General features: G+C 31.1%; 59 protein-coding genes, 1 tRNA gene and 1 pseudogene (1 of these 61 only partly in view). 35 read left to right on the top strand and 26 right to left on the bottom strand.

Translation table 11 applies throughout. The annotated features are described in order from the left end of the window. From HXZ74_RS09730 to HXZ74_RS09715, 4 genes are all read right to left on the bottom strand, one after another. Positions 1 to 434, bottom strand: the 5' portion of a protein-coding gene (locus HXZ74_RS09730; RefSeq protein ID WP_038334092.1) for a hypothetical protein. 121 nt of this gene lie to the left of the window's left edge; only the first 434 of its 555 coding nucleotides appear in the window; the start codon lies at positions 432 to 434; its stop codon lies beyond the left edge, outside the window. 156 nt (positions 435 to 590) lie between these two features. Continuing rightward, entirely contained in the window at positions 591 to 2,960 is a 2,370-nt protein-coding gene (locus HXZ74_RS09725; RefSeq protein WP_286475091.1) for an outer membrane beta-barrel family protein, read from the bottom strand. 66 nt (positions 2,961 to 3,026) lie between these two features. Beyond that, complete coding sequence (locus HXZ74_RS09720) at positions 3,027 to 3,866, bottom strand: AraC family transcriptional regulator (RefSeq protein WP_114999340.1); 840 nt, start codon at positions 3,864 to 3,866, stop codon at positions 3,027 to 3,029. A gap of 107 nt (positions 3,867 to 3,973) precedes the next feature. Continuing rightward, positions 3,974 to 5,158 (bottom strand): CynX/NimT family MFS transporter, encoded by a 1,185-nt coding sequence (locus tag HXZ74_RS09715; RefSeq protein ID WP_286475089.1) that lies wholly within the window; start codon positions 5,156 to 5,158, stop codon positions 3,974 to 3,976. Between the two features lie 294 nt (positions 5,159 to 5,452). On the opposite strand from HXZ74_RS09715, the gene HXZ74_RS09710 reads away from it, so the two are divergent. The 5 genes from HXZ74_RS09710 to HXZ74_RS09690 all read left to right on the top strand — a co-directional run bounded on the left by HXZ74_RS09710 (position 5,453) and on the right by HXZ74_RS09690 (position 11,999). Beyond that, complete coding sequence (locus tag HXZ74_RS09710; protein WP_286475088.1) at positions 5,453 to 6,220, top strand: helix-turn-helix domain-containing protein; 768 nt, start codon at positions 5,453 to 5,455, stop codon at positions 6,218 to 6,220. 230 nt (positions 6,221 to 6,450) lie between these two features. Next, entirely contained in the window at positions 6,451 to 8,592 is a 2,142-nt protein-coding gene (locus HXZ74_RS09705) for a TonB-dependent receptor plug domain-containing protein (RefSeq protein ID WP_286475086.1), read from the top strand. A 10-nt stretch (positions 8,593 to 8,602) separates the two neighbouring features. Further along, a complete protein-coding gene (locus tag HXZ74_RS09700) occupies positions 8,603 to 9,997 on the top strand; it encodes an HmuY family protein (RefSeq protein ID WP_280062736.1) in 1,395 nt (464 codons plus the stop codon). 123 nt (positions 9,998 to 10,120) lie between these two features. Next, the gene (locus tag HXZ74_RS09695; RefSeq protein WP_286475083.1) at positions 10,121 to 11,368 is read left to right on the top strand and encodes a T9SS type A sorting domain-containing protein; all 1,248 of its coding nucleotides are present in this window, start codon (positions 10,121 to 10,123) and stop codon (positions 11,366 to 11,368) included. Positions 11,369 to 11,534: 166 nt separating this feature from the next. Continuing rightward, entirely contained in the window at positions 11,535 to 11,999 is a 465-nt protein-coding gene (locus HXZ74_RS09690) for a hypothetical protein (protein WP_038334101.1), read from the top strand. A 117-nt stretch (positions 12,000 to 12,116) separates the two neighbouring features. Here the strand turns inward: HXZ74_RS09690 and HXZ74_RS09685 are convergent, their stop codons facing one another. The 4 genes and pseudogenes from HXZ74_RS09685 to HXZ74_RS09670 form a co-directional block, all read right to left on the bottom strand. Continuing rightward, a complete protein-coding gene (locus HXZ74_RS09685; RefSeq protein ID WP_286475193.1) occupies positions 12,117 to 13,154 on the bottom strand; it encodes a hemin-degrading factor in 1,038 nt (345 codons plus the stop codon). Positions 13,155 to 13,235: 81 nt separating this feature from the next. Continuing rightward, a pseudogene (locus tag HXZ74_RS09680) lies at positions 13,236 to 13,940 on the bottom strand (heme ABC transporter ATP-binding protein); the annotation flags it as partial. Next, positions 13,940 to 14,971 carry a FecCD family ABC transporter permease gene (locus tag HXZ74_RS09675; RefSeq protein ID WP_280062733.1) on the bottom strand — a complete coding sequence of 344 codons (1,032 nt, stop codon included), beginning with the start codon at positions 14,969 to 14,971 and terminating at the stop codon, positions 13,940 to 13,942. The gene HXZ74_RS09675 and the pseudogene HXZ74_RS09680, both read right to left, overlap by 1 nt. A 16-nt stretch (positions 14,972 to 14,987) precedes the next feature. Next, positions 14,988 to 15,857, bottom strand: a complete 870-nt coding sequence (locus HXZ74_RS09670) for a heme/hemin ABC transporter substrate-binding protein (protein WP_280062732.1) — start codon at positions 15,855 to 15,857, stop codon at positions 14,988 to 14,990. Positions 15,858 to 16,086: 229 nt separating this feature from the next. Here HXZ74_RS09670 and HXZ74_RS09665 point away from each other — a divergent pair, with 229 nt between their 5' ends. Beyond that, positions 16,087 to 16,815, top strand: coding sequence for a metallophosphoesterase family protein (locus tag HXZ74_RS09665; RefSeq protein WP_280062730.1), 729 nt, complete (start codon positions 16,087 to 16,089; stop codon positions 16,813 to 16,815). A gap of 229 nt (positions 16,816 to 17,044) precedes the next feature. On the opposite strand, the gene HXZ74_RS09660 is transcribed toward HXZ74_RS09665, so the two are convergent. After that, positions 17,045 to 17,605 (bottom strand): DUF4256 domain-containing protein, encoded by a 561-nt coding sequence (locus tag HXZ74_RS09660; protein WP_280062729.1) that lies wholly within the window; start codon positions 17,603 to 17,605, stop codon positions 17,045 to 17,047. Between the two features lie 228 nt (positions 17,606 to 17,833). Here HXZ74_RS09660 and HXZ74_RS09655 point away from each other — a divergent pair, with 228 nt between their 5' ends. Genes HXZ74_RS09655 through HXZ74_RS09640 form a run of 4 tightly spaced genes read left to right on the top strand, consistent with a single transcriptional unit; the run spans position 17,834 to position 21,968 of the window. Further along, positions 17,834 to 18,406, top strand: a complete 573-nt coding sequence (locus tag HXZ74_RS09655; protein WP_280062728.1) for a helix-turn-helix domain-containing protein — start codon at positions 17,834 to 17,836, stop codon at positions 18,404 to 18,406. 10 nt (positions 18,407 to 18,416) lie between these two features. After that, positions 18,417 to 19,241 (top strand): DUF3347 domain-containing protein, encoded by an 825-nt coding sequence (locus HXZ74_RS09650; RefSeq protein ID WP_280062727.1) that lies wholly within the window; start codon positions 18,417 to 18,419, stop codon positions 19,239 to 19,241. A gap of 21 nt (positions 19,242 to 19,262) precedes the next feature. Continuing rightward, a complete protein-coding gene (locus HXZ74_RS09645) occupies positions 19,263 to 19,691 on the top strand; it encodes a hypothetical protein (protein WP_409558219.1) in 429 nt (142 codons plus the stop codon). A 12-nt stretch (positions 19,692 to 19,703) separates the two neighbouring features. Beyond that, positions 19,704 to 21,968, top strand: a complete 2,265-nt coding sequence (locus tag HXZ74_RS09640) for a multicopper oxidase domain-containing protein (protein ID WP_286475074.1) — start codon at positions 19,704 to 19,706, stop codon at positions 21,966 to 21,968. Positions 21,969 to 22,044: 76 nt separating this feature from the next. On the opposite strand, the gene HXZ74_RS09635 is transcribed toward HXZ74_RS09640, so the two are convergent. The 3 genes from HXZ74_RS09635 to HXZ74_RS09625 are packed head-to-tail and all read right to left on the bottom strand — an operon-like array spanning position 22,045 to position 24,014. After that, a complete protein-coding gene (locus HXZ74_RS09635) occupies positions 22,045 to 22,623 on the bottom strand; it encodes a TlpA family protein disulfide reductase (RefSeq protein ID WP_280035899.1) in 579 nt (192 codons plus the stop codon). Positions 22,624 to 22,625: 2 nt separating this feature from the next. Further along, positions 22,626 to 23,600 carry a TQO small subunit DoxD gene (locus HXZ74_RS09630; protein WP_286475071.1) on the bottom strand — a complete coding sequence of 325 codons (975 nt, stop codon included), beginning with the start codon at positions 23,598 to 23,600 and terminating at the stop codon, positions 22,626 to 22,628. Between the two features lie 51 nt (positions 23,601 to 23,651). Then, positions 23,652 to 24,014 carry a hypothetical protein gene (locus tag HXZ74_RS09625; RefSeq protein WP_038334109.1) on the bottom strand — a complete coding sequence of 121 codons (363 nt, stop codon included), beginning with the start codon at positions 24,012 to 24,014 and terminating at the stop codon, positions 23,652 to 23,654. Positions 24,015 to 24,099: 85 nt separating this feature from the next. Between HXZ74_RS09625 and HXZ74_RS09620 the strand changes: the two genes are divergently transcribed. From HXZ74_RS09620 to HXZ74_RS09610, 3 genes are read left to right on the top strand one after another with little or no spacing between them, the layout of a single operon-like run. Next, a complete protein-coding gene (locus tag HXZ74_RS09620; RefSeq protein ID WP_038334110.1) occupies positions 24,100 to 25,104 on the top strand; it encodes a FecCD family ABC transporter permease in 1,005 nt (334 codons plus the stop codon). Next, positions 25,101 to 26,090, top strand: coding sequence for an ABC transporter ATP-binding protein (locus HXZ74_RS09615; RefSeq protein ID WP_286475069.1), 990 nt, complete (start codon positions 25,101 to 25,103; stop codon positions 26,088 to 26,090). The genes HXZ74_RS09620 and HXZ74_RS09615 overlap by 4 nt, the downstream gene beginning before the upstream one ends. After that, on the top strand, positions 26,059 to 26,748 hold the full coding sequence (locus HXZ74_RS09610; RefSeq protein ID WP_286475067.1) for an SDR family NAD(P)-dependent oxidoreductase: 690 nt from the start codon (positions 26,059 to 26,061) through the stop codon (positions 26,746 to 26,748). Before HXZ74_RS09615 ends, HXZ74_RS09610 begins: the two co-directional genes overlap by 32 nt. Positions 26,749 to 26,810: 62 nt before the next feature. Here HXZ74_RS09610 and HXZ74_RS09605 read toward each other — a convergent pair whose 3' ends face one another. The 5 genes from HXZ74_RS09605 to aroB all read right to left on the bottom strand — a co-directional run bounded on the left by HXZ74_RS09605 (position 26,811) and on the right by aroB (position 30,869). Further along, complete coding sequence (locus HXZ74_RS09605; protein WP_286475065.1) at positions 26,811 to 27,422, bottom strand: hypothetical protein; 612 nt, start codon at positions 27,420 to 27,422, stop codon at positions 26,811 to 26,813. Positions 27,423 to 27,516: 94 nt separating this feature from the next. After that, positions 27,517 to 28,851, bottom strand: a complete 1,335-nt coding sequence (locus HXZ74_RS09600; protein ID WP_286475062.1) for an MATE family efflux transporter — start codon at positions 28,849 to 28,851, stop codon at positions 27,517 to 27,519. 9 nt (positions 28,852 to 28,860) lie between these two features. Beyond that, a complete protein-coding gene (locus HXZ74_RS09595; RefSeq protein WP_286475059.1) occupies positions 28,861 to 29,247 on the bottom strand; it encodes a hypothetical protein in 387 nt (128 codons plus the stop codon). 45 nt (positions 29,248 to 29,292) lie between these two features. Beyond that, a complete protein-coding gene (gene msrB, locus HXZ74_RS09590; protein ID WP_435653708.1) occupies positions 29,293 to 29,829 on the bottom strand; it encodes a peptide-methionine (R)-S-oxide reductase MsrB in 537 nt (178 codons plus the stop codon). Then, positions 29,817 to 30,869 carry a 3-dehydroquinate synthase gene (aroB, locus tag HXZ74_RS09585; RefSeq protein WP_084106957.1) on the bottom strand — a complete coding sequence of 351 codons (1,053 nt, stop codon included), beginning with the start codon at positions 30,867 to 30,869 and terminating at the stop codon, positions 29,817 to 29,819. Before aroB ends, msrB begins: the two co-directional genes overlap by 13 nt. A 161-nt stretch (positions 30,870 to 31,030) precedes the next feature. Here aroB and HXZ74_RS09580 point away from each other — a divergent pair, with 161 nt between their 5' ends. From HXZ74_RS09580 to HXZ74_RS09550, 7 genes are all read left to right on the top strand, one after another. Next, positions 31,031 to 32,185, top strand: a complete 1,155-nt coding sequence (locus HXZ74_RS09580; protein WP_286475056.1) for a GlmU family protein — start codon at positions 31,031 to 31,033, stop codon at positions 32,183 to 32,185. Between the two features lie 129 nt (positions 32,186 to 32,314). Next, complete coding sequence (locus HXZ74_RS09575) at positions 32,315 to 33,352, top strand: PLP-dependent cysteine synthase family protein (RefSeq protein WP_038336998.1); 1,038 nt, start codon at positions 32,315 to 32,317, stop codon at positions 33,350 to 33,352. Between the two features lie 93 nt (positions 33,353 to 33,445). Next, positions 33,446 to 34,705, top strand: a complete 1,260-nt coding sequence (locus tag HXZ74_RS09570) for an aminotransferase class I/II-fold pyridoxal phosphate-dependent enzyme (RefSeq protein WP_286475053.1) — start codon at positions 33,446 to 33,448, stop codon at positions 34,703 to 34,705. A gap of 162 nt (positions 34,706 to 34,867) precedes the next feature. Then, positions 34,868 to 35,938, top strand: a complete 1,071-nt coding sequence (gene serC, locus HXZ74_RS09565; protein WP_286475051.1) for a 3-phosphoserine/phosphohydroxythreonine transaminase — start codon at positions 34,868 to 34,870, stop codon at positions 35,936 to 35,938. 72 nt (positions 35,939 to 36,010) lie between these two features. Further along, a complete protein-coding gene (locus tag HXZ74_RS09560; RefSeq protein WP_180906157.1) occupies positions 36,011 to 36,961 on the top strand; it encodes a D-2-hydroxyacid dehydrogenase in 951 nt (316 codons plus the stop codon). 33 nt (positions 36,962 to 36,994) lie between these two features. After that, a complete protein-coding gene (locus HXZ74_RS09555) occupies positions 36,995 to 38,242 on the top strand; it encodes a DUF1015 domain-containing protein (protein ID WP_280062715.1) in 1,248 nt (415 codons plus the stop codon). A gap of 3 nt (positions 38,243 to 38,245) precedes the next feature. Further along, positions 38,246 to 38,905: a YggS family pyridoxal phosphate-dependent enzyme gene (locus tag HXZ74_RS09550; RefSeq protein WP_114999389.1), complete on the top strand. Its 660-nt coding sequence runs from the start codon at positions 38,246 to 38,248 to the stop codon at positions 38,903 to 38,905. Between the two features lie 86 nt (positions 38,906 to 38,991). On the opposite strand, the gene HXZ74_RS17195 is transcribed toward HXZ74_RS09550, so the two are convergent. From HXZ74_RS17195 to HXZ74_RS09520, 7 genes are all read right to left on the bottom strand, one after another. Then, on the bottom strand, positions 38,992 to 39,093 hold the full coding sequence (locus HXZ74_RS17195; protein ID WP_353619255.1) for a RidA family protein: 102 nt from the start codon (positions 39,091 to 39,093) through the stop codon (positions 38,992 to 38,994). Between the two features lie 270 nt (positions 39,094 to 39,363). After that, positions 39,364 to 41,772 (bottom strand): TonB-dependent receptor domain-containing protein, encoded by a 2,409-nt coding sequence (locus HXZ74_RS09545; protein ID WP_286475049.1) that lies wholly within the window; start codon positions 41,770 to 41,772, stop codon positions 39,364 to 39,366. Positions 41,773 to 41,904: 132 nt separating this feature from the next. Beyond that, positions 41,905 to 42,621: an iron-sulfur cluster repair di-iron protein gene (gene ric, locus HXZ74_RS09540; protein ID WP_038337005.1), complete on the bottom strand. Its 717-nt coding sequence runs from the start codon at positions 42,619 to 42,621 to the stop codon at positions 41,905 to 41,907. A 57-nt stretch (positions 42,622 to 42,678) separates the two neighbouring features. Then, positions 42,679 to 43,455 (bottom strand): class I SAM-dependent methyltransferase, encoded by a 777-nt coding sequence (locus HXZ74_RS09535; protein ID WP_286475046.1) that lies wholly within the window; start codon positions 43,453 to 43,455, stop codon positions 42,679 to 42,681. Between the two features lie 65 nt (positions 43,456 to 43,520). Beyond that, positions 43,521 to 43,961, bottom strand: coding sequence for an RrF2 family transcriptional regulator (locus HXZ74_RS09530; protein ID WP_038337007.1), 441 nt, complete (start codon positions 43,959 to 43,961; stop codon positions 43,521 to 43,523). 73 nt (positions 43,962 to 44,034) lie between these two features. Further along, complete coding sequence (locus HXZ74_RS09525; RefSeq protein WP_038337008.1) at positions 44,035 to 44,487, bottom strand: hemerythrin domain-containing protein; 453 nt, start codon at positions 44,485 to 44,487, stop codon at positions 44,035 to 44,037. Positions 44,488 to 44,625: 138 nt separating this feature from the next. Next, entirely contained in the window at positions 44,626 to 44,841 is a 216-nt protein-coding gene (locus HXZ74_RS09520; RefSeq protein ID WP_260509589.1) for a hypothetical protein, read from the bottom strand. Positions 44,842 to 45,083: 242 nt separating this feature from the next. Here HXZ74_RS09520 and HXZ74_RS09515 point away from each other — a divergent pair, with 242 nt between their 5' ends. The 5 genes from HXZ74_RS09515 (at position 45,084) to HXZ74_RS09495 (ending at position 49,321) form a co-directional block, all read left to right on the top strand. Beyond that, positions 45,084 to 46,124 carry an o-succinylbenzoate synthase gene (locus HXZ74_RS09515; RefSeq protein WP_286475045.1) on the top strand — a complete coding sequence of 347 codons (1,041 nt, stop codon included), beginning with the start codon at positions 45,084 to 45,086 and terminating at the stop codon, positions 46,122 to 46,124. Further along, positions 46,121 to 46,732, top strand: coding sequence for a DUF1684 domain-containing protein (locus HXZ74_RS09510; RefSeq protein ID WP_221855293.1), 612 nt, complete (start codon positions 46,121 to 46,123; stop codon positions 46,730 to 46,732). The genes HXZ74_RS09515 and HXZ74_RS09510 overlap by 4 nt, the downstream gene beginning before the upstream one ends. A 1-nt stretch (position 46,733) precedes the next feature. After that, on the top strand, positions 46,734 to 47,756 hold the full coding sequence (locus HXZ74_RS09505) for an AMP-binding protein (RefSeq protein WP_280051303.1): 1,023 nt from the start codon (positions 46,734 to 46,736) through the stop codon (positions 47,754 to 47,756). Between the two features lie 76 nt (positions 47,757 to 47,832). Further along, positions 47,833 to 48,705, top strand: a complete 873-nt coding sequence (locus HXZ74_RS09500; RefSeq protein ID WP_286475042.1) for a tetratricopeptide repeat protein — start codon at positions 47,833 to 47,835, stop codon at positions 48,703 to 48,705. Between the two features lie 235 nt (positions 48,706 to 48,940). Next, positions 48,941 to 49,321: a hypothetical protein gene (locus tag HXZ74_RS09495; RefSeq protein ID WP_280038239.1), complete on the top strand. Its 381-nt coding sequence runs from the start codon at positions 48,941 to 48,943 to the stop codon at positions 49,319 to 49,321. A 48-nt stretch (positions 49,322 to 49,369) separates the two neighbouring features. Here the strand turns inward: HXZ74_RS09495 and HXZ74_RS09490 are convergent, their stop codons facing one another. Together HXZ74_RS09490 and HXZ74_RS09485 are read right to left on the bottom strand one after the other, a co-directional pair. After that, positions 49,370 to 49,708: a hypothetical protein gene (locus HXZ74_RS09490; protein WP_114999401.1), complete on the bottom strand. Its 339-nt coding sequence runs from the start codon at positions 49,706 to 49,708 to the stop codon at positions 49,370 to 49,372. A 115-nt stretch (positions 49,709 to 49,823) separates the two neighbouring features. Then, positions 49,824 to 50,576, bottom strand: coding sequence for a tetratricopeptide repeat protein (locus HXZ74_RS09485; protein WP_038337013.1), 753 nt, complete (start codon positions 50,574 to 50,576; stop codon positions 49,824 to 49,826). A 78-nt stretch (positions 50,577 to 50,654) separates the two neighbouring features. Between HXZ74_RS09485 and mce the strand changes: the two genes are divergently transcribed. The 10 genes from mce (at position 50,655) to HXZ74_RS09435 (ending at position 56,931) form a co-directional block, all read left to right on the top strand. Further along, positions 50,655 to 51,053, top strand: coding sequence for a methylmalonyl-CoA epimerase (gene mce, locus HXZ74_RS09480; RefSeq protein ID WP_219034454.1), 399 nt, complete (start codon positions 50,655 to 50,657; stop codon positions 51,051 to 51,053). 76 nt (positions 51,054 to 51,129) lie between these two features. Further along, positions 51,130 to 51,203, top strand: a tRNA-Ile gene (locus HXZ74_RS09475). A 170-nt stretch (positions 51,204 to 51,373) separates the two neighbouring features. Continuing rightward, positions 51,374 to 51,748 carry a hypothetical protein gene (locus HXZ74_RS09470; RefSeq protein WP_125350090.1) on the top strand — a complete coding sequence of 125 codons (375 nt, stop codon included), beginning with the start codon at positions 51,374 to 51,376 and terminating at the stop codon, positions 51,746 to 51,748. A 135-nt stretch (positions 51,749 to 51,883) separates the two neighbouring features. Continuing rightward, positions 51,884 to 52,285, top strand: a complete 402-nt coding sequence (locus HXZ74_RS09465; RefSeq protein ID WP_185144183.1) for a metallophosphoesterase family protein — start codon at positions 51,884 to 51,886, stop codon at positions 52,283 to 52,285. Between the two features lie 89 nt (positions 52,286 to 52,374). Continuing rightward, positions 52,375 to 52,641, top strand: coding sequence for a helix-turn-helix transcriptional regulator (locus tag HXZ74_RS09460; protein ID WP_125350089.1), 267 nt, complete (start codon positions 52,375 to 52,377; stop codon positions 52,639 to 52,641). A gap of 2 nt (positions 52,642 to 52,643) precedes the next feature. Next, on the top strand, positions 52,644 to 53,906 hold the full coding sequence (locus HXZ74_RS09455) for a type II toxin-antitoxin system HipA family toxin (RefSeq protein ID WP_125350088.1): 1,263 nt from the start codon (positions 52,644 to 52,646) through the stop codon (positions 53,904 to 53,906). Positions 53,907 to 54,120: 214 nt separating this feature from the next. Next, the gene (locus HXZ74_RS09450; RefSeq protein WP_286475039.1) at positions 54,121 to 54,258 is read left to right on the top strand and encodes a hypothetical protein; all 138 of its coding nucleotides are present in this window, start codon (positions 54,121 to 54,123) and stop codon (positions 54,256 to 54,258) included. A gap of 108 nt (positions 54,259 to 54,366) precedes the next feature. Continuing rightward, positions 54,367 to 54,837 carry a Panacea domain-containing protein gene (locus tag HXZ74_RS09445; RefSeq protein ID WP_286475036.1) on the top strand — a complete coding sequence of 157 codons (471 nt, stop codon included), beginning with the start codon at positions 54,367 to 54,369 and terminating at the stop codon, positions 54,835 to 54,837. Beyond that, a complete protein-coding gene (locus tag HXZ74_RS09440; RefSeq protein ID WP_286475033.1) occupies positions 54,830 to 55,276 on the top strand; it encodes an MAG6450 family protein in 447 nt (148 codons plus the stop codon). The genes HXZ74_RS09445 and HXZ74_RS09440 overlap by 8 nt, the downstream gene beginning before the upstream one ends. 299 nt (positions 55,277 to 55,575) lie before the next feature. Next, on the top strand, positions 55,576 to 56,931 hold the full coding sequence (locus HXZ74_RS09435; RefSeq protein WP_286475031.1) for a hypothetical protein: 1,356 nt from the start codon (positions 55,576 to 55,578) through the stop codon (positions 56,929 to 56,931). Positions 56,932 to 57,354: the final 423 nt, after the last annotated feature.

The following is a 57,354-nucleotide window of genomic DNA, read 5'->3' as shown; positions in this document are numbered from 1 at the left end:
AAGAAATTCATGAAAAATTCTGTTTTGTTCTTCAATATATCTTTTTGTTCTTCAATATTAGATAAAGAAGTGATTTTATCATAATTTATCAAGTCAATTTTGGAAGTTGAAACTGATTTCCAAGCGCTTGTTTTAATTTGAGGAATAAACACGCCTTTACATTTCATTGTGATATCCAAAATGTTAACACTTTTGTTATCAGCATAGTATTCAAGTGAATCGACATAAGAATTTTGCAAAGGAACATTGTATTTTATTTCTTCCGTTGTTTCATTCAATTCACTTTTTATCGTTGAAAAAACTTGATTAATATACACTTGGTCTTTTCTATTTGTGTTCCAATTGTCAATAAACAGTGCAATCAAAATACCTACGGTTACAGGAATAATTTCTTTGATAAATTGAATTGAATAATTTTCTAATGCTTTCTTCATTAAATTTAGTTCTTGTTAATTTGTATTAAAGTGTTAAGTCAAACAAATATCTCATATTCATCGGAATGCACCATAACTATTCTTATATTTTTTGAAAATAGTATCGAAATTTAAACGTTAACAATTAAGTTGATGTTTTTGAGAGTTGAATTAAGTTTAATTTGCTCTATTTTGTTCCTCGAAATTCACTTTTTTGTTGTTTTCTTTCACTTTATTATTTCCAAAATTGTATGTTAAACTAAGTTTGAAACCTCTGTAATCATTGTATTGATTAAATTCTGAACGATAATCGCCGTTATATGAATATCCTTTGTTTTTTATCGTTTTGAATACATCATTTATCACAAAATTGGCTTGTAATTTTTTATCAAAGAAAGATGTTTTTATTCCAGGCGAAAACTCTAATTGATCTTGTAGTTTGATATTGGCATAAGTGAATGGAAGCGTATGCCAGAAATTAAGCATCAAAAACCATGTTTTGTCTTTATTCAATGTGATGGTGTTGTAGAAAGAATACGACATCGAATAAACTTTTAACTTTTCCACTTCAGAAATAGTCGGTTTTGTGGTTGTATAAGATGCATTCGCATTAACTGAAGTTTCCCAAATTTTGAAAAAGGTATTGTAATATCCAATATTGAATCCCGTTCTGTTTTGATCGTAACTATTTTCTACTACATTGCTGTAAATTCCATTCGAAAATCGTGCAATATTAGACAAATTATTTTGGCTGTATTGATTGTAAAGTCCAAAAGTCAATTTTCCTTTGTACGAATAATTTAGTTCGATATTATCATTAAAAGATGGTTGTAATTTAGGATTTCCTGTGAAATACATATACGGATTTGTGTACCAACGAAATGGATTTAAAGATTGAAAATCGGGACGATTTATTCTTTTGGAATAATTGATACTGAACGAATGATTCGTAGTTGGTTTGTAGCTGACATAGGCTGTAGGAAATAATTTTCCATAGTCCTTTTTCAGTTTGCTGTTTTCGTCATTTGGCGTAAAACCTACTAGCGAAGTGTATTCGTATCGTAAACCTGCTTTTGTTGACCATTTTTCGTTGAAATCTTTTTGAAAACTCACATAAGCTGCATAATTATTTTCTTTGTATTGGAAAATATTGCTGTTCGTAGGATTCAAAATAAAATCTACTCCATCAAATTCATAATATCCCACATCCGATTTGTTGTCCAATAATGTATATTTTGCTCCAGTTTCTATGTTCGACCATTTGTAAGGCAAAGTAAAATCAGCTTGCATCGAAAAGATCGAATATTTCATTTTACTATTGTTTTGGATTAAAGTTTCGTTGTTATTCAACTCATTTTGCGTATTAAAATCATTGAATTTTTTTGGTGAATTATTCAGAAAATTTGCCGTGAAATTTAGCTTTTTTCCAATGCTATCTAATTTTATGTCATAATAGGCATTCAAGGTATGTGTTGGTGTTGTCCAATGTTGTTTTTGATTGGTATACAAAGTAGAATCGATAACTGAATGTGTTTGGTATCTGCTGATTCCTTTTGTATTCATATCATAATTCAATTTACTATAACTGTAAATAAATCCTGTATTTTGGTTTTTATTGATTTTGACATCTAAGTTATAATTAACGTTAAAAATCTTCGGATTATCATGTCTTTCTTCGTTTGTATAAATTGCGGTTTCTTTCCCAATCAGGTTTCGACTATTGTGTAATTTATAATTAATATCACCTTGATTTATTTTTAATGAACTACTTATTTTATTCGATTGATAATTAAGCGTTCCGCCTGTTCTGAAACCATTGTATGAATTTCGTTGATATGAAGAATTTACACTCCCGCTCCAGCCAAGATTGGGATTTTTCTTTAAAATAATATTAATAATTCCGCTATTTCCTTGCGCTTCATATTTTGAAGGAGGAGTTGTAATGATTTCGATTTTCGCAATATCGTCGGAGCGCAGCGATTGTAGATAATTCGTAAGTTCGCTTCCTGATAAATTAAGCATTCTATCATTTACCATAACCGAAACATTTCCTTTTCCGACAATCGAAATATTATCATTTAATACATTCACCATTGGTGTGTTTCGTAAAGCGTCCAAAGCAGACATTCCTTGTGAAGCAATAGAATTTTCGATATTGTAAACAAGTCGATCAACTTTCTGTTCAATCAATTTCTTTTTTGCTGTAATCGTTGTGCCTTCTAAAGTTGTTGCATCTTGAATTTTGATAAGCCCTAAGTCTTTATCTTGTTTGATTTCTATTTCTTCCGAATAAAATTCTACGCCAAATTGTTCTATTTTAAGTAAATAATTTCCAGCATCTATTTTCATAGAAAATAATCCCAGATTATCTGTATATGCTTGATTGATAAGTAAACTGTCATTTTCGAAAAGAAGAACATCAGCAAATTCAAGTGCTTTGTCATGTTGATTGATTACTTTTCCTTTTATCGAAAATTGTTGCCCAAAAACTGATGAACAAAAGCTAAAGGCAATCAAATAGCAGCTAATCAAAATAAGATTTTTCATATGATATATTAATTTATAACAAAGAAAAAGTATCGAAGAAAGATAAAATTGTAAAAATCGTGCAGCTTAATGTTGCGCATAAATCCAAGCCAATTGTTCTTGTTGAATGCTTGTTTTATTTCTTAATTGATTGGGCGATTGCCCCGTAATTTCTTTAAAATCGCGGATAAAATGGGATTGATCGGTATAATTATTTTGGTAAGCGATATGCGTAAGTTTTTCTTTTTCGAAATGAAGAATAGACTCTAGCGCTTTTCTAAATCGAACTGTTTTCAAAAAAGATTTAGGACTTTGCCCAATCTGATTCATGAATAAACGATATAAAGTCGATTCGTTCATTGAAAGTTGTTTGGCTAAAGGACCAACTTTTAATTCATCTGTTTGTTGAATGAGATATAAGATTTCTTTGGTTTTAGTAGTTAAATAATCTTGATTTAAGCTTTTCAATAGTATATTTTCGAGCATTAAAATTCTTTTCAAAGAATTCTTTTCCTCAAACAATTGTTCTGTAAAATCTGTTGCAAATTTTGGGAAAATCATTTCGAAAACTTCATCACTTTTAATTAATTCATCGTACGAAATATTTGTAAATAAACGTAACGCAGCTGGATGAAAAATAATACAAACTTCATCTAAAGTAGCATTAATGCTTACATTAAGATTAGATTCGTGAAATCCTGATAAATAACTTTTGTACGTAGCATTTCCTTTTAAGGTAAAAAGATGTTTGCTAGTTTTATTTTGTTCGAGAATGATTTTATTCTGCTTGTAAATGGAAAGACAAAGATTAGTATTAGGAAAGGTTGAATAATCAATCTTTTCATCCTTTTCAGATCTGAAAAGGATGAAATATTGAACAATATTTTTTAATTCAGGATGATGAGGTTGTATAATTATGGTTTTCATAAACTTACATGTAATATAATCAATTTGTGCGATTAACACGTTGATAACGTGTTCTATTCTATAGACGCTTTTGCTTGATGTATGTTACCTGTAAATTCGAATTATTTTTAATCTTCCTCCACAAATTTAGGTTGAGAAGCTTTTATTCCAAAAAATGTTAGGATCATCATGCAGAACATTAAAAAGTATAATGAATAGCTCCAAGTAGAATCGATATCATATAATTTTCCGAAAATAGGAGGTCCAAATGCCGCAATTAAATAACCAACAGATTGTGCCATTCCCGAAATTTTGATTGTTCCAACCATTGTTTTTGTTCTTAATGAGAAGAATAAAATAGAAAGACTAAAGGCAAATCCTCCTGCAATTCCAATTAAAATCGCACTCAAATAACTGAATTTCGCTTTGAAAATTAGCAATGTTATGATTCCAATAAAATATAAAATGGAAGTTATGTAAATCATAATTTTTGGATTTTTCATGCGTGAGGCTAAAACTGGACTTACTAACATGGCGGGTAACATGGCAAGTTGTAAAACCGAAAATACCCAACCTGCATTGTTTTTTGTCATACCAAAATCTATTAGTAATGTAGGTAATAATGCAACCAAACAATAATAAATCAACGATTGTAATCCCATAAAAATACTAATGTTCCATACTTGTTTTGATTTGAAAATATTGAATTTTACATCCTCTGATTGAACAATTTTTTGTTGAGTTGCTGTTTTATTTTTTAAAGAATCAATACAGACAATTATAAGTGCAGCTATAGCCGCTACAATCCAAACTCCAAGAGAACCTTTCCAACCTAAATTTGTCCAATTTCCAATTGCAATACTCAATCCAGAAGCTAAAGCGGCGATTAAACTCATCGAAACCGAAAAAATACCTGTCATAATTCCAATTTTTGTTGGAAACGTATTTTTTATATACGCTGGTGTCAAAACATTTCCAATACAAATTCCCAATCCAATTAATAACGAACCGATATATAACATCGAAATATTGCCGTAAATACGGACGTAAATCCCGATAATTAGAATGATTAAGGAATAAATTAATCCGTGTCGAATGTTAATTTTTGCAGTGGCTTTACTCACTAAAATTGAACAAAATGCAAATACGAAAAGTGGAATAGAAGTCAATAAACTTGCTTGAAAATTATCTATTTTTAAGACAGATTTCATTTCATCTAAAATTGGACTAACAGCTGTAATTGGAGCTCTTAGGTTAGTTGAAACTAAAATGACAACTGCAATTCCAATCCAAATATTTTTATTTTTTTCCATTGACTTGATATTTCTAATTCGGTTACAAAATTAATCATGTCGTTTTTATTAATTTTGCCATATATTATATTTAAAACGACAAATAAAATTAACTTCTTGTACATATTGAATTAAAATTCGTCAGTTCGAGTGATTTTTAGAAATGAAATGAATAAAAATTGTATCGAGAATTAAGATGAATTTTTATCTTCTAAAACTTTATTCTCGATACAAAATTCTTGCAGAATTTCACTCGAACTGACGGTTTTATTGCTATAATTAGCTAAATGTATAAAAGAGAAAATTAATTAATTTATGAAACAAATTATTGGAGAATATTCTGATCATATGAAGACCAATACTTATGTTTGGTACGAGAAGAATCGCAAAAATGCGGATGAGGTTCATTCGCACGATTATTTCCAATTAAATTATGTTGAAGAAGGTTACCAATATTTTCATATCGAACAAAAGATTTATTTAGTCCCTCAAAATCATGTGATTTGGATTCCTGCAAATAAGCTACATCGTACGACTTCCGAGGCGAAAACCGTCAATCCAATGTTGATTTTGTTTAAAGAAGTTTTTAAGGATGATTTTTACAATGATATTCATGTTTTTGTTGCGCCGCCAATTCTAAAGGAAATGATGTTATATGCCTCAAAATGGAACAAATTTTTGGTAGAAGAGAAGGAGCAAAAGATTTTCTTAAATTCAATGTTGTATAGTTTGCCTCATTTTTGTGATGAAAACCATAATCTAGAATTACCAGTTCTTGTTGATACCCGTTTAATTCCGGTGAGTGAGTACATTCATTTTCATTATTCGACAAATTTTAATTTGAATGAATTGGCAGATAAAGCGAATATGTCTGCTCGAAATTTGCAACGAATTTTCAAACAAGAAACAGGAATTACACTTCAGAAATATATGCAACTTGTCCGAATTCTAAAAAGTATTGAATTAATAGATACCAATAATTTTACATTGAGCGAAATCGCTTATAAAGTCGGTTACAAAAGTTTGTCTGCTTTTACAGCGTCTTATTTTACTGTCACGAAAACAAAACCTAAACGAAAATAATCAGTTTTAATTTCGATCAATTTTTACTTTTCTTAATTTAATTTTTTAACAAATTGAGTTGATTGATAATGTTTTAACATCTCATTTTTTTATCAGAATTAGAACATGAAACTCGATTTTTATCATTCTTCAATAAATTAATTTAGAATAAATAAAAATAAATTTAAAAATTCGTTTACATTTGTCTTATTAATTATTAGACTAATTCTAAATAATAAAATTAAGGACAAATGAAGAGGCGCTTTTTTCTACTAAGCTTACTTACAACACTAACTCTACAGGCTCAAGAAATTAATTCGTTTCCAAAAGATTCGACGATTAATTTGGAACAAACCGTTATTTCTGGGCAATATAATGCACAATCGGTTAAGAAATCTATTTACGAAGTAAAAGTAATTTCGCAAGAAATGATCGAGCGACAAGCAGGAAATACATTGGCAGATGTTTTAAATCAAACATTGAATATGAATATTATTCCGAGTTCTTCTACAGGAAAATCGACGGTGCAAATGTTTGGTTTGGATGCGCAATATTTCAAAATTTTGGTGGATAATATTCCATTAGTTAACGACGAAGGTTTAGGAAATAATACCGATTTAACGCAGATCAATTTAGATGATATTCAGCAAATAGAAATCGTAGAAGGTGCGATGGGAGTTGAGTACGGAGCTAATTCTATTGCGGGAGTAATCAATATTATTACTAAAAAAGGAGGGAAGAATAAATTTGATATTTCTGCGACTTTGCAAGAGGAAACAATTGGTGACGAATACAATTGGAAAAATAAGGGAAGACATATACAATCCTTGAAAATCGGGCATAAATTTTCAGACAAAATCTACGCTAATTTAAGTTTTTCACGTAATGATTTTCAAGGATTTTTTGATGATAAAAAAGGAAAGAATTATCCTAATAATGATGGATTGAGAGGATACGAATGGTTGCCAAAAGAGCAAAATGCAGCAAAAGCATTTGTTCAATATAAAAAAGACAATTATCGTTTGTTTTATAAATTCGAATATTTCAACGAAGAAACCAAGTATTACGATCCCAATCCAATTGCTTCAACGAATGCGCCAACTGCGACAATTGATTATTTTGGAAAAGATAGAACGTATACAACAGATCGTATTTACAATCACTTAAATGTTTCTGGGAGATTTAGAAAATCAATTAATTATGATGTTTCGTTTTCATATCAAGAACAAAAAAGAAAATTGAAATCGTACAATTATGAAATTCTTGAAGGTATTGAACATGATGTAAACAAATTCGAATATGAAAGTCGAAAAGTGTATTATTCTAAAGGGATGTTCAGCAATTTTATTAATAAAAATGATTATTTCGATTTTCAATTTGGTTATGAAATCGATCAAACAAAAGGTTTTGCTTCAACTTCGGCAGGAGAATTTTTTCAAAAACCTATAAAAAGGAAATTAGGAACATATGATTTTTTTGCTTCTTCTGAGATTAATCTAAATGATAAACTTTCGTTTCGTCCAGGCGCTCGCGTGATGTTTTCGGAGCAATTTGATACGCAATATGTAATGAGTTTGAGTGCAAAATATCTATTTGGAAAACAGTGGGAATTGCGCGCGATTGTTGGGACTTCGCCACGTTTGCCAAATTATGAGGAAATGTATTCGTATTTCGTAGATGTCAATCATAATGTGCAAGGAAACGAAAATCTGAATCCAGAAAAAGGAGTTTCTGCTTTTGTTCACTTAAAAAAGAATTGGAATATTGGAGAAAATAATTCATTAGAGCAAAAAGTATCGTTGTGGAAAATTAATCTGAAAGATAAGATTGATTTGATTGTTGTCGAAGAATCTCCATTGAAATATCAATACCGTAATATTGACAATTATGATGTACAAGGTATTACGTATTTGAATCAATTCAAAGTCCATCAATTTATGGGTGGAATTGGTTTTACCTTGACAGGAATCAAGCAAGATATTGATGAAGCAGTTGCTGTAAATTCAGTTAAAAATAAATATTTCTATTCAACGCAAATCAACGCAAATGTTTCGTACACCTTGCCAAAAACCAATACAATTTTCTCGCTTTTCTATAAATATAATGGAGCTCAAGAGCAATTTGTCTTGAAAAATAATCTGTCAAATACAAGTGAACAAATTTTGGTAAAAGGCAAACAAGAAGCTTTTAACTGGATGGATGCGTCGATTAAACAAAGTTTTTGGAACAAAAAACTTGATTTAACAATTGGTGCAAGAAATCTTTTTGATGTGAAATATTTGAACAGTTCATCTGGAAATGATGGCGCGCACAGCCAAGGTTCTACGAGTATTTTGTATGGATATGGGCGTTCGTATTTCGCTAAACTTACGTTCAATTTAGGAATTAATTAATCAAAAAATTATGAAAAAAATATTTATATATACCTTATTGTTTAGTCTTTCTTTTTTGTGGTCGTGTAGTGAAGAAAACAATCCAATTGGACAAGATTTTGTTGTTGCTTTTAAAGATGCAAGTATAGATTTTAGTAAGATTGATAATGAGAAAACAATAAATTTAATTTATTCTAAAGTTGCGGAACGAGATGGTGAAATTCATATCAAAGTAACCGAAGATAAAGCAACTTATAATGTCGATTATTCAACTTCTGTTGCAGTTACAAATCAAGAAATTATTATTCCAATCAAAAAAGGTGAAACGTCGACAAGTTTTACGTTCAAGAATTTGATTTATCCATTTGATCGTTCTGATAAAACGATTCAGTTTGAAATTTCAAAAATTGATTATCCATCAGCGATTGTTCAAGGATATTCGTCAACAAAAATCTCTTTCGAAAATTCGATTGGCGGAACAATGGATGTGGAAATTGGCGGACCAAATGAGCAATATCAAGTTTATGTTGACTTAAGTAAAGGAACGCAAACAAAGGTAAAAAGGGATTCTTGGGATTTAGGTTTTTACAATGGAACAAATTTCCGAGTGATGTTAAATACTTCTATTTATATGGCGGTAAAAGCGCTGGACGAAACTGATTTGTCGAAAGTAACAAAAGCATCTGTTGGGAAATTAATCAACGAAGTTGCGGTAGGTACATTTACAGATTCGAACAAAGAATATGTTGACGATCCTACTGGAGATATTTTGAAAACGGCGATTGCGGAAATTAAAGAATCGGATAATCCAGTTTATTTACTGAATTTGGGTTACGAAGTCGGAACATCAACGCCTGCAGTTGGTTCGGCGGCTGTTGCTGGAAATTCGCGCGGTTGGAAAAAAGTGAAATTCATCAAAAAAGATGAGCAATATGTGATGCAATATGCCGATTTAGATGATACGACTTACAAAGAAAAAGTTATAGCAAAAACGTCAACGCACAATTTTGTTCACTTCAGTTTTACGACGAATGATTTTGTAAATGTTGAACCTCCAAAATTAGAATGGGATTTGAATTTTACAGTTTTCACTAATCTTATTACAGGAAATGGTTCGTATGGATATTCGGATTATGTGGTCAATAATTTGAAAGCAGGTGCAAAAGCTTATCGTGTAGATGTAACTAATGAAATTACCTACGAAAAATTTAATGAAACGATGATTGATGAAACAAAATTTTTAGACGATCAGCGTGCAATTGGAGATTCTTGGCGACAAGTAACTGCTCCTCAAAAATTATTCTCGGATCGATTTTATATCATCAAAGATGCAGAAAATAATTATTACAAAATTAAAATGTTAGCCTTCCTGAATGCTTCTGGTGTGAGAGGTTATCCAAAATTTGAATATAAACTTATCAAATAAATTTATCATAAACATACTCATTATTAGTGGTTAGAATCCGTCAATCCGAGTCATACGGGTCAGAGTGTAATCTCTCGGATTGACTGTTCTAATTCTGAATAACAATTAAAAAATTATTATATCATGAAAAACAAATTTACACTTTTAGCAACAATCATTCTAACATCTGTTGCAATAAATGCACAAACGATAAAAGGTGAGGTCACAATGGGCGCTGCTTATGCAAATGATGTTTATTATGGATTGGCAGACCAATCAACAAATTCTGTAAATAGAAGCGATTGGGATATTTCATTTTATCGAAAATCGAATATGTCAACAGGAATTCGAGTGAATGATGGTGCAGGAATTCAGGTGTACGAAGCATCAAATGATTTGTCGAAATGGAATGCAATTGATGTAGCAAATTTATCGTCTTGGACTGCTTTGTATAATTCGGATACTGATTGGCAAGATGGGGCTTTCAATAATGGTTCTGCGACATATGGTTGGGGAGATTATAGTATTGCAAATCATTATGTAAATGGTTCTATCATTTTTGTATTGAAATATGCAACAGGAGAATATGTGAAATTGAAAATAGATAATTTAGCAGCTCCTTTAGGCGAATATAATTTTACGTATTCTAAATTGACGAACGGGACTTGGTCTGCTGATACAAAAGTAAATCTTGCACACAAAACCAATCCAACTAATTTGTTCAATTATTATAGTTTATTGACTGATAAAGCGGTTACACCAGAGCCAGACCAAAGTAAATGGGATTTGAAATTTACAAAATATGTTACACCACTTACAACGAATGAAGGTGATGTTGTGATGTATACAGTAACGGGAGTTTTGCAAAGTGATTTGATCAAAGTGGCGAAAACAGAATCTGGAAATCCTACTGATGATACGGCTTATGTAGCAGATATTAATGCAGTTGGATATAATTGGAAAACCTTATCGGGTTGGTCTTATGTTGTGAATCCTACGAATCATTTTATCAAAAATACATCTACGAATCAGATTTATAAATTGGTTTTCAAAACGTTTGAAGGAACTTCTACAGGGAAAATAACATTCGATTACGAAAATGTAACAACTAATTTAGGAACAACAGAATTAGCCAAAACGAAGTTTGATATTTACACGACTTCTCAACCTAAAACAATTGGTTTAGTGTACAATTCGCAAGAAGCGAAATCATCTCCATTAAATATTCAAATTTATGCGATAAATGGACAATTGGTACATCAAGAAAGGTATCAACCAACTTCATCATTTACAAATAAAACAATACAATTAAGTAAACTTTCGGCTGGAATTTACATCGTAAAAGTACAATCTGCCGATAAAGTTGAAACGAAAAAAATAGTTTTGAAATAAAGTTTTGAGTACTTTATTTGTCTCTTTGTGTGAGGTCGTCTGGAAAGGCGACCTTTTTTGTGTTTTGGAGTGAGTTAATTGTATAAAAAGACAATAAATAAAATTAATCTGCTCATTTATTTTTTGGGAAGTTTAAGAGTGATATATTGCCCAAAATTAAAATAATATGGAAGTAAATTTAAAAAATGTAGAAGTAATACTTAAAAAGACTAAAATAACTAAATCAATTTTGAATCAGTCTAATAGTTTGTCATTTAAGGAAATAGATAAAAATAATATCATCGGTTGGTGTTTTGATGGAAAATCTAAGATAGTAGTATCATATAACAATGAATTAAACACTATAGAAAAGTCAATTTTTTTAAGAAGTTGTTCTGTTATTGAAATAACAAAGGATAATTTAAAACCTGTATTAAAAGAGTTAGGTCATGATCCAGATGATTTATATTATTCATATGAAGATGATTTTTTTGATAAACATGAATTACTTGGTACTTATATAGTAAATGTTTTTAGTGATTTGAATAACAGATTGTATTATTTAGATACATATAGTGAAGTAGAGAAATTTGTTAAACAAATTGAAGAATATAAATCTAAAGTAGAATCTAGAGGAAAGTTTTATTTATAATGATTAAAGAATTTATATAGTTTTTTCTTAATAATAGTACAATAAAAACCCGATTAACATTTTCTATTAATCGGGTAAAATATTTAGTGTGAAAGTATAAGTTAGGTTAGATTCTTATTATTTCAATTCAGCAACAATCTCGCGCCATTGCTCCAATTCAGGAATACCTGGTTTTCTTTTTCCAAAGAATTGAACAATAATTTCGCCTTTGTCGTTAAAAACTTCAATCGCTGTTACAATACCATCTTCAGTAGGTTTTCTAACAATCCAAGTTGAGGCAATTTTTGACATATCCAAGTGCATATTAAAATCTGGATCTAAAATATTGAACCAGTTTTCGTGCCACATTGTACGTTTAATTTCGCCTGTATGAATCTGAATATTTCCTTTGTTTCCTGTGAAAACCATGATTGGCGTTTGCGTTTCGGCAGATTTTTCTAAGAACTGAACAATTGCTTCATTCGAAATTTGTTTTGCATGATAATCTGTCGGAGCCAAACGCAACGCTTGCGTACGTGTAACGCCGAATTTGTGCAACATCATAAAGAAATTGTGCGTGTCTTTCAACTCAACCCAAGCTTGTTGAAAACCTTCAACATCAATCTCGTTATCAGGTTTTTCTGTAACATTATTTTCGATGATTTCTGTTGCAGGAATAGTTTGTTGATCTTCGTCTTTGTATTTCTCAACCAATGCATCAAAGACTTCTACATTACTTTGCGGAACCAAATATATTTTGTGAATTGCTTCACCATCTTTCCCGAAAAATTGTAAACTTTTGCGTTCTCCATGTTCAGATTTTTCTACAACAGCAAAAGCTGTTTTCCAATGATTCAAGAAAATTCGCATATCAATATCTTCCCCAACAAAAAGTTGTGCGTGAGGCGAAGAAAAATCAGGATTCAGATAAATACCTTTGCGTTCGTGCACACATTCGTTGTTGCGCGTCAAAGCCATCACTTTTCCAAGTGACTCTATCTCTTGTAAAATCGCAGCAAATTCAGGTTTTAATTTTGTAACATTATCACCTAATTGTGTTGCTAAAAGTTCCATTTCGCTAACGCCAAGTTCTTTCGCTGCGTTACGTATTCTAATTTTAGGTTGATTTGCTTTCAAATCTTCCCATTGTTGTTTTAAATCTGTAAGTGTGTTCATTGTAATTGTTTTTTTACCGAATAAAATAAGTGGTTTTTGGTCGATTGGATTTTTACAAATGGTACAAGGAAATCTATAAATTTTGGAAATGATTTCTGGTCGGAAAACCTTTTCTGGACTGTCTTGATAAACAATTTTTCCTTTGTTCATTAAGATCACTTCATCAGCAAACTGAGAAGCCAAATTAAGGTCGTGCATCACCAAAATTACTAAGTTTCCTTTTTGTTTAAAATCATTCAGAATTTCTAACAAATTAAATTGATGAGAAACGTCCAAATTATTCAAAGGTTCGTCTAATAATAGTAGTTTTTGATTGACTTCATTTTCCAATTGCACAAAAACGCGCGCCAAATGTACACGCTGTTTTTCGCCACCAGAAAGATGAATGTAATCCCTGTCTTTTAAATGATTGATATCGGTTTTGGTCATCCAATAATCAACCGCATTGATGTCTTGTTGTTGAGGTGAATTTTGGAAATATGGATAACGTCCCATTAGCACAACTTCCTTCACTGTTAGTGGAATATCAGTTGGTTGATGTTGCGAAAATTTAGCTTTATGTTGCGGTAAATCTTCTTTTTTCCAATTTTTTAAGGCAATGTCTTTTAGTCGAATTAGGTTAGCATTTGGTTCAATTTCATTCGCGATATAGCTCAATAAAGACGATTTTCCTGCACCGTTTGGTCCAACGATTGCAATCATTTTTCCTGCTTTTGCATCAAATGAAATCGTATCTAAAATCTTGAATGATTTGTGTTGATAATTAATATTTTCTACCTTTAACATTACAATGATTTTTTATAATTCATTAAAATTGAAATAAAAACTGGTGCGCCCATTAACGAAGTTAAAATTCCGATTGGAATTTCGGATGGAGCAACCAATGTTCGACTGATTGTATCTGCAACAATGACTAAAATTGCGCCTAAAAATGCAGATAATGGAAGAATGATCACATAATTTGATTTGAAGACTAATCGTAAAATATACGGAACGATTAATCCTACAAATCCGATTGTTCCTGTAAAAGAAACAATTGTACCGACCAATAAAGCTGAAAAAACAATGATCTGTCTTTTCGTTTTTTCGACATTAATACCCAAATGTTCAGCATCTTTTTCGCCTAACATCATCGCGTTTAGTATTTTTCCTTTTCCAATTAAAAAGTAAAAACTTACACTAATCACGATTGTTAAAATTAAGATTTTGTCCCAGTTGGCACTCGCAATACTACCTAATGTCCAAAATGTTAGATTGCGTAATTCTTCTTCTGATGATAGATAGGTTAACAATCCGGTTGCAGATCCGCATAAAGCAGAAATGGCAACTCCGGCTAACAGTAAAATGGTGATATTTGTTTTTTGATGATGTGAAGAAATTTTATACACAAAAATTGTGGAACACATAGCGCCGACAAATGCCATCAAACTAAGCAATGAGTAATGGATAATTTCTGGAACAAAATCTTTGATATATCCTCCCAAAACAATTGTAATTGCAGCAAATAAAATACTTCCTGATGTTATTCCAATCAAGTCTGGAGAAGCCAACGGATTTTTGAAAATACCTTGTAGACAAGTTCCAGCAACCGCCAAACCAGCACCAACCAAAATAGACATAATAATACGTGGTAATCGTAAATCGAAAAGCACATAATAATCGCTGTCGTTGATGGCAGTTCTATTGGTAATCGCTTTATTGATGATGGATAGGATGGATTCGTTAAATTGATAAACACCCAGAAATAATGCAAGAATTGCAAGACCAAAGATGCTTAAGCTTAACAAAGAAAGATGTATTCTAATTTGCGGATACATATTGTTTTAGACTTTTTTATTTTTGAAGTAATTGATTTAATTGCGCTGCTGCTTGTCCGACACGTGGTCCAAATCCAGAAACCAATTGACCATCCATCGCGATGATTTTTTTGTTTTTTCCTGCATTTGTAGAAGCAACACCTTCTAATTTTAATACGCCGTCAACGCCACCAATACTTTCTAAGCCTTTGTCAAACATCAAAATATAATCAGGATTTGATTTTACAACCGCTTCTGGCGTTAATGGTTTGAAATCTTCAAATTCTGTAATGGCATTTTGTCCACCAGCAATTCCAATAATTTTTTCCATTGGTGTGTTTGTTCCAGCAACCATCAAGTTTCCTGCTCCACGAGCGTATATGAACAATACTTTTGGTTTTGTAGCTAAAGGTTTTACAGCTTTTAAATCTGTATCAATTTTAGTAGTAATAGCATCAAAATCTTGTTTATTTAGAGAAGTTGCAACCGTTTTTACTAACTTTTTCGTTCCTTCAACTGAATAATCTTGTTTGATAATTTCAGTTTGAATTCCAGCATTTTTTAGTTGTGCAATTTGTTCTGGATTCAAGTCTTTATCCGTTGCATATACTTTTGTTGGTTTCAAAGCCAATAAAGCCTCTATTGACAAAGAACGAGTATGTCCCAAATCTGTCGCTTTTTCCTTTACAGAAGCAGGGTAAGTACTTGTAACGTCAACACCAACAAGGTTATTTTCTTCTCCTAAATCAGCTAAAATTTCAGTAATCGCTCCATTTAAAGAAACAATTTTTTCGTTCGAAATCGTGTTCTCTGTTTTTACCTCTTCAGTCGATTCATTTTTAGCTTCTTTATTCGTGCAGCTTGCTAATAGAGCTAATATTGCAGTAGAAATAAATAGTTTTTTCATTATTATTTGTATTAAGTCTAAATTAAAATACAAATATTAGGAAAAAGATTTAGTTAGACAATATTTATTTAGAATAATTTAAAATAAATATATGCAATTAAAATTAATTGATCTGTAAATATTGTTTTAGAGATAAAAGTAATTTGATAATAATCATAGAATTGGAGAGAATAATTGTTTTTTAGTTTGTAATAAAAAATCTAAATTAGTTTTTTTAATGTGGGAAGAAATGATGAAGATTGCAATTATTAGTGACATTCATGGAAATTTATTGGCTTTGAATGAAGTTTTAAAGGATATTAAGGATAAGAATATCAATCAAATTTATTGTTTAGGAGATTTAGTTGATTTTGCACCTTGGAGTAATGAAGTTATTTCTTTTTTTATCAAGAATAAAATTCCATGTTTATTAGGAAATCACGATGACCGAATTGCTTTAGATTTACCTTTATTTCCGCTTTTACATCATGACGATATTGAAACTAAAAATAGATTTGAAGCAATTAATCATAGTAAAAGAACCATTAGTTTAGAACATAAAGAATGGTTAGGTAATTTGCCTTATCAACTTGAATTGGTATTTAAAACAGGGAATTCGTTTAAGAAAATATTACTTGTTCATGCAAGTTTAGAGACCAACGACCAATATGTTTATGAAACCGATGACAAGCAAATGATGTATTCTTTTTTGAAAGATAAAAATATAGATGCTTTGGTGATGGGGCATACGCATCAATCTTATATTCAACAGGTTTCGAATATTTTATTCATAAATAGTGGTTCTGTAGGCAGAAGCAAGGAAGATGATAGGAAAGCAACTTATACAATTCTAACTTTGGATGAGCAGAAGATTGAAGCTGAAATTGTCAAGGTTGATTATCTAATAGAAGAAGTCGCATCTGCTATTTATTCGAGTGATATTCCTGATTTTTATGGTGATTTTTTATTAAAGAAATAATCTTGGTTTTGATGCAATCAAGAATTTATAGAGGTGTCTTTTTTAAGAGGAATAATTAATTTGAAAATGAAGATGATAACTCCAATGATTTGAATAATGGAAGCTAAAAATAACATCAAATTTGCAGAAATAATAAAGTAAAAATGTGTGATTTTACACAAAATGCCAATAATAAATAGAATTGAACCACAAAGGAAAACAATTAATGGAAATGCAAATTTCATAGTTTTTAAACTTTTAAAATTCCTCTAAAACCACGAGCTGCATAATAAGATTGTGCGCCGTTGTGATAAATAAAAATAGTTCCGTAACGATAATCGCCAAATATAGCGCCGCCTAATTCTCTAATTTTTTCAGGAGTTTTTAACCAACTTGAGGTTTTTTGATCTACAATTTCTACAGCTTGCAACAAACGATATTCTTCTTCGGTCAATAATTCAATTTTCATACTTTTTGCAACATCTATCGCATTATTTTTTGGTTGATGCTCTTTGCGAGACGTCTGTCCTTCGTAATCATACGCTAAACTTCTACGATCTTTCGGACTTTCTGCCGAACAATCTACAATATAATACTCGTCTGTTTTATCCTCATAAAAAATAATATCAGGTTCACCACCAGTAATTTCCATTTGATGCAAACACCAAATTTTTTCAGGTTGATTAATGATACTTTCTTCTATTTTTTGCCAATCTAAATCTTGATGTCGATGCATATTTTTCTCAAAACGTTCTTTCAAAATCTGAATGCAGTTATTTTGTTCTATTGGAGTTAGTTCTTTTTTTGTCATAGAATTTATTGTTTTGAGAAATTATTTTTCTAACCAAATATATTCAAAAAACAGATGATTTTGGTAATTCATTTATAAAGAATAGGTTAATGAAAAATGAGTAATCTGAAAATTATATACATCATCTTGCAAATTGTATAATCTTTTGAGCTGAAGTTGTACGAAATTTGTAACATAAGATTTTGTAAATTTAAGTGAAATAAATCGCTCAAATTTGAAGAATATATTATGGAAAATACAAGTAAATTATTTATAAAAAATATGGTTTGTCATCGCTGTAAAGTAGTGGTTGGACGAATTTTGAAGATGAATAACATCGAAACAAATCATATCGAATTGGGAGAAGTTGAATTGAAAAATCCGATAAATTCTAATCAATTAGAATTGGTTCGAAATGAATTGGAAGAGGTTGGTTTTGAGTTGATTGATGATAAACGTAGCAAGTTGATTGAACAAATTAAAACATTGATTATTCAATTGGTTCATCAAGAAAATAACGAACTGAAAGTTAATTTATCTGATTATTTGAGCGAACAAACGAAGTTAGATTATAAATATATTTCGAATCTTTTTTCGGAAATGGAAGGGCAAACAATTGAGAAATATTTTATTCAACAAAAGATCGAAAAAGTCAAAGAATTAATGATTTATGATGAATTATCGTTGAGCGAAATTGCGTTTCAATTGAATTATTCGAGTGTAGCACATCTTAGTGCACAATTCAAAAAAGTAACTGGTTTAACGCCTTCTGTTTTCAAACAATTGAGCAAACATACGCGTCGACCAATTGATAAAATCTAAATTAAAAATCATGAAAAAATATAGTTTTTTAGTTATCGGAAGTTTTCTTGCTTTTGCTGTAAATGCACAGTTTAAAAATCAAGAAACCAAACAATTTCAAGTGAAAGGAAATTGTGCAAATGCAAAAGAATTAATTGAAAAAGCGGGAAATCAAGCTCGAATTTCGAAAGTAGATTTTGATGTAAACACACAAACAGCTTCGATTTCGTATAATAAATCAAAAACAAATTCGAACGAAATCTTGAAAAACATCGCGCTAGCAGGTTTTGATAATGCAGAGTATATGGCGCCTGATGAAGCTTATGCGAAATTGGAAAAAGATTGTCAATATTCTCGTGATAAAAAAATGGTGATGAATCATCAAGAAATGGATCATCCTAATCATAATCAAACTGAAACTTCTCAACAAAAAAATCAATTGTCGCACGTTTTTGATGCTTATTTTTCATTGAAAGATGCTTTTGTAAAAGCAAATGAAAGTGAAATCTCGAAACAAATTACTGTATTTTCTAAATCAATTTCTACTGTAGAAATGGGTAAACTTTCGCATGAATCGCATATGGTTTGGATGGAAGTTTTGAATGATTTAGAAGCAACTTCGAAACAATTATCTCAAGAAAAAAATATTGAAAAACAACGTTCAACTTTTGCAAAATTGTCACAACCAATGTACAAATTAGCTCAAAAAGCAAATCTTGGTTACACGGTTTATTATCAAAATTGTCCGATGTTTAATGGTGGTTCGAATTGGTTGAGTAAAGATTCAGATATCAAAAATCCTTTCTACGGAAATATGATGTTGACATGCGGAAGCACAGTTGAAACATTGAAATAATAATTAAAAAATAGAATGAAAATGAAGAATTTAAAGATAGTTTTAGGCGTTTCAATATTAAGTATTTTTGTATTAACATCTTGTCAAAATAAAACAGAAGAACCAGCAGTTACTGCTCACGAAGAACAGATGTCAGATATGATGCAACCTTCGCAAACAATGGCTTACAATGTAGGAGATAAAGTGCCGAATAAGCAAGTTTGTATGGTGAACAATGCCTATATGGGCAAAGATCAGTTTGAAGTTCCTTATGATGGAAAAACGTATTATGGATGTTGTAATATGTGTGTAGAAAGAATTCCGAATGATGAAACTGCGCGTAAAGCAAAAGATCCTTTTACAGGAAAGGAAATTGATAAAGCGAATGCGTATATCGTTTTGAAAGATCAACAAGGAAATGTTGATTATTTCGAAAATGAGGAGAATTATAAGAAGTTTAGTCAATTATAATCAATCATTCACATGAGGAAATTACTTTGTTTACTTTTTATTCCGTCGGTGATTGCTTTACAAGCACAAAAACGTGTGGAATACGATTTATATGTACGTGATACCATTGTTAATTTTTTAGGAAAAGAGAAAAGAGCGATTTCGGTAAATGGTCAAATTCCTATGCCAACTTTGGAGTTTACGGAAGGTGATACGGCTGTCATTCGTGTACATAATAAATTGAACGAAGATACTTCGTTGCATTGGCACGGCGTGTGGTTGCCAAATAAAGAAGATGGGGTTCCGATGTTGACACAAATGGGAATCAAACCTGGCGAAACGTACACGTATTCATTTCCGATTATTCAGAACGGAACGCATTGGTACCACAGTCATTCGGGGTATCAAGAACAAATTGGGATGTACGGTTCGATGATTTTGAAGAAACGCGAAAATGATCCCACTTTCCGAAAAGGAATTGATGATTTACCTACAATTCCTGTAATGTTGAGTGAATGGACAGATCTTAATCCAAAAAATATTCAGCGAATGTTGCATAATGCAAACGATTGGGCGGGAATCAAAAAAGGTTCAACGCAAAGTTATGCTGAAGCAATTCGAGAAGGGCATTTCAAAACAAAATTGACCAACGAATGGAAACGTATGTTGGCAATGGATGTGAGCGATGTTTATTACGAAAAATTCTTGATAAATGCAGCGAATGAAAGTCAACTGAAACAATTCAAAGCTGGTGATAAAGTTCGTTTACGAATTTCGAACGGTGGTGCGTCGACTTATTTTTGGTTGCGTTATGCGGGCGGAAAAATCACGGTTGTAGCAAATGATGGAAATGATGTAGAACCTTTAGAGGTTGATCGTTTGATTATCGGTGTTTCTGAAACCTATGATGTGGTAGTTACAGTTCCTGAAGGTGGTTTATCGTACGAATTTCAAGCAACTTCTGAAGATAGAACGGGTTCGGCTTCGTTGTTCATTGGTGATGGAAAGAAACAATTGATGGAACCACTTCCGAAATTGAAGTATTTTGAAGGAATGAAAATGATGAACGACATGATGAATATGGACGGAACAATGAACGATATGGGCATGAAAATGAGCTTGCAGCAAATGGACATGAATACCGTGATGTATCCCGAAATTTCTGGCGATTCGAAAAAGAGATCCAAAAAATCAAAGAAAGATTCGGCAGAAAATCATCAAGAAATGAATCATTCGGAAATGGGAGAAATGGATCATTCTTCGCATGAAAATTTATCATCAAATATCACAACATTGAATTATGGAATGCTAAAATCACCTGAAAATACAACACTTCCGAAAGATGCTCCTGTAAAAGAATTACGTTTTGAATTAACGGGAAATATGAGTCGTTATGTATGGAGTATGGATAACAAAGTATTTTCAGAATCGGATAAAATTCCAGTCAAAAAAGGTGAAATTCTGCGTATTACTTTATACAACAATTCGATGATGCGTCATCCGATGCATTTACATGGTTTTGATTTTCGTGTCATCAACAAAAATGGTGAATATTCTCCGTTGAAAAATGTGTTGGATATTATGCCGATGGAAACAAATGTCATCGAATTTCAGGCAAATACAGAAGGTGATTGGTTTTTTCATTGCCATATTTTGTATCACATGATGGGCGGAATGAACCGCGTTTTTGAAGTTGGAGATTATCAAAATCCGAATTTACCAAACAAAAAACATGCGTATAAAATGTTACAAATGGAAAGTAATATGAAGCATGTAATGGCAGAAAATGATTTTGCAACAAATGGGTTAGATGGTATGTTGATGGTGCAAGATGCACGTTGGGCATTGACTTCGGAATGGAGTATAGGTTACAAACCAGAACACGGTTACGAGGTTGAAACACATTTGGGACGTTTTATAGATCGAAATCAATGGTTTCAGGTTTTTGTAGGATTTGATTGGAATCAACACAAAATGTTAGCAGAACACGGAAATGTAGAGAAGAATATTTTTGGTCAAAAAACCGATCGTAACAAAGGTTTATTCAGTACAGGTTTTGTGTATAAGTTACCAATGTTGATTGATTTCCAGACCGAAATTTATCACACAGGAAAAGTGCGTTTACAATTCATGCGCGAAGATATTCCAATCTCGAAACGAGTTCGTGCAGGTTTTATGTGGAATACCGATAAAGAATATATGGGTGAGTTGAGTTATATCTTAAACAAAAACATGCACATCAGAACTCATTACGATAGCGATATGGGGTTTGGCGTAGGATTGCGATTAGTTTATTAGAAATATAAATAGTACAAAACAAAAAGCTTCGAGAATTTTCTCGAAGCTTTTTTATGTTTTTATAATTCTTAAAAGATTAATTCATTGCTTTCAATTCATTCAAGAAATCAACAATATCTTGTCCAGAATAATCCGCCATTCCCATTGTTGTATGTGCAATATTTCCTTTCTTGTCTAAAATAACAGTTGTTGGTAAAGAACCGTTAAAAAACTCAGTTGGAATAGATGAATTTGGGTAAACTACAGGCAACGATAATTTTTTACGTTCCATAAATTTTGCCACTTTATCACGTTTTCCTTCCACTTCAACCGTCAAAATAACGATGTCTTTGTCATCTTTTACTTTGTCATACAATTTTTGAATTGATGGCATTTCCGCAATACAAGGAGGACACCAAGTAGCCCAAAAATTCATGAAAACAACTTTACCTTTCAAATCTTCCATGTTGATTGCTTTTCCATCAGCATACACCATTTCGAATGTATAATTCGCTTCAGATTTTGGTTGAGTTGTTGGTTCAACTTTTTCTAATTTCGGTTCAAATAAGCCTAATTTCATTAAACCTTGTTGCATCATTGCTTTTGCTTCTGGCACAAAAAGTAAGACCAAAGCCAGCGCTCCTATGATAATTGTTGAATAATTTCTTTTTAACATTGCTATAAATTTGTTATTGTTTGTTCCCATTGTAATCCGCTTATATCGGTTAAAACTACTTTGTGAATTTTGTCTGAAATATCAAAATTCAGATTTGCTTTCGCACCCAAAGGTAACACCAAACTGTGTTTGTGCGGTGTAACTTTTGCTACATAATAATTCGAAATTTGTTGTTTGTCCAAATTTGATAACTCTTTCATATCCAAACTTTCAATTATTTCATTTTGATGATTATGAAAATCGATTTGAATCAAAAAAGAGCCATAAACATCCGCGCCTTCTATTCGCATTACATCAAATGAAACCTTGTTTTGATGTTGTTTTAAATTTGAGATTTCTACTTTTGGTTTGACAGATTTATTGTGCAAAGTTCCGTAAACTCCACCATGAAAAACCTGATTTGTAAACAAAGTAACGAATAAAATAAAAAAACTAAAACCTATAAAATAAGGTCTATATTTTTGGAATGAAATCGAATTCCAATTATTTTCTTGTTGAATAAATTGGTTTTTATTGAAGAAATAATCCAACGAAATTTTTCCTGAACCAGCCTGAAATAGCGTAAAACCTCCAGCTAATCCTAAAACGCCAATTTGCCATTCGTCCAAACAAGTTGTACCAATCCAGCCCGAACCAAGTAAAATTCCCATTGCCAAAAAGAAAACGGCAATACTCATGATTCGTGTTTTGTAACCAAGCATTAAGAGTAAGCCAACAACGCCTTCTACGATGGTGAAGATCCACATGTTCCAAAGCAACGCTTCAGGATTTTCGACTAAATATTGAATAAGTGGTTTGATGAAAAGGGCATTTGGTAAAAAATGATTGAATTTTTCGCCAATATAACCCGTAGCTTCTGGATCGAGTTTATTTTCTAAAATTAAACGCCTCCAAAAGGCAGAAAAGTACGTCCAACCAATGACTAAACGTAACGCCAATACAGCATTACCCATTGATAAAACAGATTTATTTTGCATGAATTTTTATATAAGTGATTGAATATTGTTGTCTAAATTAATTAAGGAAAATTAAGACATCAACGAGTATTTCAATTGCTTATACAACAGATAAAAAGGTATTTTTGGTGATTGAATTTCATTCGAATCAATATCTTCTTCAATTAATGAAGAACGTGCTAACCCAATGAAATGAATAGATGAATCTGGTAAATCAAAATTCGGAACATCAAGATTTTTTGTCGATTTTTTAATCGTTTCAAACTTAATTACCGTACACGAATTCGAATGATTTTGATTGATTTTGACTTGAGAAGTTTTTGTTTGATGAACATTTTCTACGTCCAAAATCGTATGAATAGAAGCTTTGATGCTACATGGCGTAAGTAGCACAAAAATCGAAGAGATAATTAAAATGAAACTTCTAAAATTCATGAAACGAAACTAATCATTAATTTTCAATAAAAACCAATTCACAATTAAACTTTAAGAAATTATTAGAATTTCTATCTTTGTCTTGATGAAAGAAAAACCACTATTTTTTGTTTTAATAATTCTAACATTTTTACTTTTCGTTTTGAGTTTAAGCGTTGGAAAAGTCTCGATTTCTTTCACTGAAATTTTTAATGTATTTTCTGGTCATTCAGACGAAATGTTGCATAATCTTGTGCTCAATTTTCGTTTACCAAAATCATTAACTGCTTTATTGGTTGGTATTTCGTTGCCAATTTCAGGTTTTTTGATGCAAGAATTATTCAAGAATCCGTTGGCAGAACCTTCTGTTTTAGGAATAACTTCGATGGCAAGTTTAGGCGTTGCGATTGTGATTTTTCTTTTTTCGATGATTGGTTTAGAAGAATTTCTCAATAATCCTTGGATTACTATTATTGCTTCATTTTTAGGCGCAATTGTCGCCTTATTATTAGTGATTTCGTTATCATTTCGTGTTAAATCATCAGCATCTTTGGTGATTATCGGATTTATGATTGCTGGTTTAGCGGGCGCATTAATTGGCATGATGCAATATTTTGCTCCTTCCGATAAAATCAAAGCGTATTTAGTTTGGGGATTCGGTTCGTTGAGCGGATTATCGTGGGAACAATTAGGCGTTTTTGGTTTATTTGTTTTGAGTGGAATAATTGTTTCATTATTTACTTTACGAGGAATTACAGCCTTATTATTAGGGGAAAAATATGCACAATCATTAGGAATTAATATCAAAAAATTACGTTTTACAATTTTAATTTCAACAGCATTATTAACGGCATCAGCAACGGCTTTCGCAGGTCCAATTAGTTTTATTGGATTGGCTGTGCCACATATTTGCAGAACATTGTTACGAACAGGTGATATGAAAATTTTATACCGATGGATTTTTGTTTCAGGAATATTTTTTATGTTATTATTTTCAATTTTAACAGAAGTTTTTCCGTTCGGAACGTTGCCGATTAATATCATTACAGCGTTATTTGGAGCGCCAATTGTCATTAGTATTTTGTTGAATAATAAAAACGAAGTGCGATGAAAAATATCGTTTTGAAATTAGAAAATGTTTCAGTTGGATATGGTTCAAAAGAAATTGTTTCAGCTATAAATGCGAGTATAAATTCGAATGAATTGATTGCTGTTTTAGGTAAAAATGGTGCAGGGAAATCAACATTGATTAATTCGATTTTAGGTTTTCAGAAAACACTGAATGGAGAAATTTATTTAGAAAATAATTCGATCAAAAAATTATCTTCTCAAGAAATTGCACAGCAAATTGCAGTCGTGTTACCACGTTTGTCGATTGTTCCAAAAATTAAAGTTTCGGAATTGGTTGCGATGGGACGTTTGCCTTATCACAAGGTTTTGAGAAAGATTTCTGAGGAGGAACAAAATTTAATTGATGAGGTTTTAGAATTGGTAGGGATTTCGAATTTAGCCAATCAATTTGCGAATGAAATTAGCGAAGGTCAATTGCAATTGGTGATGATTGCACGTGCGTTGTGTCAAGATGCGAAATTGGTGATTTTGGACGAGCCAACTTCTAATTTAGATTTAGCGAATCAATATCGTATTTTCAATTTGCTGAATGCGTTAAAATTGAAAACGAATAAATCATTTTTGATGATTACGCACGAAGTTGATTTTGCATTGGAAAAAGCGGATAAAATTTGGTGGATTGAAAATGGAAATCTTTTCGAAAATATTCCAGAACAAATGGCTTTTGAGCATCAAATTATTCAGAAATTATCCAATCAAAATTTAACGTATGATGAGAAAAATAATCGTTTTTCAACACAAAAATCATTTTCTAAAACGATTGGTGTAAAAGGAAATTCGGAATTGGCTTTTTGGGTAAAAAATGCCTTAATTCGAAATGGAATTTCTGTTGAAAATAATGCGGAAAATCATATTGAAATCACAGAAAATAACATCATCTTTGAAGGAATAAAGTTTGAAACGATAGAAGAAATTGTAAATTTTGTACAACATTATGAAAAATATAATTGTAACGGGAGCGAGTAGAGGAATTGGTTTTGAATTGGCAAAACAACATTTGGAATTAGGAAATCGAGTGTTGACAGTCTCTCGAAATGTAGATAAATTGAAGGAATTAACAGCTTTTGCAAAAGAAAATCAATATCAGTTTATCGGTGTTGATTTGGCTAATTTTGATGAGATTTCAGATGTTTTGAAAGCTGTGGAATCTTGGAATAAAGTAGATGTTTTGTACAATAATGCGGGAGTTTGTATCAACAAACCATTCATAGAAATGCAACAAGAGGATTTGTTAACTTCTTGGCAGATTAATTTTATGGCGCCATATCGCTTGATACAAGTTTTGATGCCAAAATTTGATACATCTTCTCATGTAGTTAATATTTCGACAATGGGAGCTGTGCAAGGTTCGGTGAAATTTCCAGGTTTGTCTGTTTATTCGTCTTCAAAATCGGCAACGGTTAATTTGACTGAATTGTTAGCGGAGGAATTGAAAGATCATGGACCAAGAATAAATGCAGTAGCGTTGGGAGCTGTACAAACAGAGATGTTAGAGGAAGCTTTTCCGGGATATATTGCGCCTTTGCAACCAGATGAAATGGCCGAATATTTGGTCGATTTTGGATTGAATGGTTGGAAATATTTTAACGGAAAAATTCAACAAGCTTCTATTTCTACGCCTTAGGAAAAATAGAATTTAGATCAAATAATAAAATCCAACTTTGTGAAAAGTTGGATTTTTTGATGTTATTTAAAATTGATTGTAACTAAAAAATAATGTGGAATTTTGAAATGTTCGCCCAATTTTTCTGGTGCAATATCTGATTGAGCAACTTCACAATATGAACCTGAACCATCTGGATGAATTGTAGGAGTGAGAATAGCAAATACTGCATTTTTCTTATTTGGATTGATTGTTACTTCTTTTTTCTCTCCAAAAAAATCTTTTAAAGCATATTTATCTGAATCATTCATAAGATTGAAATATGATTTTTTTGTTCCAAAAAGATTACTCCTAATGTATGTTTTAAGTTTTCCATCACTCATTTTGAAAAAGAATTTTAATGATAATGAGTTTGAATTAAGCTTGAAATAATCAGATTCTGAAGAGTCAAAAAGTAACTTTTTAGTAGTTAATTTTCCATTTTTATACTCTTCAAGATTAATTTGATAATTCTTTCCGTTTAGTAAATCTCCTTCAAAATTTAAAGTTTCGATATAAATATTTTCAAAATCAATGATATCTTGAATCTCACCATTGTCGCTTCCATATTTATACGTCATTTTTATTGTATTTTGACTGAAAGCAAAATTTGAAATTAAGAATAAAGAGAAAATAAATTTTAATAATTGCTTCATTTTTATAGTTTTAATGATATACTATAATGACGCAAAAATTAAATAAATGTTGCATTTATATAAAAAATCAGATTGAAGTGCTTGAATAATAAATCTAATTCGATTCAAAAACTCGTTTTCTAAAAATATACATTAATGGAAAACTGCGTAAAAACATCCAAATTCCGAATGCAATCCAAATTCCATAAATGTTTAATCCAATATAATCGGTAAGATAAATGGTTGGTAGAAAACCAAGAAATGTTGCGACAATTAAGTTGTTTCGCAAGAGTTTTGCATCGCCCATTCCTTTGAAAAAACCATCAAAAATATAAGCCAATGTGTTGATTGGTTGCATTAATAAAACCATCCAAAATACAGAATTGAAAATGGTCAAAACATTTGGATCTTGATTGAAAATTTGCCCAATTTGATTATAAAAAATGAAACAAATAGCAATTAAAATACATGCAATTAAAACAGAATATTTAGAAATATCTTTGCTTAAAATCCAAAGTTTAGAATAATTTCGTTCGCCTTGTAATCGTCCTGCCATTGCATTTCCAGCGCCAGCATATCCATCGATAAAAAATGAAAAGAACAACCAAATATTCATCAAAATACTTTGCGCAGCGATATAATCTTTTCCATAATCGGTGGCATAAGAATTGGCAAGAAAAAATGCAACATTCAACGAAGCAGTTCGCAAAATAAAATTGAAACTTAAACTGACATATTTCTTAAAAAGAGGATGAATGTTTTTTCCTGGATTTAATCCAAATGAAGTTTTCGTGAAATAGTAGTAAAACGCCATAATTACCATAATCAATTGTGCAATCAAACTTGAATAAGCAGCGCCTTTGATATGATAAGCAGGAATTATCCCATTTACTCCAAAGATTAGAATATAGTCTAAAAAGACATGAACAAATGCAGCAGTTAAACTACATTTCATTGCCCAAACGGTGTTTTGCATTCCTCTAAATGCTCCAAAAAGAGTGAGCGAAATAAGTGTTAATGGAAAACCAAATGCTCTGATTTTGTAATAATCTACTGAAAATTGAAGAACCAAATCTTTTGCATTGTACAATTCGAACAGATTTTGTGCAAAAAAATACGTTGGGACAAAAATAAGTAAACTCAAAAATAGATTGAAATACAACGCTTGCGGAACTAAAGTTTTGAGACTATCCAATTTATTTGCACCAAAACTTTGCGAAACCAAAGACGAAATAGAGGTTTTGGTTTGGGCAACAATCCAAATAATTCCAGAAAGAAAGGAACCAACCAATCCAGTCGCAGCAAGTGCTTCAACCGAATATTCTTTTACATTACCCACCATAGCAATATCGGTTAAGGTAATAAGAGATTCGGCAATTCCCGAAAAAATCGCAGGAATCGCTAATTGATTAATTTGTTTGAACGTAATTCTATCCGAAACCAAACTCATTTCGAAGAATTATTTTTTTATGCGTTTGTACGGAGGTTTGTTTTTGATGATTTGACTCAACATAAATAAGGTAGTTCCGACCAATGTGAAATAACCTAAAAGTGGTAAGCCCGGAATGTGATAATCGTTGTATTTGAACATGAAAATACATGCTAAATATCCAGCGAAAATCAAATAATAAATTACTTTTTTGAATGATCCGTATGTAAATTTTCCTCGAATATATTCAATCAAATTCAAAAGAATTAAAAAGAAATAAAAACCGAAAAAGATGTAGCGCAATGGATTAATTGGGCGATCGGTTGTTCTTATATTCACCATTAAATTGTAATTGTAAATACCGTTATAAATTAATAACAATAAGATAAGAACGATAATAATACGAAGTATTTTCATAAAGTATTTTTACATTAAAAAAAGCTGTCGAAACAGCTTTTGATATTATTTAACAGGTTTGAAATCTAATGAAAGCGAATTCACACAATAACGTAAACCAGTTTCTGTAGGTCCGTCATCAAAGACGTGTCCCAAGTGGCTTCCGCAATTTCCGCAAAGAATTTCTGTTCTCTTCATTCCGTGCGAAGTGTCTACGCGTTCTACGATTTTACCTTCTTTTATTTCTTTGTCAAAACTTGGCCAACCACAGTGTCCATCAAACTTAGAAGAAGAAGAAAACAATTCTTCTCCACACGCATTACACGTATAAATTCCGTTCTCGAAATGCATGTTGAATTTTCCTGTAAAAGGACGTTCTGTTCCAGCTTCTCTTAAAACATAATATTCTTCAGAAGAAAGTTCTTTTTTCCATTCTTCATCTGATTTATTGATTTTGAATTGAGTTTTTTCGTTCATCGCAATAGTGTTTGAAGGTTGTTCTACTTTAGCATCTTCTTTCTTGTGTTGAGATGTACAAGAAACCATAAGGCTCAATATTAATCCAACAACAAAAAAAGAAGTATATTTTTTTAGGCAATCCATTGATTATATTTTTCAAAAGCTTGTCTGATTTCTTCTTCAGTACAAACTACATCATAACGACAATTTCCAATCTTGTTGATCAAGCTAAAGTTGATTGAATTGTTTTGATTTTTTTTGTCGTGTTTCATCCATTCCATTAAGTTCGGAAAAATTTTCATATCAATTGTATTTAAAGCATACATTGACGAAAAACTTTCACAAACTTCTTCCACATCAGCTTTAGAAATTAATTCTTGATCATAACTAAGGAACGTTTCAATAATCATTCCGATTACAATTGCTTCGCCATGTAAAAGCGGAAAATCAGTTTCTAAAGATTCACTTTCGATAGCATGACCAATTGTATGACCAAAATTTAAAATTTTGCGTTCACCTTTTTCATATGGATCATTGTCAACCACATTTTCTTTGATATGAATAGAATCCATGATAAAAGGTGCTAAAGCTTCGGCATCGTGCGAAGGTAATTGCACCAAATTATCCCAATGATCACGGTTTTTGATTAAACCATGTTTCAACATTTCTGCCAAACCAGATTTTACTTGACGTTGTTCTAATGTCAACAAAAATTTAGGATCAACTAACACCATTTCTGGCTGTGTAAATGTCCCAATCATGTTTTTCATTCCTTCTAAATCAATTCCATTTTTTCCGCCAGCAGAAGCATCGACTTGCGATAATAACGTAGTTGGAATGTTAATAAATTTGATTCCACGCTTGAAAGTAGAAGCCATAAAACCTCCCATATCCGTTAAAACTCCACCACCAACATTGATAACTAATGAATGACGATCTGCACCCAATTCGCTTAATGCTAACCAAAGATTGGTCACGGTATCGATGTTTTTATTTTCTTCTCCAGAGTCAATTTCAAGGATTTCGTAAGCAGAAATATTGTCCAAATCGGCTAATAATAGCGGTAAACAATGCACATGAGTGTTCTCATCTACCAAAAAGAAGATAGAAGAAAAAGTGTTATTTGCAAGGTAATCGTCTAATATATATGCGATTGAACCAAAATGAATCGGAGCTGATTTCAAAATGAAAAATGTTTTTAAAATGTGCCTAAAATTACGACGACCTTTTTACATCAACCAAATATTTTGAATGATTTATTTTAGGAGGGCTGTCGATAGAATCTATATTGATATTATCGACTTATAAAATAATTATTTTTAAATTTGCACAAATTCATAGATCAATGAACATAGTTCTTTTTGATGGCGAAGAATGGGAAGATTTTTTGCCCCTAACATTTACAAGACCTGTAGCTGCCCTAAGAATGGGAATATTGAGTTTTGCAGAACGTTGGGAAAAAATACTAAATACAGAGGTTTCTTATCAAACGAAACCTTATTTGCAAGAAAAATTTCCTGCTAAACTTCAAACAGAAAATACATTTATCAACCCAACTTTTTTTCCGAATGAAAAATTAATTGAAGCGATAAAGAATTTAAAACCAAACCAAACCCTACTTTTTGACAATCAACTTGTAGCAGTTAAATCAACTGAAGAAACTCCAAAAATCACATCAGACGTTATCCAATTAGAAGATGAAGTTATTCATCTACAACATTCTTGGGATATGTTTACATATAATTTTCAAGCAATTGAATTTGATTTTGATTTGGTTACAAAAGGAAGAACTTCTCAACCAATATCAGCAACCAACCAAGTTTTAGCTCCCGAAAAAATATTTATTGAAGAAGGTGCGAAAGTTGAATTTTCTATTTTGAATGCATCAGAAGGTCCAATTTATATTGGAAAAGATGCCGAAATTATGGAAGGTTCTATGATTCGTGGCGGATTAGCTTTATGCGAGCATGCAAAAATAAATATGGGTGCAAAAATATACGCTGGTTGTACGATTGGTCCTTTTTGTAAAGTTGGTGGTGAATTAAATAATTCAATCTTAATAGCATATTCAAATAAAGGACATGATGGGTTTTTAGGGAATTCTGTAATTGGAGAATGGTGCAATTTAGGCGCGGATACAAATAACTCAAACTTGAAAAATAATTATGCAGAAGTAAAGTTATGGAGTTATAACCAAAAAAGATTTGTAAAAACAGGTTTGCAATTTTGTGGTTTAATAATGGGCGATTATGCTAAATCTGCAATCAATACACAATTTAATACTGGTACAGTTGTTGGAGTTTGTGCGAACGTTTTTCAATCAGGTTTTCCACCAAATATGATTAAACATTATAGTTGGGGTGGACAATCAGACGCTCCTGTTTTTAATTTTGATAAAGCTTGTGAAGCTGCAGAAAAAATGATGGAAAGAAGAAAAATTGCTTTTACACCTGCTGATAAAAGAATTTTAGAACATATTTTTAATTTAAATAATAACTAATTTAATAACGAGTAAATAATAAGAATTTTAGGTTAAAATTGTAATATGATTAATTTTACGTGTTAATCTTTTAACAATTAATTAAAAAATCCTTAATTTTGCTTTTTGTTAGAAAAGAATATTTGTGAAATGACTGGTAAATATAAAAACGTTTTAGAGTTAATTGGAGATACTCCATTAGTTCAATTAAACAGAATTAACCAAGACATTCCAGGCGAAGTTTATGCAAAGTTAGAATGTTACAATCCTGGACATTCAACAAAAGACAGAATAGCTTTACATATTATAGAAGAGGCTGAAAAAAATGGTCTATTAAAACCTGGTGCTACGATTGTAGAAACAACTTCGGGTAACACTGGATTTGCTGTAGCTATGGTGGCTATCGTAAAAGGATACAAATGTATCTTAGCGGTATCGGATAAAACAAAGGCAGAAAAGATTTCATTCTTGAAAGCGATGGGAGCAAAAGTATTTTTGTGCCCTGCTAACGTACCTGCTGATGATCCAAGATCATATTACGAAGTAGCAAAACGTATTGCTGCGGAAACGCCAAATTCTCTTTATATTAATCAATATTTTAATCAAGGGAATACAGAAGCTCACTATTTAACAACAGGTCCTGAAATCTGGAATCAAACAGAGGGTAAAATTACTCACCTAATCGGTTGTACAGGTACAGGAGGAACTTTGACAGGTAGTGCACGTTATATAAAAGAGCAAAACCCAGATGTGAAAATCATCGGAGTTGATGCTTATGGATCAATCTTGAAAGGTTATCACGAAACTGGAAAAATTGATCAAAATGATATCTATCCTTACAGAATCGAAGGAATGGGGAAAAATTTAGTACCTGGAGCTTTAGATTTTGAAATGGTTGATTCTTTTATCAAAGTGACGGACGAAGAAGCTGCTTATCGTACAAGAGAAATTGCTTTGAAAGAAGGAATTATGGCAGGATATACTTCTGGTGCTGCAACACAAGCATATAAACAATTGGCTGAAGCTGGAGAATTTGACGAAAATTCTTTAGTTGTAATTTTGTATCCAGACCATGGATCACGTTATATGACAAAAGTCTTTAGTGATGATTGGATGGCAGAGCAAGGCTTTACAAATAGCAGACTCAATGGTTTAGAAGCTCGCGCAACAGTCGAAAGAATCAAATAATACGTATATTTGTAAAAATTAAATATTTAAAGTAGGTAGTGTTCGTTCACTTTCTACTTTTTTTCAATTAATAAAAAATTAAACTATAATAAAATGGACATTTTTGAACGTTTAAAACAAAACCCTGGACCATTAGGTCAATTCGCTGATTATGGTGAAGGTTATTATGTTTTTCCACAGTTAAAAGGAGAAATTGGACCAGTAATGGAATTCCAAGGTAAAAAAGTAATTACTTGGTCAATCAATAACTACTTAGGTTTAGCTAATCACCCAGAAGTTCGCAAAGCGGACGCTGATGCTGCGGCACAATATGGTATGGCTTACCCAATGGGAGCTCGTGCAATGTCTGGTCAAACAGATTATCACGCTCAATTAGAGCAAGAATTAGCTGATTTCGTTCAAAAAGAATCTGCTTATTTAATGAATTTCGGGTACCAAGGTATGGTATCTACAATTGATGCTTTAGTATCTAAAAATGATGTAATCGTTTATGATGCTGAATGTCATGCTTGTATTGTTGATGGTGTTCGTTTACATTTTGGAAAACGTTTTATTTATCAACACAATAATATTGAGAGTTTCGAAAAAACAATTATCCGTGCACGTAAATTAGCTGATAAACAAGGCGGTGGAATTTTAGTGATTACAGAAGGTGTTTTCGGAATGACAGGTAAACAAGGAATCTTGAAAGAGATTGCAGCTTACAAAGACGAATACAAATTCCGTTTATTAGTAGACGATGCACACGGTTTTGGTACTTTAGGAAAAACAGGAGCTGGAGCTGGAGAGGAGCAAGGTTGTCAAGATGCAATTGATATCTATTTCTCAACTTTCGCAAAATCTATGGCAGGTTTCGGAGCATTTATCGCTGGTAACAAAGATATTATCCGTATTTTAAAATATAACTTACGTTCTCAAATTTTCGCTAAATCATTGACAATGCCAATGGTAATCGGAGGTTTAAAACGTCTTGAATTGTTACGTTCTCATCCTGAGCTTAAAGATAAGTTATGGCACAATGTAGAAAAAATTCAGAAAGGATTACAAGATCGTGGATTCGATATCGGTGGATCTGATACGTGTGTTACACCAATCGTATTGAATGGTTCTCCTATCGAAGCGACTGTATTAGCCAAAGAAATGCGCGAAGAATATGGTATTTTCGTTTCTGTAGTAGTTTATCCAGTTATTCCAAAAGGAATGATTATTTTCCGTATTATCCCAACTGCTGCTCACGAAGACGAGCACATCGAATATACGTTAAACTCATTTGCTGAGATTAAAGATAAATTAGCTGACGGATATTACAAACGCAAAGCAGAAGAATTGAATGTTGATTTTGTTCAATACTAAAATAAATATTCAATCAAATAATAGAAAAACCCTAAACTGAATAAGTTTAGGGTTTTTTGTTTGTATTCTGTTCAAAAGTAACGTTCATTATCACCGATTACACCATTTGATTTACTATATTTGTTTACAAATTAAACACACAAACACACAACAATTTTAATTATGAAAATTCACAATTTTAGTGCAGGACCATGCATTTTACCACAAGTTGTTTTCGACAAAATGGCTCAAGCTTGTTTAGATTTCAACAATTCAGGAACATCAATCTTAGAAATTTCTCACCGTCGCAAAGATGCGGTAGAAGTGATTGATACAGCAAGAGCGTTGGTAAAAGAATTGATGAATGTTCCAGAAACGCATGACGTAGTTTTTATGCAAGGCGGAGCTTCATTGCAATTTCCTACTGTAGCTTACAATTTATTGAAAGAAGGTGGAAAAGCAGCTTATACACAAACAGGAAAATGGGCAGAAAATGCTATCAAAGAAGCGAAGCGTTTCGGAGAAATTGAAGTTATAGCTTCTTCAAAAGAACAAAATTATAATTATATTCCGAAAGGATATACTGTTCCTTCAGATGTAGATTATTTCCACTGCACATCAAATAATACTATTTTTGGAACACAAATGAAAGAGTTTCCAAATTCTCCAGTTCCAATGGTTTGCGATATGTCTTCGGATATTTTATCTCGCACAATTGATGTTTCTAAATTCGGAGTAATCTATGCTGGAGCTCAAAAAAATATGGGACCTGCGGGTTCTGCTGTCGCAATCGTTCAAAAAGATTTATTAGGTAAAACAGGACGTAATATTCCTGATTATTTAAACTACGAAACACATATCAAAAAAGAATCATCGTTTAACACGTGGCCAGTAATTGCAATTTATGGTGTCATGTTAAATTTACAATGGTTAAAAGAGCAAGGTGGAGTAGAAGCGATTGCAAAAATTAATACTGCAAAAGCAGATGCAATGTATGCTGAAATTGATCGTAACGGATTATTTACAGGAACTGCTGCAACAGAAGACCGTTCTCAAATGAATGCCACTTTTGTTTTAAATAACGAAGATTTCAAAGCTGATTTTGATGCAATGTTAAAAGAAGCTGGAGTTGTTTCTTTAGCTGGTCACCGCGATGTTGGTGGATACCGTGCGTCAATGTACAACGCTTTACCATTAGAATCTGTTCAAGTTTTGGTAGAAGTTATGAAACAATTTGAACAAAAATTTGGATAAATCTTTTTGTATTAAGTACTATGTACAATGTAGACTTAATACTTTTTACAATTTACATTTTACAATAATAACATGAAAATATTAGCAAACGACGGAATTTCTAAGGCAGGAATAGAAGCTTTAGAAGCAAAAGGTTTCGAAGTAATAACTGCTCACGTAGCACAAGAACAATTAGAAAATTATATCAACGAAAACGGAATCGAAGTACTTTTAGTACGTTCTGCGACTAAAGTTCGTCAACCATTAATTGATGCGACAAATCTTAAAATTATTGGTCGTGGAGGAGTTGGTATGGACAATATCGATGTTGCTTATGCACGCGAAAAAGGAATTCAAGTCATTAATACGCCAGCATCTTCTTCTCAATCAGTAGCAGAATTTGTGATTGCGCATTTGTTTTCTATCGTTCGTAATTTGCACCAAGCCAATCGTAATATGCCTTTAGAAGGAGATTCTAACTTCAATGGATTGAAAAAAGCGTACGCAAAAGCAATCGAATTGAGAGGGAAAACAATGGGTGTGATCGGTTTTGGTCGTATCGGTGTAGAAGTAATTCGTGAAGCGATTGGTTTAGGAATGAATATTTTAGTATATGATAAATTCCCAGCAACACGTGACATCGAATTAGAATTTTTTGATGGTCAAAAATTAACGTTTACCATCACTTCTGTTGATTTTGATGAAGTAATTACGAAAGCAGATTTTATTTCGTTGCATGTTCCAGCACAAGATGGATACATTTTGGGTGAGAAAGAATTTGCTAAAATGAAAGATGGCGTGATTGTAATTAACACTGCTCGTGGAGGAGTTGTTGATGAAAAAGCGTTGGTTGATGCGATCGAAGATGGTAAAGTTGCAGGTGCGGCATTAGATGTTTTCGAGAATGAGCCAACACCAGAAATGGGCTTGTTGATGAACGAATCTTTGTCGTTATCTCCTCATATTGCAGGTTCTACGAATGAAGCACAGGACAGAATTGGAACTGAATTAGCTTCGCAAATCGTTGAGATTTACGGAAAATAATTTTGAGTTTCATTCTATCTAAAACTATTCAAAATGCCTCAATTTAAACCATTCAAAGGAATTCGACCTACAGAAGAAACTTCTCAAGAATTTGTGACGCTTGCCGTTAATCAATATTCGAAAGAAGAATTGGACTATTATATCAATAACAGAGAAAACTCTTTTTTGCATATTATTTTACCAACTTGGGACGAAACGATTCAAGATCCGAAAGAGAAATTCAGAAAAGTTCGCGAGAATTTTGAAGATTTCATTTCGAAAAAAATATTAACACAAGACAAGTCTTCTTTTTATATTTATCAAGTGATACAGCCTGATGGGCGTGAAACAAAAGGACTTTTGGGCTTGGTGAATATTGATGATTATCGTCAAAATAAAATTAAAAAGCACGAAGAAACATTGGAGCGTCGTGTGGAATTATTTGCCGATTATTTGAAAGAATCTCACTTTCATGCGGAGCCTGTTTTGTTGACTTATAAACCTGCTCAACGCGTTGATTTGTTGATTGATACAGAAATGAAACGCAAGCCAATTCTGAAAATTGAAGAGTCAAACGGAACACAACATTTGTTGTGGAGAGTTGATAATCGTTTGAATTTAAAACAATTAAAAGATTCAATCGAGAAATTGGACGAATTGTATATTGCAGATGGACATCATCGTATGGAAAGTTCGGAGCGATATACAAAATTTGCAGTCGAAAATTCAAAAGATGAAGTCTATGGTGATGAAGCGTTTAATTATACGTTGGCACTTTTAGTTTCGAATGAAGATTTGATTATCAATGATTATAATCGATTAATTAAAGATTTAAACGGCTTAACTCCAGAAGCGTTTTTAACTGCTTTAGAAGTTGATTTTGAAATTATTCCGAAAGGTGATGAATTAGTTGTGCCAACCAAAAAACATCATATTGTGATGTATTTAGATGGTCAATTTTATAGTTTATATGTCAAAAACAACTTATTGACAACCGAAGGATTAAGTGAGTTGGATACTTATATTTTTGAAGAAAATGTGATGAAACCAATTCTTAATATTCAAGATTCTAAAAAGGATAAACGTGTTCATTACGAATGTGGAACGCGTAATAGAGAAGGAGTGGAAGCACTTAAAAACAAGGTTGATCATCACGATTATATTGCAGCTTTTGCTTTCTATCCAGTGGATGTGAAGGATTTGCAATTGATTGCAGATTTAGGGCTTAAAATGCCTCCAAAAAGTACATATATCGAACCAAAACCTTTAAGCGGTTTTGCTGTATTTGATTTGAAAGAATAAAAAATGAGTATTCAAGAAAATTTAAAAACAATCGAAGCTACAATTCCTGCTCATGTGACATTGGTAGCGGTTTCTAAGACAAAACCTGTGGAGGATTTGCAAGAAGCTTATGCGGCTGGAATGCGAGATTTTGGAGAAAACAAGATTCAAGAAATGTGCGATAAATACGAAGTTCTTCCAAAGGATATACGTTGGCATATGATTGGTCATGTGCAAACCAACAAAGTGAAGTATATGGCGCCTTTTGTGCATTTGATACATGGAGTTGATAGTTTAAAATTGTTGAAAGAAATTCACAAACAAGCCCAAAAAAATAATCGCGTAATTGATGTGTTGTTGCAACAATTTATAGCAGATGAAGAAACAAAATTTGGCTTGGATGAAGAAGAAATTCAACAGATAATGCAAGAAGAAATTCAGCATTTACCAAATGTTCGCGTAGTTGGATTGATGGGAATGGCAACGTTTACGGAAGATGAAAGTCAAATTCGTGAAGAATTCCGTTCTTTAAAATCTAACTTTGATTCATTGAAATCTATTTATCAAAACATTTCTATTTTATCAATGGGAATGTCAGGAGATTATCAAATCGCGATAGAAGAAGGCAGTACAATGGTTCGCATTGGGAGTTCGATCTTTGGACATCGTAATTATTCGATTTAACAGAATAGTATTGCAATACAAAACCCCTGAAATTTATGTTTTAGGGGTTTATTATTTATACAACAATTTCTAAAAAGGTAAAGTGTTTAAATTGAGATTTCCACCAGAAATACATGGTTTTTATCGCTATTAGCTTCATGTAATATCGTTTCGATATTTTTAAAAACTAAGTTAGTTTGCTCTAAAATTGTTAACAGAATTTTTTTGGTTTCGCAATCTATTGGTAATTGACCAGAAATAGAATTCCATTATTTTACATTGTGAGTAGTGTCCATTTGCAATTGGTATATTTTCTGTTTGAATAATTTTCTTATTGGTTTTAAATATATCTTTATATCAAGATATATTACAAGTATATCCAAATTAAAAAAACTATTGATAGAATTGGATCAATAATCATTATAAAAAAATAAAACCTGAACAGATTTGTTCAGGTTCTATTCATTCAGGAATAAATTTTAACCATTTCCTCCACCGCCTCCGCCGCTTTGTTCTTGGTTAGATTTTGAGCGTTCTATATTAAATTGTTTTCCGAAATTGTAACTAATTCCAATACGATACATTCTGAAAGCTTGATTAACTCCCATATTTGTTACGTTGTTAGACGTACTTGTGTAAGTTCCATTTTTATTTTCGAAAAGGTTAGAGATATTTGCCGAAAGTTGTAATTTCTTTTTAAATACCATTGCTCTCATACCAATGTTATGACGCATAAAATCTCCAAATTTGTCTAATCCATCTGTACTTTTTGTATAATATGAATAAGTGTAATTAGCAAAAAGTGTTTTCTTTTTATTTAAATCTAAATTATTTGTAATTCTAAATTCCCCATTCATTCCGTCTAATGTATAATTCATTTCAGGAATTTTACTGGTTGTTTTACGATAGAAAACATCTGCCGAAGCATTTACTTTCCACCATTTATAAGGTTTTACGTTGATGTTTTCACTTAAACCAATACTATATGTTTTTCCAATATTATAAGGCTTAGAAAGTGTAATCTTGGTATCAGGATCCATGATGCTTACTTGTTCAAAAAGATCATTCGCATTGCGGTAATACAAACTTGTTACCAATAAATCTTTATACGCATGCTCTAACTCGAAATTATTCGAATTAGAAGGCGTCAAATTTGGATTTCCTTCTGAATAATTATACTCATTTTGTTTCGTTCTTCTTGGATTTAAATACCAAATAAATGGACGATCTACACGACGACTATAGTTTAATGTAAACGAATGATTTTCCGATGATTGATACATCAAATAAGCGGTAGGATATAAGCCGTCATAAGTTTTTTCGTAATTATTTTTCGGATCTTCCATAATGCTTTTCACTTGTGCATGCTCATAGCGTAACCCAACTTTTCCTGTCAGCTTTTCACTCAATTGTTTTTCTACCGAATAATACAATGCGTAGACATTCTCTTTGTAATTGTATTTGCTTGCAAAATCGGTATCTTCATGGAAATTATCATTCGGATTAAGTTTTAAAAATCGTTGATTTTCCGCTTCATCTGTTGCCCAACGTAAACGCGTTCCATAATTCATTTTCCACGAATTAACAGGATGCTCCATATCGATACTTGCATTGAATCGGTTTGAAGAGCCGTCATTTAAGCTGTAATTATTTTCGTATTTACCAGGGATTTCTGCCCAATTAGGATCAAATTCGTTACTGATATTTTTGTTATTGCTATCGTTTCCGTTATTCGAATAGTCAAAATCGAATGTTAACTTTTTACCTTCCGTTTTGAATTTTTTGATGATATGGTAATTTAATCCCAGATAATTCCAATTCCATTTTCCACCATCCCAATTCGTCGTCATATAACGATTTGTTTTGTTGTTCACTAAATCGAAAATATCAATGACTGAATTTCCTTTACTTTCTCCTTTACCATCTGAAATATCTAAATTGAAACCTGTAATTAAGTTGTCATTGATTTGATAATCAATACCAATTCGACCACCATAATAATTGTTCTCATTTTTATTAATTCCGTCCGAAGTCCATTTTTGATCTGGATATAAAGTTGTGTTTTTACTTTTACCATACCAATTTCCTTTACCACTATAAATATTAGAGGTTAATGTCCATTTTCCTTTGCGGTAATTGATATTCCCGTTCAAATTGAATCCACCGTATTTTTGCTGGTTGTATGAAGTCGAAATAGAACCATTCAAACTTTCTTGTTTTGCATTTTTCAATACAATATTGATGATTCCACTGTTTCCTGTCGCATCGTATTTGGCTGGAGGATTTGTAATGACTTCAATTTTTTCAATATCTTCTGTTCGAATGGTTTTTAGATAATTTGACAATTGTTCACTGCTCATTTGCATTAATCGGTCATTAATCATGACGCTTACTGAACCTTTTCCTATAATCGAAATAGCATCTGTCGCTTCTTCCACCTCGATACGTGGCGCAAGTTTCAATGCATCTAAGGCATTTCCACCTTTTGCACCTTCTGCTTGATCGACATTGAAAATTAATCGGTCTACTTTCTTTTCAACTAATTTTTTTTGACCTGTAACAACAGCTTCCGTTAAGGTTACATTTTCAGTTTTAGGAACTAAAATAATTCCTAAATCCGTATGATTCATAATCGTGAGAGAGGATGAATGAAGTAAAATTCCAGCTTCTTCAATTCTATACGTATAAGTTCCTTCTTCTAAAATAACCGTAAAGTGCCCATTTTTGTCAGTAGAAATTTCATCTATAATTTTTTCGCCTTGAAAAATGATTACATCTGCTAACGCTATTGGAGCTTGATTGGTATATTGAAAAGTTCCTTTTATTTCTTGTTGAGCAAAAGTATGAACAGATGCAATACAAATAATTGGAAGAAAATATTTTTTCATTTATAGGGTTGTTTACAAATAAGACGCATCAATCATCAAAAAGTTACAAAACTATAAGTGAAAATATCTTAAATAATAATGAATTAAAGAATCAAAAACTCCCAATAAGGGGATTATTGGGAGTGAATAAACTTATTTAAGTTCTTTTTCTAATTGAATAGATTTTGGAAATAGAATGTTGTTTTCGATGTGAATATGAGTATGCAAATCATTCTCGAATTCTTCTAACATTGCATAGGTCACGCGATAAGTGTTACACGCATCTGCTGGTGGAGTGTAATGATTGGTAAGTTCTGCAATCCTTGCAAAACGATCACCTTCTGCGGTATGTTCATGTTCCATCATGTGAACTGGATTTTCAACTGTACCAAAATGAGGAACTTCTAATTCTATTCCTCTTTTCTTTGCATGAGTCATTTTTTTGATAAATGGAAAAAGAATTAATTCTTCTTTTTTTAAATGAGCACTCAAATCTTGAGCTGTTTGATTAAATAAAGCGTTTATTTCATAAAGTACTGGATGTCTTTCACCATGAACTTTGCATAATTTGTCTAAGAAAGCGAGTAAAACAGGTATTTTTTCTTCCACATAAGCATGATGTATTTTTTCAACATATTCACTTAGCAAATCCAATGGCCACGATTTAAAATCAATTGAAGCTTCGGTTTGAGAAGGTAAATTTTCCAAATCATTATACACTTTGTTTACATCTGTAGTTTTATTTTCACAGGCTTCTTCGATGGTTCTTCCACCACGGCAACAAAAATCAATGCCATGTTTTTTGAAAATCGCCGCAGTTCTAAAATCTTCTGAGACCATTTCTCCGATTAAATCTGTTTTTATGTCCATAATAGAATACTTTTTATCTTTTATTAAATTAAATTTTTTTTGAGCCTTTTAGCATTATTATTTTTTCTTTGCAATCATGACAAAAGCACACAAATGTTCTTCGTATTTTTTGAAAACTTTCTTCATTTTTATTACTCTTTCTCTCACTTCTGTTTGAGTTGCAATATTTTTTATGATAGTTAAAAACCCTGAAAATCCTTCATCATCAATTAATCTTGAAGGTTCAAGCAGGCGCATTTCAGCTGTTTTAATTTCAATAATTTCGAAACCTTCTTCTTTTACAAGAATTTTCCATTCTTCAACTGTTAATGGTCTTGCATTAACATTCATCGTAATTGCAAGCTCTTTTTGAATGTTCTTTTTGATTTCATCTGAAATATTATTCGGTTTTAATGCTAATTCATGAATTGCATAGTATCCATCTTTTTTTAGAACACGATGAGCTTCTTTTATGATTTCACTTTTACGATGATTGGCATGCATCGTTAGCATAGCTTCTCCAAAAATTTTAGTTTGAGAACAGTCATCAAGTCTTGTGTCAGCAGCATTTCCTAATTGAAAAACAGCTTTTTGATTATCAAATTTTTGATTTAAATTCTCGATAATTTTTTCGTCTAAATCAATTCCAATGTATGATGTTGGCTGTTTGTCAAGTACAATAGAAGTGGTATAACCAAGCCCAGGAGCAAATTCTACAATCGCATAATTTGTATTGATATCTAACAATTCAACCATTTCATTTGTCAACTTTTTTCCTCCAGGTCTTAGTACTTTTTTTCCTATTTTAGCAAGGAGCCAATGTCCAGACATTTTATCAATTGTATCATTTTTCATTTGAGTAAGTTTTTTATTTTCAATTGAAATAAAAAAGACCTTTTTATCTTTTATTAAGGTAAATTTTATTCTAAATTTAATTTTAGAAATACTTCTTGCGAATCTAATTTCTCAACCAATTGGTTGATAGTAGTTGTTTCTAATAAATGCTTTAAAGTATTTCGTATTTCTTTGAATTGCTGATGCAAAGGACAAGGATTTTTTTCTGAACATCGTTTTAGTCCAAGTGCACAACCACTAAAAATTTTATCTCCATCAAAATGTCTAACAATTACAGCCAACGAATTTTTCATATATTTTTCATCGAGATGAAAACCACCATTTGGTCCTTTTGTAGACTGTAAAAGATTTTTTCGAACCATTTCTTGCAAAATTTTTGCAATAAAATATTCAGGAGAATCAATTCCTTTCGCTACATCTTTTATTCCAACTCGATTTCCGTCTTTGGTTTGCTGTGCGATATAAATTACTGCTCTAACGGCGTATTCACAAGTTTTTGATAACATTTACAATTCTTTTACACTACAAATATACATCATTTCTTTAATAAAAGAGTAAAAGGTGTTTTATTAATTCTAATTATTTCCAAAATTCGTCTTCAAAATTATCAAATGGTTTTGTGTGCGAGTTTTCTAATCTTTTACCTATTTGTTTCAAATCACTTTCATCAAGATTTTCTTGTAAGTAAGGAAACCATTCACGTTCCTCGAATCGAATATGATTTTTTAATAAATGAGCAAATTTTTCTACTATTGATTTCTCTGGATGTTGAGCAATCTTTTGTGCTAAAACCTTTAATTCTTGATGTTCGGTTTTAATTTGTTGGTTGTATGTTTCGTTTGAATAGGGAAAAATAATCGTTTCTTCATGTTTAAAGTGCTCAGAAAGATGATTGTTCCAAAAATATTCAACATAAGATGCAATTCGTTCTAATGCAATATTTTTAAAGAAACCTTGTTCAATTTTCCAACTACAAAGCAATCCAAAATGATGATCCTTTGATAAAACGACAATGTGTTCACTTCTTTTCATAATTAACTGTTTTTGTGAATTAAAGTTATGACAATTTTTCACTAAAATTCTTTTTAGTATTCTATTTTAAAATTTAGACGTATTTCAGATCTTTTTTAGGTTGACATAAATGGAAAAGTATTCAATAAAAAAATCATTCTAATTTCCTGCTATTGGACTACCGAAAACTCCGACAGCTAATTCAGTCCATATTAATAAACCAATGAGTAAAACCATTATGCAGAAAAAGATTTTATTTTGTAAACGGTTAGTCAGTTGTAGAATGTAGTTTATCGTTAATCCAATAACCGAAAGTAAAATAAATGCAATAATAAAATCAAATAAACTCCAGTTGACTTCATTTGTAAATTGCATAGCAATTAGTGGAATTGTTATTATTAGACCAATTATTCCAAAAATTAAAGATTATTTAAGGTGCATTTTTGTATTCATAACTAACTATTTATTGAAATCACTTTGAGAAATAAAGTAATAAAATAAAAATGAGATTAAAAAAAAATAGTTTAATTGATAAATTGTGAACGATTGAGTTTCGATTTAATGAAAAATTAATTTAAATCAATATTTTTCTAAAAAGCATTGTTTAAATTTGAAGTATGAAAGCAAGTTTTGAACCTTATTTTTTGAAATTCAAAAATCCAAGCGGTACTTCGCGCGGCGTTTTGACAGAGAAATTGACCTATCTTTTTACATTAGAAGAAGATGGGAAAGAATATGTTGGTGAATGTGGATTGTTTAAAGGATTGAGCTTTGATGATCGTCCTGATTATGAAGAAAAATTGCAATGGGTTTGTGACAATATTGACTTAGGAGTTGATGAATTGTGGCGTGAATTGCGCGAATGGCCTTCGATTCAGTTTGGAGTAGAGCAGGCTTTTCAGAGTATGTTTGCGAATCGTTACAACGAAAATTATACAGATAAATTGAATCCTGATTTGTATGAATCAGCTTTTTCGACAGGTGATAAAGGTATTCAAACTAATGGTTTAATTTGGATGGGTTCGATTGATTTTATGCGCGAACAAATCAAAGAAAAATTAGCGATTGGTTTCAACTGTATCAAGTTGAAAATCGGTGTTGATTGGGAAAATGAGCATAAGATTATTCAACAATTAAGACAAGATTTTTCTGCAGATCAATTAGAATTAAGAGTAGACGCGAACGGAGGTTTTACGTTTGAGGAAGCAAAAGTGGTGTTGCAACAATTGGCTGATTTAAAAATACATTCGATTGAACAACCTATCAAAGCTGGACAAGTAGAGTTGATGGCAGAGTTATGCGCTGCTACACCAACACCAATCGCATTGGACGAAGAGTTAATCGGAATTGTTCATCAAGAAGATAAATTCAACTTATTAGAAAAAATCAAACCGCAATATATTATTCTAAAACCAAGTTTGGTTGGGGGAATTAGAGGTTCGTTGGAATGGATTAATGCAGCAGATACATACGAAATTCCGTTTTGGATAACATCAGCATTGGAAAGTAATATAGGCTTAAATGCTATTGCACAATGGACAGCGATTTTATATCCAGAAATGCCACAAGGATTGGGCACAGGAGGTTTGTTTACAAACAATTTCCCAAGTCGATTAGAATTAAGAGGAGAATATTTATTTCGAAACAAATTAGCATGAATAAAGTAATTATCGCATTTTTTGCAACAATCGTTTTAATGAGTTGTCAAACGACAAAAAAAACAATTGATTTAGTTGCAATTCAAAAATATCAAACCGAATTGGCGACTTTTTATACTGATCTTAAAACGACGCCATTGGTAGACGAAGAAAAAACGAATTTCAAAGGCATTACATTTTTTCCGATCAGCGAAAAATATATAGTGAAAGCGAAATTTACGCCAATCAAAGATGGAAAGGTGATTCCGTTTCCTACTTCTGCGAAAAAAATCAAAAATTACAAAGAATACGGAACGGTAACGTTCATGTTGGATAATGTTGAACAAACGCTGACGGTTTATCAATCTTCACCAATTATGGAGAAATATGCAGACAGTTTGTTTTTACCTTTTATGGACGAAACAAACGGCGTGACGTCTTATGGAGGTGGACGTTATTTGGATTTGAGTACAAAGGATTTAGGTACAACAGCCAATGAAATTACGTTGGATTTTAATCAAGTGTATAATCCATATTGTGCATATAGCAAACATTACAATTGTCCCATTCCGCCAGCGAATAATGTGTTGGATATCGAAATTAATGCAGGTGTAAGTTATCATAAATAGAATGTTGTATTTAGATTTTTCTCAACCTAATTTTGATGTCAACGCTATTGAAGTTACCAACGAATTTGAACAATCCGTAAAAGATTTTTTGGTTGAATGGTTTTCTGATTCTGAGGTGATGATTGCGCATACTTCGGGGTCTACTGGAACTCCGAAAGAGATTATTTTAACCAAAAAAAATATGCGAAAAAGTGCGAATATGACGGGAAAATATTTGCATTTAGAGAAAGGAAATTCGGCTTTATTGGTGATGCCTGTTACTTATATTGCTGGAAAATTGATGTTGGTTCGTGCAGTAGAAATCGGATTGAAATTGATTTGTATGCAACCAACTTCTCATATTTCTTTGAATGAAATTAATAGTGGAATTTCACAAAATTTTACCTCGATTGATTTTGTTGCGTTAACGCCTATGCAAGTTGAAAATTCGTTAGATTTTGTTTCAAGATGTCAAAAGTTAATTATCGGAGGAGCGCCTCTTTCGGAGAAAGTGAAACAAGAATTGTTTGCTTTTGAGAACGAAGTCTACGAAACATATGCAATGACGGAGACGATTACACATATTGCGTTTAAACAAGTTGCGAATCAAAAATATCCTAATGCAGAACAAGTTTTTGAAGCGTTTGATGAGGTAACGATTTCACAAGATGAGCGAGGTTGTTTGGTGATTGATACGCCTTATGATGGATTGCAAGTTGTAACGAATGATGTGGTTGAATTGATTGATACACGAAAATTTAACTGGATTGGTAGAGCGGATAATGTGATTAATTCGGGTGGAATAAAATTATTTCCAGAACAAATAGAAAATAAGCTGAAACCGTTCATTGATTCTGATTTTTATATCACTTCAAAAACGGATGAATTATTAGGTCAGAAATTAATTTTAGTTGTGGAAGGAGAGCAGAGGAGCTTGGATTTTTCTTTGGCAGATTTAACCAAATATCAAGTTCCAAAAGAAATTATTTTCATTCCTACATTTTCTCGAACGGAAAGTGGTAAAATAAAACGACAACAGTTTTAGGATCGACCTATTTTTTTATTTTGTTCGTGTATTTTACCTAAAATAGCTTAATTTTATCACTACTAAAACTTATACTGTGGATTACAATCGACTTTTTAATGATATTTTTTTCTTGATTCTTGACGACGAGATGGATGAGAATCAATATCTCATTTGGAAAAGTTTTTCGTTTATTCACAATCCGATTCAGCAATTAATTAAGGCACAAGATTTATTAAATCAGTTGCTTCACGAATATCCAAAAGATAAAAAAGCACTTTTTCTGAAAGGAGTTGTTCAGCGCAATTTAAACTTCAACGAAGAATCGATTTTGTATCTTTTAGAAGCAAAAAAGGAAGATTATTACTTGTATGCTGCGAATTTCTACATTGCCGAATATTATATTCATAAATTGAAATTTGATGAAGCGCAAAAGTATTTGAAAGAAATTGAAATTGTGTATCCTACCAATCAACGTTTTCTTTTCTTATCGATTTTAGTGAGTTTAGAATTGTTTGATTTTGAAGAAGCTAAACGATATTTGAATATTTTGTATCAATTGGTTGAGGATAAACAACTTTTAGAATTATTGAGTAAAAACCTTCAGATTACTGAAGAAATTGTCTTGAAAACGACAAATCGATTGGTCTTAAAAAATTTCAAGTTGAGAAGTTTTAATTATAATCTTCAGCTCAAAACAAATTTGATTGCTTTTTATAAGAATTTCGCTGATATCGGGGTTAATTTTAATGGAATCAATTGCTTTATTATGGCACTTACCTTGAAGCAAATTACGTTGTATCCGACGTTTCATAATCTTGAAATTTATAATGTTCAAACGATTTTAGATTATATTGATGTTGATAAAAAAGGGATTCAAATGCGCTTAGAAGACATTGATTTTGACCATGATTTTGTCAAAAATTACCACGAATATTTAGAAGTCGAAATTCTATTGAAAGAAGATTAGTTTTTTTACTCAACTACATTTTTCTCAAGGAAATATTTTTGTTGTGATCTTGAAACGAGTTCAATCTGACAATTTAGTAGTTGCAATTAAGTTAGAAAATTACGTATTTATTAAGCTAGATTTAGTTCAGCTTAGTATAAGTTGAGGAAGACTTTTCTATTGAAATGATAAATAGGTAACGTGAATAAAAGTGGACAATCAGAAAAAAAACTTTAATTTTGCTAAAATTTATAAGATGGAATTTGTTCAAGATAAGGAAGAAGTTTTTGATAACGTCGAGTTGTTTTTAGAAAGTCTAGAAGTTGGAACGGATGAAGAAAAAAAGAAATCGATTCAGTTAATCAAAAAATCGAAAACATTTTTGGTGATTGATGCGGATGAGGTGATGGTTTTTGCGCCAAGTACATTTATTGGCATTAAAGAAAATAACATTCAGCAGTTTACAGGGAAGCTATTAGAGCACGAAACCAATCCTATTCTAACGAAATTGTTCGGTTCTACGCCAAAAATTGATAAAACTTTGGACGAATTATTTTTAGATTTTTGCGACGAAATAGAAGTTAATCGCAATGATGTTGGGATTTCCCGAGACTATTGGATTATAAAAGATATGTAAAAAAAGAGCTTTTCATCTACAAGTGAAAAGCTCTTTTTTCTTAAAATGTTAAAGGATAACATTGATTTTTGCTTTGCTAATAGGTTTTATTCCAGTCAAAGCACCATCAATTTCGCACTTCAACAAACCACTTCCTCCACCATAATGATGGATTTGCTTTATAGTAGGGAAATAAGTGCTTATCCATTCCTCCATTTTCTCTACCTCCGAAGCACCAATTCCACTACTGTATAATATTATTTGGACGTTGTTTGTTGATACGTATCCTTTCAATTCTTCTTGTGAGCAGGTACAAAATGCTTTCCAGTTTTCATTTTTGTTAATCACGCGTTCTAACGTGTCTACAATTTCTTTGTTTTTACCATAAACGGCGATTTGTACTTGCATATTAGATTAATTTTAAGGCAAAGTAACAACATAACGCATGGTCTAACATTGATTTACGATAAGAAATAAAAAGACATAAAAAAAAATCGTTCCAATTCGAAACGATTTCTATGTTTTATTGTTGATTTTCTAATTGTGCTAATCTTTCGGCAGCTAAATAAAATTCAGGATTCAACTGCAATGCTTTTTTGTATTCCTCTACAGCTTCGGCTTGTTTCTCAAATTTTTCTAGGATTGCGCCTTTGTTGTAGTATGATAAGAAATGATTTGGATTTAACTCGATTGATTGATTAAAATCGTTTAATGCATTTTCTAAATCATTCAATACAAAATAAGTATTTCCTCTGTTGTAATACGACAAGAAATGTGGCTTCATTTCAATTACTTTCGAATAATCTTCGATTGCTTTATCCAATTGTTGCAATTGATCGTAACAAAATGCACGATTGTGGTAACATGATTCGTAATCTGGATTAATTTCTAAAGCTTTATTGAAACATTCGATCGCCTCATCGTATTTGTTCAAATTCATCAATACATAACCTTTTTGATGATAAGCTACAAAACTTGCCGGATCAATCTCGATCACTTTATCAAAATTCTCAGCTGCTTTTGTTGGATTATATTGATTGAAATTTGCCATTCCTCTGTAGAAATAGAAGTTTGGATTTTTATCATCTAATTCAATTGCTTTATCAAAATCCTTGATTGCATCTGTATTTTGTTTCATATAATATTGGCTCAATCCACGACCGAAATATGAATTTGCCACTTCTATTTGACGCTTAATCGATAATGTAAAATAATCAATCGCTTTTCTATACTGACCTTTGCGGAGATATTGACTCCCATCTTCATAAAAACTCATAGTTCAATATTACAACAAACTCTTTAAATTTTAAATAAAAAATTTTAGAAAAGTTTATCTTTACGCAAAACAACACACATGAAAATAGAACATTTAGGGATTGCCGTTAAAGATTTGGGATTATCGAATGAATTGTTCGAAAAATTATTAGGAAAAGCACCGTACAAAGAAGAAGCAGTGGAGTCGGAAGGTGTGAGAACCTCTTTTTTTGAAGTAGGCGAATCGAAGATCGAATTGGTCGGTTCTGAAAAAAATGATAGTGCTATTGAAAAATATTTAGAAAAAAATCGCGAAGGAATTCACCATATTGCTTTTGGAGTAGATGATATCGAACTCGAAATAGAGCGTCTTAAAAATCAAGGGTTTACTTTTATTAACGAAACGCCAAAATTGGGAGCAGATAATAAACGTATTGTTTTTTTACACCCTAAAACAACAAATGGCGTATTGGTAGAGCTTTGCGAAGATGTAAAATAATTTTGAAGTTCAAAAAAATAGCTTTAATATTGCAAACGAATTAGGTGATAGCTTCCTTTTTATTGCTTAATTCTCTGGTCCTATAACTCAGTTGGTTAGAGTAGCTGACTCATAATCAGCAAGTCCTTGGTTCGAGCCCAAGTGGGACCACTTTATTGAAAATCAGACGTTTACAGTTGTGTAAGCGTCTTTTTTTTGACTTCATTTTAATCTATAAGTACAACATTTGTACAACAAATTATCTGATTCAAAGATAGTTATAATTTTCATTTGATTGCATTTTTAGTATATTTATAAAAATAATTCAAAACTAATCTAAAATGATCTTAGGAATAATTGATAAATATTTTACTGTAGCAGAAGATTTATATAGAATAAGAATATTGTCCAAAAATAATATTCAACGTTTCTTAATGTTGTTATATTTTCCTTTAATAATATCATCTTTAATACTTACTCAACCAAATCTTTCTCCATTAGTAATTTTAACTTTAGTAATATTCTCTTTTATTTTAATTATACCATCTATATATTATTTTACATTCTTTTTTTATAGAAATTTTAATTCTAATATTAAAAGTTTTCAATTTGAAAAAGGAGTTGATAATTTATCTACTGCTAATAGAATTGATTTTAAGCCTTGGAAAACTAATGATATTGATAATACATTTATTTTTAAACGTTCCGTTTTTTAGGGAAGATTACACACTACATTAGGTACTAATATTACAGTTTTAGAAAATGATTTTATTGATATCGAAGGGATTCGTTTTCATGGATGTACATTATGGACTGATTTTTCAATTTTTGGAGATCCAATGAAATATGGGATGATTTGTCAAAGTCAAATGAATGATTACAAATATATTAAACGTGATCCGTCTTATTCAAAAATGAGAACCATTGATGTTTATCAAATTCATAATAAGTCTATTGCATGGCTTGAGCAAAGTCTAAAAGATTCAATTGGTCTGAAAAACATTGTTATTACACATCATGCACCGAGTATAAAATCAGTTCCAAAAGAGTATATTTCTGATCCTGTTACGTCTGCTTATGCTTCAAATTTAGAAGATTTTATTATAGAATATCAACCAATGTATTGGATTCATGGACATATTCATACACCTTGTAGATACAAGATTGGTGATACTGAAATTATCTGTAATCCTCATGAATATATTGATGAAAAAGATAATGGTTTTATAAAAGAGTTGATGATAGAGTTATAAAATTAAGTTTACCATTTAGTAAATAATGTTTACTAAAATATATATTAAGTTTATATTTTAGTATATTTGATTATTATAATATACATTATATGTTAGATTTCACGACAATAAAAGATGTAAAAAACACAATTGGTGAGTGGTGTAAAAAAATGCGCAAAGCAGAAAATTTAACACAACAAGAATTAGCTGATGAACTAGCTCTTTCTCGCTTAACAATTGCTAAACTTGAAAATGGAGATAATCCTACACTAGAAACTCTTTTGAAAGTGTTACAGTATTTTGATGAAATGAAATCGATCAATCAATTTATTTCTGATAAAATTGAAAGTTTAGAAAATAATCAATCCATGTATTAACTATGGCAAAGAATCAAATCATTTCGATAAATTTTCAAGAAATTGAAATCGGTAAAATAGGTTACGACGAAAACCAAAGAAAATCATCATTCCAATACAATCCTGATTTTTTGGAAAGTAATAACTACAAAAAGATATTTCCTTACGTTATCCGCAGAACGCCTAACGTACAAGTATTTTCTGAATTTGAGGGAGAAACATTTCGTGGTTTACCTCCTATGATTGCTGATTCTTTACCTGATTTTTTCGGTAATATTGTCTTTAAAGAATGGTTAGAAGCAACTCAAAAAGAAATGAATGCTATTACTCCTTTAGAACAACTAACATATGTTGGGAAAAGAGGAATGGGAGCTTTAGAATTTTCACCTGCGAAAGAAATTAAATCAAATCAGAGTATTGATGTAGAAGAAATAACGGAAGTAGTAAAGAAAGTGCTCGATTTAAAAACTTCAACAGAAGAAAAAGGATTAAGTGATATCGCTTTACTGAACATCTTTAAAATTGGAACTTCAGCGGGTGGCGCACGCCCTAAAATTTTAGTTTCAGAACATAAAAAAACAGGACGTCTAATTCCTGGTGATTTAGAAACATCAGACAAATACAATCATTATTTAATTAAACTTTCTGTAGACGAAGATCAAGGCTATTCAAAAGAAAAAATAGAGTACATCTATTATCAAATTGCAACTTCTATAGGAATTGAAATGATGCCTTCTAAGTTGATTGATGATAAACATTTTGCAACATCAAGATTTGATCGTCAAAATGGAAAAAAACAGCATATTTTAACTGCATCTGGAATGACAGGATGGGATTTTAAAAAGCCTGAAAACTCAACTTATGAAAATCTTTTTAAACTTGCTTTTGATTTAAAACTTTCGCACAAAAACATTCAGCAATTGTTTAAACGACTGGTTTTTAATCTTGTCTTTTTCAATATCGATGACCATTTAAAGAATTTCTCATTCATTTATGATGCTGATAAAGATCGTTGGAATTTAGCTCCCGCCTATGATTTAACTTATCCATTAGACGCTTTAAAAAACTACCTAAGAATTTCAAGAGCGATGTCTATTAATGGAAAAAGGACTGAGATTAATCGAGATGATTTAATGAAAATAGCTGAATTATTTACAATTAAAGACGCTAACGGAATTATTGATGAAGTTATAAACTCTACAAATCAATTCAGAATTCTATCTAAAGAACAAGATATTCCTGAAAAAGTAATTGATAAAATTGAATCTGAGTTTTTAAAGTTTTAATCAAAAAACTTCTGCTAAAAATAATCATTATGTTATGTCAATTATTTTTAGGTTAAATTGGTTGATTTTTAATAATTACCGTTTTAAATAAATTAAGATAACTATATACTTGAATGTACCAAACAATCAAACTTCGCAATCATAATGCCTATCGTTCAGCAAGTTGTATACATATACTATAAAATCTATTATTATCTTTCAAAAACTATTTAATATGAAATCATTAGTTGAATACATAAACGAAAATTTAGAATCTTCTGAAGAGATTAAAGAAAACTTACAACAAATAGACGAAAATCAAAATGGAGAATCTGAAGAAGCTGGTAAGGAAGCGTCTGAGGATGAAGAATAAATAAGAACCCATCAATATTTGGTACATATTAAATTAGGTTAAGAGATAATTCATGAAAATTATCTACATTGTTAGTTTTATATACATACATTTTAATAACTTTGTATCATGAAAACAAGTAAACAAATAACTGATTGGATTCTATCTCAGGTTAATACAGAGAAAGGAGACACCATTTCTCCTTTGAAATTGCAGAAAGTTTTGTATTACTGTCAAGCTTGGCATTTAGCCATTTTTAAAAAGGAACTTTTTAATGAGGAAATCGAAGCATGGACTCATGGTCCAGTAATTCCTTCTCAATACAAAAGATTTTCTTATGTTTTTAGAAATGATAACATTAATCCTTCAAAAATTAATATTGATGAAGTTTCATTTGATAATAAAGAAACAGAAATTCTGTTAAAGGAAGTTTTTGCTATATATAATGAACATTCAGCATCGTATTTAGAAGAATTAACGCATTCTGAGACTCCTTGGATTGAAGCTCGAGTTGGTTTAAGCGATTGGGAAAGATCTAATAATATCATTTCAAAAGATTCAATGAAAAACTTTTATTCAAAATTGAATCAGAGTGAATAAAAAGTTTTTAAATAAATCTGTCTCATCGCAAAATAAAGGGACAACATATATAAATAAAGATGTTACAAAACTTTTACAGAATATTGAAAATGGAGATGATTCTAAAGTAATTATTTCCTTTTTACATTTACAAAATAAATATCAATGTTTTTCAGAATGGACTAAAAATGAAATGAGTGAATTTTGGAATTTTTATTCAAAAGCTCATGAATATACTTGGACTCAAATTTATTCTACTGGAAGAAAAACAAACAAAAATGGATTTGCTTATACAATTATAGATAAGAAAATATATCCTAATCCTGAATTTAAAAATACTCTCTCAGAAGATATTACACTATTTGAACTTAGAGTCTCTAAAAAAGCAAGAGTTCATGGTTTTAGGAACAAATCCGTGTTTTATATATGTTGGCTTGATCGTAACCACAACATAACTTAATATAATAAATATAAAGCCTTTACAGCCTCAAAAACTTTTATTATATTTGTATTTATAAAATAGAATTTACTGTTCATTTAAGAACATAAAATATTCGTGCTTAATAGCATTATTGTCAAACCCGAATTACCACACGGAGAATAATCTTCATCAGAAAAGGCAAATAATGTATATGAGGTACGCCGTTATTGGCGTGGCTTGTATCCATTGCTTTTTTAGGGTGTGGTAATCCTGAGGTTTGACGTGGTGCAATGTCCACGCTATTTTATTTTTAATAATCAAATTTCAAATTACCACACATGAAAATTAAATCATTTAGTATCATTTCTATAATGATTCTATGTCCTCGTATTTTTGCTCAAAATACAATTTCACTTCAATCCTCAGATTTTGAAAATCTTACTTTAGAAAGTTACACTATTTACAAAGTAGATAAAAAATCTATACATTTCTATCCATATGTAGAGGGACTTGTAAATACTAAATCTTATGAATTATTTTTGAATCAAAAAGAAGAAGCAAAAGCTATTTATGATGCAGATTTATTAAAAAAGAAGGAAAAAGCAGATATTTTAGATAAAAAGAATTTAATAATCTCAAACATTCAAACTTACAAGAAAACAAAAGATATTGCTCTTCTTGAAGAATCATCAAAGCTAGCAGGAGAATTAAATGTTTTATTTTTTGAAGTAGGTAATGATATTATATATCTTCGACAAAATGGTAAATATGCTTCTAAACGAATGCTTGATAGGTATATTGAATTGTTAGAATTGAATAAACAAGGTATTACTTATGTTAGCCCAGGATATCAAACTAGAGTTATAGAAGTGATTGACAGAAGTCCCAATTTTAGACGTAAAAAAGGATATCTTGAATTAGTTGAAGAAGAAAAATTTTTTACTGATAAAGAAAAATTTGAAACAGGTTTAGTTCGTAGTAAAATTTTAGAATCAAGAACAGCATATATTGTCAATAAAGATTCAATAATAAAGGCTTTGAATTGTAATTTTCAAGAGTTATCAAATAAAGTAGTTATTGCATATTCTGATTATCAAGACAAATTACTGAAAAATGAAGTATCAGAAGAAGTCAAGAAGTATTTATCTTATGGAAATTCAAACTATTCATTTGTAAAAAATACAGATAATGATGAACTATATGTTTTCTCAGCAGGTTTATTTAGAGAATTATCATCAACTAAGATTAAAACTAAATTACATGATCTACTTATAAAACTTAACTATAAACCATATCAATATGATGGCTATGACCAATTGTATGTTAACACTAAATATTATAAAATTGAAGTTTACCCATTCTTGTATGAAGAATTGAATGCTGATAATTCATATTTAAAGAAACTAGATGAAAAATATCTTAAAATTCAAGAATTAAGAAATAAAGGATTCAGCTATAATAAGTCACTTGATAATTATATAAGAATATATAGATTAAAAAGAAATAATATGTCGATGTCTGATATAAAAGCTTGGACTCAAATAACTAAAGAAGCTAATTTAATCCATAAAAAGATTTTTGATTTAGAAAATTCTATGCAAGTTAGTGCTATACCTCTTGATGAAAAATACTATTCAAAATATCAGGATTTTTTGAACTATATAAATGCTTCTTCTAATGTTTTAGGGTTGTAAATAATAAAAATTGGGGGCAATTTATTTATTAATTTTTTGTCCCTTTAAGTTTAAGAAATGCTTTGAAAAATTAGCAACTTCATCAAACTCTTCAGGTTCTGAAATAGGTCTACCAGATAATGTAAATTCTATTTTTGTTATAAAATATCCTGTACAATAAACATTGAAATGATAAGTAAAATGTTTTGAATGCAATATTTCATAACTTACAATATATTCAACTTTTGAAGAATTATCATTAGAATTAAAAACCTTTCTATATTTAGGATATTCTATAGAAAACTGCTTTTTATTAGAATATTTATCTAAATGATTATTTATAAATTCATTCAGTTGTTTTAATAACTGGATATACTAACTTAGTTGGGAGTAAAAGTTAAGCATAAAACCTTAATTTTAATATATGAAAAGAATCCGTAAAAT

The sequence above is a fragment of the Empedobacter sp. R750 genome (genome assembly GCF_030324345.1).
Taxonomy (GTDB): domain Bacteria; phylum Bacteroidota; class Bacteroidia; order Flavobacteriales; family Weeksellaceae; genus Empedobacter; species Empedobacter falsenii_C.
The sequence above is the reverse complement of the archived record's forward strand: the minus strand, read 5'-3'. Positions and strand labels throughout refer to the sequence as shown.

What these genes read in the sequence shown, in the direction of transcription:
- HXZ74_RS09725 (WP_286475091.1), bottom strand. Translation starts at nt 2,960, where the DNA reads ATGAAAAATCTTATTTTGATTAGCTGCTATTTGATTGCCTTTAGCTTT.
- HXZ74_RS09720 (WP_114999340.1), bottom strand. Translation starts at nt 3,866, where the DNA reads ATGAAAACCATAATTATACAACCTCATCATCCTGAATTAAAAAATATT.
- HXZ74_RS09715 (WP_286475089.1), bottom strand. Translation starts at nt 5,158, where the DNA reads ATGGAAAAAAATAAAAATATTTGGATTGGAATTGCAGTTGTCATTTTA.
- HXZ74_RS09710 (WP_286475088.1), top strand. Translation starts at nt 5,453, where the DNA reads ATGAAACAAATTATTGGAGAATATTCTGATCATATGAAGACCAATACT.
- HXZ74_RS09705 (WP_286475086.1), top strand. Translation starts at nt 6,451, where the DNA reads ATGAAGAGGCGCTTTTTTCTACTAAGCTTACTTACAACACTAACTCTA.
- HXZ74_RS09700 (WP_280062736.1), top strand. Translation starts at nt 8,603, where the DNA reads ATGAAAAAAATATTTATATATACCTTATTGTTTAGTCTTTCTTTTTTG.
- HXZ74_RS09695 (WP_286475083.1), top strand. Translation starts at nt 10,121, where the DNA reads ATGAAAAACAAATTTACACTTTTAGCAACAATCATTCTAACATCTGTT.
- HXZ74_RS09690 (WP_038334101.1), top strand. Translation starts at nt 11,535, where the DNA reads ATGGAAGTAAATTTAAAAAATGTAGAAGTAATACTTAAAAAGACTAAA.
- HXZ74_RS09685 (WP_286475193.1), bottom strand. Translation starts at nt 13,154, where the DNA reads ATGAACACACTTACAGATTTAAAACAACAATGGGAAGATTTGAAAGCA.
- HXZ74_RS09675 (WP_280062733.1), bottom strand. Translation starts at nt 14,971, where the DNA reads ATGTATCCGCAAATTAGAATACATCTTTCTTTGTTAAGCTTAAGCATC.
- HXZ74_RS09670 (WP_280062732.1), bottom strand. Translation starts at nt 15,857, where the DNA reads ATGAAAAAACTATTTATTTCTACTGCAATATTAGCTCTATTAGCAAGC.
- HXZ74_RS09665 (WP_280062730.1), top strand. Translation starts at nt 16,087, where the DNA reads ATGATGAAGATTGCAATTATTAGTGACATTCATGGAAATTTATTGGCT.
- HXZ74_RS09660 (WP_280062729.1), bottom strand. Translation starts at nt 17,605, where the DNA reads ATGACAAAAAAAGAACTAACTCCAATAGAACAAAATAACTGCATTCAG.
- HXZ74_RS09655 (WP_280062728.1), top strand. Translation starts at nt 17,834, where the DNA reads ATGGAAAATACAAGTAAATTATTTATAAAAAATATGGTTTGTCATCGC.
- HXZ74_RS09650 (WP_280062727.1), top strand. Translation starts at nt 18,417, where the DNA reads ATGAAAAAATATAGTTTTTTAGTTATCGGAAGTTTTCTTGCTTTTGCT.
- HXZ74_RS09645 (WP_409558219.1), top strand. Translation starts at nt 19,263, where the DNA reads ATGAAGAATTTAAAGATAGTTTTAGGCGTTTCAATATTAAGTATTTTT.
- HXZ74_RS09640 (WP_286475074.1), top strand. Translation starts at nt 19,704, where the DNA reads ATGAGGAAATTACTTTGTTTACTTTTTATTCCGTCGGTGATTGCTTTA.
- HXZ74_RS09635 (WP_280035899.1), bottom strand. Translation starts at nt 22,623, where the DNA reads ATGTTAAAAAGAAATTATTCAACAATTATCATAGGAGCGCTGGCTTTG.
- HXZ74_RS09630 (WP_286475071.1), bottom strand. Translation starts at nt 23,600, where the DNA reads ATGCAAAATAAATCTGTTTTATCAATGGGTAATGCTGTATTGGCGTTA.
- HXZ74_RS09625 (WP_038334109.1), bottom strand. Translation starts at nt 24,014, where the DNA reads ATGAATTTTAGAAGTTTCATTTTAATTATCTCTTCGATTTTTGTGCTA.
- HXZ74_RS09620 (WP_038334110.1), top strand. Translation starts at nt 24,100, where the DNA reads ATGAAAGAAAAACCACTATTTTTTGTTTTAATAATTCTAACATTTTTA.
- HXZ74_RS09615 (WP_286475069.1), top strand. Translation starts at nt 25,101, where the DNA reads ATGAAAAATATCGTTTTGAAATTAGAAAATGTTTCAGTTGGATATGGT.
- HXZ74_RS09610 (WP_286475067.1), top strand. Translation starts at nt 26,059, where the DNA reads ATGAAAAATATAATTGTAACGGGAGCGAGTAGAGGAATTGGTTTTGAA.
- HXZ74_RS09605 (WP_286475065.1), bottom strand. Translation starts at nt 27,422, where the DNA reads ATGAAGCAATTATTAAAATTTATTTTCTCTTTATTCTTAATTTCAAAT.
- HXZ74_RS09600 (WP_286475062.1), bottom strand. Translation starts at nt 28,851, where the DNA reads ATGAGTTTGGTTTCGGATAGAATTACGTTCAAACAAATTAATCAATTA.
- HXZ74_RS09595 (WP_286475059.1), bottom strand. Translation starts at nt 29,247, where the DNA reads ATGAAAATACTTCGTATTATTATCGTTCTTATCTTATTGTTATTAATT.
- msrB (WP_435653708.1), bottom strand. Translation starts at nt 29,829, where the DNA reads ATGGATTGCCTAAAAAAATATACTTCTTTTTTTGTTGTTGGATTAATA.
- HXZ74_RS09580 (WP_286475056.1), top strand. Translation starts at nt 31,031, where the DNA reads ATGAACATAGTTCTTTTTGATGGCGAAGAATGGGAAGATTTTTTGCCC.
- HXZ74_RS09575 (WP_038336998.1), top strand. Translation starts at nt 32,315, where the DNA reads ATGACTGGTAAATATAAAAACGTTTTAGAGTTAATTGGAGATACTCCA.
- HXZ74_RS09570 (WP_286475053.1), top strand. Translation starts at nt 33,446, where the DNA reads ATGGACATTTTTGAACGTTTAAAACAAAACCCTGGACCATTAGGTCAA.
- serC (WP_286475051.1), top strand. Translation starts at nt 34,868, where the DNA reads ATGAAAATTCACAATTTTAGTGCAGGACCATGCATTTTACCACAAGTT.
- HXZ74_RS09560 (WP_180906157.1), top strand. Translation starts at nt 36,011, where the DNA reads ATGAAAATATTAGCAAACGACGGAATTTCTAAGGCAGGAATAGAAGCT.
- HXZ74_RS09555 (WP_280062715.1), top strand. Translation starts at nt 36,995, where the DNA reads ATGCCTCAATTTAAACCATTCAAAGGAATTCGACCTACAGAAGAAACT.
- HXZ74_RS09550 (WP_114999389.1), top strand. Translation starts at nt 38,246, where the DNA reads ATGAGTATTCAAGAAAATTTAAAAACAATCGAAGCTACAATTCCTGCT.
- HXZ74_RS09545 (WP_286475049.1), bottom strand. Translation starts at nt 41,772, where the DNA reads ATGAAAAAATATTTTCTTCCAATTATTTGTATTGCATCTGTTCATACT.
- ric (WP_038337005.1), bottom strand. Translation starts at nt 42,621, where the DNA reads ATGGACATAAAAACAGATTTAATCGGAGAAATGGTCTCAGAAGATTTT.
- HXZ74_RS09535 (WP_286475046.1), bottom strand. Translation starts at nt 43,455, where the DNA reads ATGAAAAATGATACAATTGATAAAATGTCTGGACATTGGCTCCTTGCT.
- HXZ74_RS09530 (WP_038337007.1), bottom strand. Translation starts at nt 43,961, where the DNA reads ATGTTATCAAAAACTTGTGAATACGCCGTTAGAGCAGTAATTTATATC.
- HXZ74_RS09525 (WP_038337008.1), bottom strand. Translation starts at nt 44,487, where the DNA reads ATGAAAAGAAGTGAACACATTGTCGTTTTATCAAAGGATCATCATTTT.
- HXZ74_RS09520 (WP_260509589.1), bottom strand. Translation starts at nt 44,841, where the DNA reads ATGCAATTTACAAATGAAGTCAACTGGAGTTTATTTGATTTTATTATT.
- HXZ74_RS09515 (WP_286475045.1), top strand. Translation starts at nt 45,084, where the DNA reads ATGAAAGCAAGTTTTGAACCTTATTTTTTGAAATTCAAAAATCCAAGC.
- HXZ74_RS09510 (WP_221855293.1), top strand. Translation starts at nt 46,121, where the DNA reads ATGAATAAAGTAATTATCGCATTTTTTGCAACAATCGTTTTAATGAGT.
- HXZ74_RS09505 (WP_280051303.1), top strand. Translation starts at nt 46,734, where the DNA reads ATGTTGTATTTAGATTTTTCTCAACCTAATTTTGATGTCAACGCTATT.
- HXZ74_RS09495 (WP_280038239.1), top strand. Translation starts at nt 48,941, where the DNA reads ATGGAATTTGTTCAAGATAAGGAAGAAGTTTTTGATAACGTCGAGTTG.
- HXZ74_RS09490 (WP_114999401.1), bottom strand. Translation starts at nt 49,708, where the DNA reads ATGCAAGTACAAATCGCCGTTTATGGTAAAAACAAAGAAATTGTAGAC.
- HXZ74_RS09485 (WP_038337013.1), bottom strand. Translation starts at nt 50,576, where the DNA reads ATGAGTTTTTATGAAGATGGGAGTCAATATCTCCGCAAAGGTCAGTAT.
- mce (WP_219034454.1), top strand. Translation starts at nt 50,655, where the DNA reads ATGAAAATAGAACATTTAGGGATTGCCGTTAAAGATTTGGGATTATCG.
- HXZ74_RS09470 (WP_125350090.1), top strand. Translation starts at nt 51,374, where the DNA reads ATGATCTTAGGAATAATTGATAAATATTTTACTGTAGCAGAAGATTTA.
- HXZ74_RS09465 (WP_185144183.1), top strand. Translation starts at nt 51,884, where the DNA reads ATGATTTGTCAAAGTCAAATGAATGATTACAAATATATTAAACGTGAT.
- HXZ74_RS09460 (WP_125350089.1), top strand. Translation starts at nt 52,375, where the DNA reads ATGTTAGATTTCACGACAATAAAAGATGTAAAAAACACAATTGGTGAG.
- HXZ74_RS09455 (WP_125350088.1), top strand. Translation starts at nt 52,644, where the DNA reads ATGGCAAAGAATCAAATCATTTCGATAAATTTTCAAGAAATTGAAATC.
- HXZ74_RS09450 (WP_286475039.1), top strand. Translation starts at nt 54,121, where the DNA reads ATGAAATCATTAGTTGAATACATAAACGAAAATTTAGAATCTTCTGAA.
- HXZ74_RS09445 (WP_286475036.1), top strand. Translation starts at nt 54,367, where the DNA reads ATGAAAACAAGTAAACAAATAACTGATTGGATTCTATCTCAGGTTAAT.
- HXZ74_RS09435 (WP_286475031.1), top strand. Translation starts at nt 55,576, where the DNA reads ATGAAAATTAAATCATTTAGTATCATTTCTATAATGATTCTATGTCCT.